This is a genomic window from Neisseria subflava (assembly GCF_003044935.1).
Taxonomy (GTDB): domain Bacteria; phylum Pseudomonadota; class Gammaproteobacteria; order Burkholderiales; family Neisseriaceae; genus Neisseria; species Neisseria subflava_E.
On record NZ_POXP01000001.1, the window covers coordinates 802,334 to 859,369 of the forward strand.

The 57,036-nt window shown below is 49.1% G+C and carries 57 protein-coding genes, 7 tRNA genes and 1 pseudogene (2 of these 65 only partly in view); 40 read left to right on the forward strand and 25 right to left on the reverse strand.

Translation table 11 applies throughout. The features are described from left to right. On the reverse strand, window positions 1–322 hold the start of the coding sequence (locus DBY95_RS03850; protein ID WP_199903861.1) for an energy-coupling factor ABC transporter permease. It extends 356 nt beyond the left edge of the window; only the first 322 of its 678 coding nucleotides appear in the window; its start codon is at window positions 320–322; its stop codon lies beyond the left edge, outside the window. A gap of 164 nt (window positions 323–486) precedes the next feature. Here DBY95_RS03850 and DBY95_RS03855 point away from each other — a divergent pair, with 164 nt between their 5' ends. The 4 genes from DBY95_RS03855 (at window position 487) to DBY95_RS03870 (ending at window position 5,323) form a co-directional block, all read left to right on the forward strand. Next, complete coding sequence (locus DBY95_RS03855; RefSeq protein WP_107723449.1) at window positions 487–3,537, forward strand: DNA translocase FtsK; 3,051 nt, start codon at window positions 487–489, stop codon at window positions 3,535–3,537. Between the two features lie 338 nt (window positions 3,538–3,875). Next, on the forward strand, window positions 3,876–4,571 hold the full coding sequence (aqpZ, locus tag DBY95_RS03860; protein WP_063067881.1) for an aquaporin Z: 696 nt from the start codon (window positions 3,876–3,878) through the stop codon (window positions 4,569–4,571). 147 nt (window positions 4,572–4,718) lie between these two features. Next, window positions 4,719–5,051, forward strand: coding sequence for a general secretion pathway protein GspG (locus DBY95_RS03865; RefSeq protein WP_107723668.1), 333 nt, complete (start codon window positions 4,719–4,721; stop codon window positions 5,049–5,051). Beyond that, entirely contained in the window at window positions 5,039–5,323 is a 285-nt protein-coding gene (locus DBY95_RS03870) for an NF038104 family lipoprotein (RefSeq protein ID WP_107723450.1), read from the forward strand. The genes DBY95_RS03865 and DBY95_RS03870 overlap by 13 nt, the downstream gene beginning before the upstream one ends. Window positions 5,324–5,382: 59 nt before the next feature. On the opposite strand, the gene radC is transcribed toward DBY95_RS03870, so the two are convergent. Then, complete coding sequence (gene radC / locus DBY95_RS03875) at window positions 5,383–6,057, reverse strand: RadC family protein (protein ID WP_003746150.1); 675 nt, start codon at window positions 6,055–6,057, stop codon at window positions 5,383–5,385. A 477-nt stretch (window positions 6,058–6,534) separates the two neighbouring features. Here radC and DBY95_RS03880 point away from each other — a divergent pair, with 477 nt between their 5' ends. From DBY95_RS03880 to DBY95_RS03905, 6 genes are all read left to right on the forward strand, one after another. Then, window positions 6,535–7,659, forward strand: a complete 1,125-nt coding sequence (locus DBY95_RS03880; RefSeq protein WP_063076462.1) for an ABC transporter ATP-binding protein — start codon at window positions 6,535–6,537, stop codon at window positions 7,657–7,659. A gap of 15 nt (window positions 7,660–7,674) precedes the next feature. Continuing rightward, window positions 7,675–8,640: an ABC transporter permease subunit gene (locus DBY95_RS03885; protein ID WP_049335897.1), complete on the forward strand. Its 966-nt coding sequence runs from the start codon at window positions 7,675–7,677 to the stop codon at window positions 8,638–8,640. Then, entirely contained in the window at window positions 8,640–9,527 is an 888-nt protein-coding gene (locus DBY95_RS03890; protein ID WP_003679574.1) for an ABC transporter permease subunit, read from the forward strand. Before DBY95_RS03885 ends, DBY95_RS03890 begins: the two co-directional genes overlap by 1 nt. Before the next feature lie 149 nt (window positions 9,528–9,676). Continuing rightward, entirely contained in the window at window positions 9,677–10,972 is a 1,296-nt protein-coding gene (locus DBY95_RS03895) for an NAD(P)/FAD-dependent oxidoreductase (protein ID WP_107723451.1), read from the forward strand. A gap of 108 nt (window positions 10,973–11,080) precedes the next feature. Then, window positions 11,081–12,031: a thioredoxin-disulfide reductase gene (gene trxB / locus DBY95_RS03900; RefSeq protein ID WP_049348440.1), complete on the forward strand. Its 951-nt coding sequence runs from the start codon at window positions 11,081–11,083 to the stop codon at window positions 12,029–12,031. A 170-nt stretch (window positions 12,032–12,201) separates the two neighbouring features. Next, window positions 12,202–12,687 (forward strand): DUF4189 domain-containing protein, encoded by a 486-nt coding sequence (locus DBY95_RS03905; protein WP_107723452.1) that lies wholly within the window; start codon window positions 12,202–12,204, stop codon window positions 12,685–12,687. A 72-nt stretch (window positions 12,688–12,759) separates the two neighbouring features. Here the strand turns inward: DBY95_RS03905 and DBY95_RS03910 are convergent, their stop codons facing one another. The 4 genes from DBY95_RS03910 to DBY95_RS03925 form a co-directional block, all read right to left on the reverse strand. Next, complete coding sequence (locus tag DBY95_RS03910) at window positions 12,760–13,200, reverse strand: hypothetical protein (RefSeq protein ID WP_004520797.1); 441 nt, start codon at window positions 13,198–13,200, stop codon at window positions 12,760–12,762. A gap of 71 nt (window positions 13,201–13,271) precedes the next feature. Then, window positions 13,272–13,718, reverse strand: a complete 447-nt coding sequence (smpB, locus tag DBY95_RS03915) for an SsrA-binding protein SmpB (protein ID WP_003679566.1) — start codon at window positions 13,716–13,718, stop codon at window positions 13,272–13,274. A gap of 84 nt (window positions 13,719–13,802) precedes the next feature. Further along, on the reverse strand, window positions 13,803–14,018 hold the full coding sequence (locus DBY95_RS03920) for a hypothetical protein (protein ID WP_003679564.1): 216 nt from the start codon (window positions 14,016–14,018) through the stop codon (window positions 13,803–13,805). Between the two features lie 75 nt (window positions 14,019–14,093). Further along, window positions 14,094–14,297: a cold-shock protein gene (locus DBY95_RS03925; RefSeq protein ID WP_003682902.1), complete on the reverse strand. Its 204-nt coding sequence runs from the start codon at window positions 14,295–14,297 to the stop codon at window positions 14,094–14,096. Between the two features lie 257 nt (window positions 14,298–14,554). Between DBY95_RS03925 and clpS the strand changes: the two genes are divergently transcribed. Together clpS and clpA are read left to right on the forward strand one after the other, a co-directional pair. Next, complete coding sequence (gene clpS, locus DBY95_RS03930; RefSeq protein WP_004520799.1) at window positions 14,555–14,866, forward strand: ATP-dependent Clp protease adapter ClpS; 312 nt, start codon at window positions 14,555–14,557, stop codon at window positions 14,864–14,866. Window positions 14,867–14,869: 3 nt separating this feature from the next. Then, the gene (gene clpA, locus DBY95_RS03935) at window positions 14,870–17,149 is read left to right on the forward strand and encodes an ATP-dependent Clp protease ATP-binding subunit ClpA (RefSeq protein ID WP_107723453.1); all 2,280 of its coding nucleotides are present in this window, start codon (window positions 14,870–14,872) and stop codon (window positions 17,147–17,149) included. A 166-nt stretch (window positions 17,150–17,315) separates the two neighbouring features. Here clpA and DBY95_RS03940 read toward each other — a convergent pair whose 3' ends face one another. After that, a complete protein-coding gene (locus DBY95_RS03940; RefSeq protein ID WP_107723454.1) occupies window positions 17,316–17,534 on the reverse strand; it encodes a hypothetical protein in 219 nt (72 codons plus the stop codon). A 12-nt stretch (window positions 17,535–17,546) separates the two neighbouring features. Between DBY95_RS03940 and DBY95_RS03945 the strand changes: the two genes are divergently transcribed. Both DBY95_RS03945 and DBY95_RS03950 read left to right on the forward strand, forming a co-directional pair. After that, entirely contained in the window at window positions 17,547–17,717 is a 171-nt protein-coding gene (locus DBY95_RS03945; protein WP_107723455.1) for a YegP family protein, read from the forward strand. 153 nt (window positions 17,718–17,870) lie between these two features. Beyond that, a complete protein-coding gene (locus DBY95_RS03950; RefSeq protein ID WP_107723456.1) occupies window positions 17,871–18,878 on the forward strand; it encodes an IS5 family transposase in 1,008 nt (335 codons plus the stop codon). Window positions 18,879–19,074: 196 nt separating this feature from the next. Here DBY95_RS03950 and tkt read toward each other — a convergent pair whose 3' ends face one another. After that, a complete protein-coding gene (gene tkt / locus DBY95_RS03955) occupies window positions 19,075–21,054 on the reverse strand; it encodes a transketolase (protein WP_107723457.1) in 1,980 nt (659 codons plus the stop codon). Window positions 21,055–21,498: 444 nt separating this feature from the next. On the opposite strand from tkt, the gene ccoG reads away from it, so the two are divergent. The 11 genes and pseudogenes from ccoG to DBY95_RS04010 all read left to right on the forward strand — a co-directional run. After that, entirely contained in the window at window positions 21,499–22,983 is a 1,485-nt protein-coding gene (gene ccoG, locus DBY95_RS03960) for a cytochrome c oxidase accessory protein CcoG (protein WP_107723458.1), read from the forward strand. A gap of 3 nt (window positions 22,984–22,986) precedes the next feature. After that, window positions 22,987–23,553 (forward strand): FixH family protein, encoded by a 567-nt coding sequence (locus DBY95_RS03965; protein ID WP_107723459.1) that lies wholly within the window; start codon window positions 22,987–22,989, stop codon window positions 23,551–23,553. A 676-nt stretch (window positions 23,554–24,229) separates the two neighbouring features. After that, window positions 24,230–24,790 (forward strand): CDP-diacylglycerol--glycerol-3-phosphate 3-phosphatidyltransferase, encoded by a 561-nt coding sequence (gene pgsA, locus DBY95_RS03975; RefSeq protein WP_107723669.1) that lies wholly within the window; start codon window positions 24,230–24,232, stop codon window positions 24,788–24,790. Window positions 24,791–24,884: 94 nt separating this feature from the next. Then, window positions 24,885–24,960 (forward strand) — tRNA-Gly (locus DBY95_RS03980). Between the two features lie 34 nt (window positions 24,961–24,994). Continuing rightward, a tRNA-Gly gene (locus tag DBY95_RS03985) sits at window positions 24,995–25,070 on the forward strand. Window positions 25,071–25,094: 24 nt separating this feature from the next. Next, a tRNA-Gly gene (locus DBY95_RS03990) sits at window positions 25,095–25,170 on the forward strand. 21 nt (window positions 25,171–25,191) lie between these two features. Continuing rightward, a tRNA-Gly gene (locus DBY95_RS03995) sits at window positions 25,192–25,267 on the forward strand. A gap of 31 nt (window positions 25,268–25,298) precedes the next feature. Then, window positions 25,299–25,372, forward strand: a tRNA-Cys gene (locus DBY95_RS04000). 10 nt (window positions 25,373–25,382) lie between these two features. Next, window positions 25,383–25,460: transfer RNA gene (locus tag DBY95_RS10560), tRNA-Cys, on the forward strand. A gap of 21 nt (window positions 25,461–25,481) precedes the next feature. Then, window positions 25,482–25,571, forward strand: a tRNA-Leu gene (locus DBY95_RS04005). Window positions 25,572–25,717: 146 nt separating this feature from the next. Next, window positions 25,718–26,013 (forward strand): annotated as a pseudogene (locus DBY95_RS04010) (transposase); the annotation flags it as partial. A gap of 230 nt (window positions 26,014–26,243) precedes the next feature. On the opposite strand, the gene rfaD reads toward DBY95_RS04010, so the two are convergent. From rfaD to lpxK, 9 genes are all read right to left on the reverse strand, one after another. Further along, on the reverse strand, window positions 26,244–27,248 hold the full coding sequence (gene rfaD / locus DBY95_RS04015; protein ID WP_049335592.1) for an ADP-glyceromanno-heptose 6-epimerase: 1,005 nt from the start codon (window positions 27,246–27,248) through the stop codon (window positions 26,244–26,246). Between the two features lie 140 nt (window positions 27,249–27,388). Continuing rightward, window positions 27,389–28,351, reverse strand: coding sequence for a D-glycero-beta-D-manno-heptose-7-phosphate kinase (gene rfaE1 / locus DBY95_RS04020; protein ID WP_107723460.1), 963 nt, complete (start codon window positions 28,349–28,351; stop codon window positions 27,389–27,391). Between the two features lie 55 nt (window positions 28,352–28,406). Further along, entirely contained in the window at window positions 28,407–29,147 is a 741-nt protein-coding gene (gene pyrF, locus DBY95_RS04025; RefSeq protein WP_107723461.1) for an orotidine-5'-phosphate decarboxylase, read from the reverse strand. Between the two features lie 110 nt (window positions 29,148–29,257). Next, on the reverse strand, window positions 29,258–29,905 hold the full coding sequence (gene adk, locus DBY95_RS04030; RefSeq protein WP_003746105.1) for an adenylate kinase: 648 nt from the start codon (window positions 29,903–29,905) through the stop codon (window positions 29,258–29,260). A 57-nt stretch (window positions 29,906–29,962) separates the two neighbouring features. Continuing rightward, window positions 29,963–30,496: a 3-deoxy-manno-octulosonate cytidylyltransferase gene (locus DBY95_RS04035; RefSeq protein WP_107723462.1), complete on the reverse strand. Its 534-nt coding sequence runs from the start codon at window positions 30,494–30,496 to the stop codon at window positions 29,963–29,965. 13 nt (window positions 30,497–30,509) lie between these two features. After that, a complete protein-coding gene (kdsB, locus tag DBY95_RS04040) occupies window positions 30,510–31,271 on the reverse strand; it encodes a 3-deoxy-manno-octulosonate cytidylyltransferase (RefSeq protein WP_107723463.1) in 762 nt (253 codons plus the stop codon). Continuing rightward, window positions 31,268–31,450, reverse strand: a complete 183-nt coding sequence (locus DBY95_RS04045) for a Trm112 family protein (protein WP_049329252.1) — start codon at window positions 31,448–31,450, stop codon at window positions 31,268–31,270. The genes kdsB and DBY95_RS04045 overlap by 4 nt, the downstream gene beginning before the upstream one ends. A 105-nt stretch (window positions 31,451–31,555) precedes the next feature. After that, window positions 31,556–32,122: a DUF2059 domain-containing protein gene (locus tag DBY95_RS04050; RefSeq protein WP_107723464.1), complete on the reverse strand. Its 567-nt coding sequence runs from the start codon at window positions 32,120–32,122 to the stop codon at window positions 31,556–31,558. 126 nt (window positions 32,123–32,248) lie between these two features. Continuing rightward, window positions 32,249–33,262, reverse strand: coding sequence for a tetraacyldisaccharide 4'-kinase (lpxK, locus tag DBY95_RS04055; protein ID WP_107723465.1), 1,014 nt, complete (start codon window positions 33,260–33,262; stop codon window positions 32,249–32,251). 181 nt (window positions 33,263–33,443) lie between these two features. Between lpxK and xseA the strand changes: the two genes are divergently transcribed. From xseA to DBY95_RS04070, 3 genes are all read left to right on the forward strand, one after another. Next, on the forward strand, window positions 33,444–34,793 hold the full coding sequence (gene xseA, locus DBY95_RS04060) for an exodeoxyribonuclease VII large subunit (protein WP_107723466.1): 1,350 nt from the start codon (window positions 33,444–33,446) through the stop codon (window positions 34,791–34,793). A 123-nt stretch (window positions 34,794–34,916) separates the two neighbouring features. Further along, the gene (pssA, locus tag DBY95_RS04065) at window positions 34,917–35,696 is read left to right on the forward strand and encodes a CDP-diacylglycerol--serine O-phosphatidyltransferase (RefSeq protein WP_107723467.1); all 780 of its coding nucleotides are present in this window, start codon (window positions 34,917–34,919) and stop codon (window positions 35,694–35,696) included. Window position 35,697: 1 nt separating this feature from the next. Then, on the forward strand, window positions 35,698–36,507 hold the full coding sequence (locus tag DBY95_RS04070; protein ID WP_107723468.1) for a sulfite exporter TauE/SafE family protein: 810 nt from the start codon (window positions 35,698–35,700) through the stop codon (window positions 36,505–36,507). Window positions 36,508–36,592: 85 nt separating this feature from the next. Here the strand turns inward: DBY95_RS04070 and DBY95_RS04075 are convergent, their stop codons facing one another. The 6 genes from DBY95_RS04075 to DBY95_RS04100 form a co-directional block, all read right to left on the reverse strand. Beyond that, window positions 36,593–37,273, reverse strand: a complete 681-nt coding sequence (locus DBY95_RS04075) for a sulfite exporter TauE/SafE family protein (RefSeq protein ID WP_003680951.1) — start codon at window positions 37,271–37,273, stop codon at window positions 36,593–36,595. A gap of 110 nt (window positions 37,274–37,383) precedes the next feature. After that, window positions 37,384–38,424 (reverse strand): ABC transporter permease, encoded by a 1,041-nt coding sequence (locus DBY95_RS04080; RefSeq protein WP_107723469.1) that lies wholly within the window; start codon window positions 38,422–38,424, stop codon window positions 37,384–37,386. Window positions 38,425–38,460: 36 nt separating this feature from the next. Then, complete coding sequence (locus DBY95_RS04085) at window positions 38,461–39,516, reverse strand: ABC transporter permease subunit (protein ID WP_003746080.1); 1,056 nt, start codon at window positions 39,514–39,516, stop codon at window positions 38,461–38,463. Window positions 39,517–39,615: 99 nt separating this feature from the next. Next, the gene (locus tag DBY95_RS04090) at window positions 39,616–40,545 is read right to left on the reverse strand and encodes a CobW family GTP-binding protein (RefSeq protein ID WP_107723470.1); all 930 of its coding nucleotides are present in this window, start codon (window positions 40,543–40,545) and stop codon (window positions 39,616–39,618) included. Then, window positions 40,533–41,006, reverse strand: coding sequence for a Fur family transcriptional regulator (locus DBY95_RS04095; protein WP_003746077.1), 474 nt, complete (start codon window positions 41,004–41,006; stop codon window positions 40,533–40,535). Before DBY95_RS04095 ends, DBY95_RS04090 begins: the two co-directional genes overlap by 13 nt. Before the next feature lie 113 nt (window positions 41,007–41,119). Further along, a complete protein-coding gene (locus DBY95_RS04100) occupies window positions 41,120–41,944 on the reverse strand; it encodes an SDR family oxidoreductase (RefSeq protein WP_107723471.1) in 825 nt (274 codons plus the stop codon). A gap of 132 nt (window positions 41,945–42,076) precedes the next feature. On the opposite strand from DBY95_RS04100, the gene DBY95_RS04105 reads away from it, so the two are divergent. From DBY95_RS04105 to DBY95_RS04115, 3 genes are all read left to right on the forward strand, one after another. Further along, window positions 42,077–42,538 (forward strand): c-type cytochrome, encoded by a 462-nt coding sequence (locus DBY95_RS04105; protein WP_107723472.1) that lies wholly within the window; start codon window positions 42,077–42,079, stop codon window positions 42,536–42,538. A gap of 385 nt (window positions 42,539–42,923) precedes the next feature. Further along, on the forward strand, window positions 42,924–45,686 hold the full coding sequence (locus tag DBY95_RS04110; RefSeq protein ID WP_107723473.1) for a TonB-dependent receptor domain-containing protein: 2,763 nt from the start codon (window positions 42,924–42,926) through the stop codon (window positions 45,684–45,686). A gap of 141 nt (window positions 45,687–45,827) precedes the next feature. After that, window positions 45,828–47,093 carry a histidine-type phosphatase gene (locus DBY95_RS04115; protein WP_036490205.1) on the forward strand — a complete coding sequence of 422 codons (1,266 nt, stop codon included), beginning with the start codon at window positions 45,828–45,830 and terminating at the stop codon, window positions 47,091–47,093. 179 nt (window positions 47,094–47,272) lie between these two features. On the opposite strand, the gene DBY95_RS04120 is transcribed toward DBY95_RS04115, so the two are convergent. Beyond that, on the reverse strand, window positions 47,273–48,469 hold the full coding sequence (locus tag DBY95_RS04120; protein WP_107723474.1) for an acetate kinase: 1,197 nt from the start codon (window positions 48,467–48,469) through the stop codon (window positions 47,273–47,275). A 235-nt stretch (window positions 48,470–48,704) separates the two neighbouring features. On the opposite strand from DBY95_RS04120, the gene DBY95_RS04125 reads away from it, so the two are divergent. From DBY95_RS04125 to trxA, 9 genes are all read left to right on the forward strand, one after another. Further along, window positions 48,705–49,010 carry an HLGFF motif protein gene (locus DBY95_RS04125; RefSeq protein WP_003681461.1) on the forward strand — a complete coding sequence of 102 codons (306 nt, stop codon included), beginning with the start codon at window positions 48,705–48,707 and terminating at the stop codon, window positions 49,008–49,010. Continuing rightward, entirely contained in the window at window positions 49,010–49,198 is a 189-nt protein-coding gene (gene ccoS, locus DBY95_RS04130; protein ID WP_003681462.1) for a cbb3-type cytochrome oxidase assembly protein CcoS, read from the forward strand. The genes DBY95_RS04125 and ccoS overlap by 1 nt, the downstream gene beginning before the upstream one ends. Then, complete coding sequence (locus DBY95_RS04135; RefSeq protein WP_107723475.1) at window positions 49,195–50,511, forward strand: MFS transporter; 1,317 nt, start codon at window positions 49,195–49,197, stop codon at window positions 50,509–50,511. The genes ccoS and DBY95_RS04135 overlap by 4 nt, the downstream gene beginning before the upstream one ends. Window positions 50,512–50,833: 322 nt before the next feature. Continuing rightward, window positions 50,834–51,814, forward strand: a complete 981-nt coding sequence (locus DBY95_RS04140) for a DNA polymerase III subunit delta' (protein WP_107723476.1) — start codon at window positions 50,834–50,836, stop codon at window positions 51,812–51,814. A 10-nt stretch (window positions 51,815–51,824) separates the two neighbouring features. Continuing rightward, window positions 51,825–52,178 (forward strand): PilZ domain-containing protein, encoded by a 354-nt coding sequence (locus DBY95_RS04145; protein ID WP_003682949.1) that lies wholly within the window; start codon window positions 51,825–51,827, stop codon window positions 52,176–52,178. Window positions 52,179–52,182: 4 nt separating this feature from the next. Continuing rightward, the gene (locus tag DBY95_RS04150; protein WP_107723477.1) at window positions 52,183–52,968 is read left to right on the forward strand and encodes a TatD family hydrolase; all 786 of its coding nucleotides are present in this window, start codon (window positions 52,183–52,185) and stop codon (window positions 52,966–52,968) included. Window positions 52,969–53,287: 319 nt separating this feature from the next. Then, on the forward strand, window positions 53,288–54,841 hold the full coding sequence (locus tag DBY95_RS04155; RefSeq protein WP_199903850.1) for a fatty acid--CoA ligase: 1,554 nt from the start codon (window positions 53,288–53,290) through the stop codon (window positions 54,839–54,841). An 81-nt stretch (window positions 54,842–54,922) separates the two neighbouring features. Next, complete coding sequence (locus tag DBY95_RS04160; RefSeq protein WP_107723478.1) at window positions 54,923–56,488, forward strand: ABC transporter ATP-binding protein; 1,566 nt, start codon at window positions 54,923–54,925, stop codon at window positions 56,486–56,488. 125 nt (window positions 56,489–56,613) lie between these two features. Further along, entirely contained in the window at window positions 56,614–56,946 is a 333-nt protein-coding gene (trxA, locus tag DBY95_RS04165; RefSeq protein ID WP_003681479.1) for a thioredoxin TrxA, read from the forward strand. Between the two features lie 56 nt (window positions 56,947–57,002). Here the strand turns inward: trxA and DBY95_RS04170 are convergent, their stop codons facing one another. Then, window positions 57,003–57,036, reverse strand: partial view of a DUF2322 family protein gene (locus DBY95_RS04170; protein ID WP_107723479.1) — the 3' portion only. Its footprint extends 284 nt past the window's final position; the window shows 34 of its 318 coding nt (coding positions 285–318); its start codon lies beyond the right edge, outside the window; the stop codon is at window positions 57,003–57,005.

Sequence of the window (57,036 nt, forward strand, 5' to 3'; positions counted from 1 at the left end):
GGAACATATGCCAATCCCCCCAAAGCCACAAATACGGAAAAAACAGTAAAACGCCAAGGCAGAAAGCGGCAGAAGTGCCCAGCATTAAAGCCGTCAGGTTCAAGGCGAGCAGATGATAGCTCATTCCGGCCAGTTGTCCGCTTTCAGGAGAGGCATTCAAACTCCAAGCCAGCGGCAACATCACGGCAGCCACCAAAAAAGCGGAACGATGCTGCGATACCGACACCCATGCCTGCTTTGCACACAAAGCAAAAATCACCAGCAACACAGGCCATGCCGCCATCACGACACCAACGGGAAACCATCCGTTTTGAAAAATCATCATCTCATCCGCAAAATGTTCAGACGGCCTATTATACGCGTCTCAAGCCATAGCTTTGACAATCCTGTCTGCCTTTGCCGTTAAAGCTTGTTTCGGCTGGTTTTGTTTACCCGAAAAAAGCGTTAAAATAACGGACTTTGCCGTTTAATTAAGGGGATGGACGCATGCTTTGGACAATATTGGCTTTAATTCTGCTGGCTGTCATAGCCGGCTTGTTCTGGTGGCGCCAGAAACAAGAGCAAAAGTGGCGCCAAGAATTGGCCCGACTCAGTGGCGATGAAGAAGAAATAAACGAAGAAGACAGCTTGGTCGGTTTTTCCGGCCAACTGGACAGCCTGAAACGTTTGTTCAGCATGAACAAGCGCACTGCCGACAACCATAAAATCGCCCGCATCCGCCTGCTTTCCGCGCTCGAACACAACAAAATGCAACGCGCCGAAACAAACGAAGAGCACACAGCAGAGCCTTTTGCCGAAGAGGAAGAGCCGGAACACATCCCAACGACCGAAGAAGAAATCAAAATTGCGCCTAAAACCCGCAAATCTGCCAAACCGGAACGTATTCCGAAAATCACGCCGTTTGCACAAATGGAAACGCCCGAATACAGCCCGTCTTTGGTGCAAAACAGCAATTTTGAAGAAATCACATTAGAAGAAGCCACCCGTTCCCTGCACGAAGCAGCGGTTGAAGAATGGAACGAGCATTTGGCCGAAAAAAATGCGCCGATTTACAAAGACGAAGTCGAAACTCCATTGTTGCGCGCTTCATCCCTGCCGATGACAGGTATGGAAATCATCGACTACAACGACCCTATCTTGCGCCGCACACGCGAGCGTGCCTTGGCGCGTGCCAATAATGTCCGCGTGGCAGAAGCCAATGCGCCGCATATCGAAACCGTTCAGACGGCCTTAAGAACTGCCGAAAAAGAAGCCATCCTCCCCTATACTTCTATGCAGGCATTCCCTTCTGAAATCCAAGCGGAAGATATTCACGACAACCTTGCCCGCCGCACCGCCGCCCGCCACAAACTGGCCGCGGCCGTCGCCCCATTGCGCGACTACTCTCCGCGCACCATCGAAAATGACGAAATTCTGGCTAACTTGGGACAAATCAGCCGCCCTGCCAGCCTGCGCCGCCAAGTTCGCCATACCGAAGCTGCCGCCGAAAGATGGGCACGTAAACAAGCTGCTACGGAAGCTGTTGCACCACAACCGGCAACACCGTCTCGTCAGAAACCGGCTGCGCCTGTTAAAAAATCTCCTTATATCTCCCGACCTGCCGCACCAAACGCAACCGTAGTCGAGCCGCCTGCCGTACCGGTTGTCCCTATGGCTAAAACCGATATTCCCGAGCCGCCTGTTTTCCAAACCTCGATTGCGCCGATTGATATTCCCGAACCGCCTGCTTTTGAACATAAAATCCAAGTGCCGATTTTTGATTCGCAAGTCAATGCGCACGTCAGCAACCAACCCGAACGCAGTATCCGCGATTATTTAATCAGTGAATCTGCCGTCGAAGAAACAGAATTCGATGGTGAGCCGGAAGCGCCTGTACAAGCGGAAGCAGAAGCTATTCAAGCGGTTGAAACCATTGAACCCATTGAATCTGTTGAAACAATCGCAAGGCCGTCTGAATATACACAGACAGTCGTTGAAACACCTGTTCGAAGCGTAGAACCAAGCGTTCAAGAAGATACACCAAGCATAGCTATTCCAACTTCGGCAACCCTGACCGAGGCACACCTGCCGACCACTGCCCTGCTCCTGCCGCCGCAGTTTGACCCAAGCGCCTCGCAAACTGAAGAACAGTTGCTGGAAAACAGCATTACCATCGAAGAAAAACTGGCCGAGTTCAAAGTTAAAGTCAAAGTGATGGACTCCTATTCCGGCCCGGTCATTACGCGCTACGAAATCGAGCCTGATGTCGGCGTACGCGGCAGTGCCGTTTTGAACCTTGAAAAAGACTTGGCGCGCTCGCTTGGCGTGGCTTCCATCCGCGTGGTGGAAACCATCCCCGGCAAAACCTGCATGGGCTTGGAATTGCCTAATCCGAAACGCCAAATGATCCGCTTGAGCGAAATCTTCAATTCGCCTGCGTTTACCGAATCCAAATCCAAACTGACCCTCGCTCTCGGCCAAGACATTACCGGCCAGCCTGTTGTGACAGACTTGGCTAAAGCGCCGCATCTGCTGGTTGCCGGTACGACCGGTTCGGGTAAGTCCGTAGGCGTGAATGCCATGATTCTGTCCATGCTCTTCAAAGCAACGCCTGAAGACGTGCGCATGATTATGATTGACCCGAAAATGCTGGAACTGAGCATTTACGAAGGCATTCCGCACCTGCTCGCCCCTGTCGTGACCGATATGAAGCTGGCAGCAAACGCCCTGAACTGGTGCGTCAACGAAATGGAAAAACGCTACCGCCTGATGAGCTTTATGGGCGTGCGCAACCTTGCCGGTTTCAACCAAAAAATTGCCGAGGCCACCGCACGTGGCGAAAAAATCGGCAGCCCGTTCAGCCTCACGCCTGAAAATCCTGAACCATTGGAGAAACTGCCGTTTATCGTGGTCGTGGTAGATGAGTTTGCCGATCTGATGATGACTGCAGGCAAGAAAATCGAAGAGCTGATTGCCCGTCTTGCCCAAAAAGCACGCGCAGCCGGCATCCATTTGATTCTTGCCACCCAACGCCCAAGCGTGGATGTCATCACCGGCCTGATTAAAGCCAATATTCCGACACGCATTGCCTTCCAAGTGTCCAGCAAAATCGACAGCCGCACGATTCTTGACCAAATGGGTGCGGAAAACTTGCTCGGCCAAGGCGATATGCTGTTCCAGCTACCCGGTACCAACTATCCGCAACGTGTACACGGCGCATTCGCCTCCGACAATGAAGTTCACCGCGTAGTGGAATACCTGAAACAATTCAGCGCGCCTGACTATATCGACGATATTTTGAGCAACGGTTCCACCGAAGACTTTACCGGCACCAGCCGCAGCAACGACAGCGACCTCGACCCCATGTATGACGAAGCCGTTTCCGTTGTCTTGAAATCGCGTAAGGCCAGCATTTCCAATATCCAACGCCAACTGCGCATCGGCTACAACCGCGCCGCCCGCCTGATTGAACAAATGGAAGCCGATGGTATTGTTTCCCCGGCGGAAAACAACGGCAACCGCACCATCTTGGCGCAAAGCAGCGAGCATTTAGATTAACTTATCTCCATCAATAAAAGGCCGCCTGAAAACTTTTCAGACGGCCTTTTTAAATTAGATAATGGGTTCAGAGATTCCGATCAAATTAATAATCTGTAAATAATATTATCTACAAAACCAAAGGCTTTTCCATTAACGGCATTTGCCTCGCTATTAAATAAACCCAGCCTCAATAAACAAAACTCGACCTGCCAGATATATCCCTATTCATTTGTCGCCATTTTCAGACGGCCTTTTGTCAAGACCGGAAAAAACAGGTAAATCCGTTTTTCGATTAGAAATAATATTATTATGATTCATGCCTTCGGCAACACCCCAACCTTTACGAGGAAAAACAAATGAAAAAATATTTTGCAGAATTTTTCGGCACTTTCTGGCTGGTATTCGGCGGTTGCGGCAGCGCAGTTTTGGCAGCAGCCTACCCTGAGCTTGGCATTGGCTTTGCCGGTGTCGCTTTAGCATTCGGTTTGACCGTACTGACCATGGCTTACGCCGTCGGCCACATTTCCGGCGGCCACTTCAACCCTGCCGTTTCCGTCGGCCTTTTCATCGGCGGCCGTTTCAACGGTAAAGACCTGTTGCCTTACATCGTATCCCAAGTTATCGGTGCGATTGCCGCTGCGGGTGTTCTGTATCTGATTGCTTCCGGTAAAACCGGTTTTGATGCTGTTGCCTCCGGCTTTGCCAGCAACGGTTTCGGCGAGCACTCTCCTAACGGTTACGACATGATGGCTGCTTTGCTGATCGAGTTCGTCCTGACCGCATTCTTCCTGATCATCATCATGGGTTCTACCGACAAACTGGCTCCGGCCGGCTTTGCCCCTATCGCCATCGGCCTGGGCCTGACCCTGATTCACTTGATCAGCATTCCTGTAACCAATACTTCCGTTAACCCTGCACGTTCTACCGGCGTTGCCTTGTTCCAAGGCGGCTGGGCTGTTGAACAATTGTGGTTGTTCTGGTTGGCTCCTATTGCCGGCGCAGCAGTTGGCGCGGCTATTTACCGCTTCGTTTTGGCTAATGACGACAAATAATATTGACGGAATGACATTCCCGGTGTGGCTGATACTCTAAACCGACCGCACCCAAGTTGCCGAGACACAAACGCACCGCCTGACTCAGACGGTGCGTTTGTTTTTGCCATGTTACAATACTTTCTTTTCTCACATTCTCAAACCATCATGCAAACCTTACCTTTTCAAACCGATATCGCTGACAGAATGCTGGTCAATACCGAAAACGAAACCATCCATCCCGATGCCGTATTCGTACAAACGCAAAACGGCTATTGGATTGCTTGGCACGACCAACAAGCCGCCTTGCTTGCCCCCGACACACCACCCGATATTCCCTGCTTTTGGGTAGAAGGCGCAGAAAGCTTGGAAGAGCTGGTAAGCATGGTAGAAAATGGTGAATTTGACGAAGTTGAGGAATTTGACGGCGATGATGATGCTTGGCAAGAAGCACTAGGATGCGACCATCATCATGAAGGACACTGCGGATGCAGCCATTGAGATGCACAAAACGCCTGCTTCCGGTACTTGCCCTTTGTCTGACGCTTAACGGCTGCGTTGTAGGCGCGGCTGTCGATTTGGCTGCCACAACCGTCCTGACTGCCGGGAAATTGGTTGTCAAAGGAACGGGGGCAGTGATTGATGCCGCCATTCCTGACAGCAAAAAAGACAAGGACAAAGAAAAAGAAAAGAGCAAAGAAAAGAGCAAAGAAAAGCCAAAATCGGAAGAAATCATCCACAAAGAAGAATCATCCGATGAAGTAACGCAATAATCCTTCAGACGGCCTCGGTAAAGCAACCCATCTTACTGAGGCCGTCTGAACATTCATCCTTACATATAGCCCTGTTCGCGCAAAGAACAGGTTTCTTTTGCCGTTACGATAAAATGGTCTAAGAGCGTAATATCCACCAAACTTAAAGCCTGTTTCAAACGCTCTGTAAACTGCACATCAGATTCAGACGGCCTTGCCGAACCGCCCGGATGATTGTGCGCCAAAATCAAACTGTCGGCATATTCATCCAATGCCAATTTGACAATTTCACGAATATAAACCGTGTTTTCCGCCACCGTACCGCGCGACAATTCCCGGACCGCAATCAATTGATTTTGACGGTTGAGCAGCAACGCAACGCTGACTTCGATTTTTTCATGCCCCAGATGCAGGCGCAGGTAATCCGCAACCGATTTCGGGTTTGACAAAACCATCTGCTCCTGCAAATCCTCACCCAAAATCCGCCGTCCGATTTCTTTAACCACAGCAAACTGAGTATAGCTCGCCAAACCCATGCCCTTGCAAGCAGAAAGTGTTTTGGCATCCGCACTCATCAGCTTTCCCAAGCTGCCGAACTCGCTCAACAAATAACGCGCCAAATCGACCGCGCTCATGCCGCGCGTTCCGACACGCAATAAAATCGCCAGCAACTCCGCATCACTCAATGCCGCCGCGCCGCGCTCCAACAGCTTCTCACGCGGCCGCTCCCCCTCGGGCCATTCTTTAATGCTCATGTTTTCCCTTTTTATTCATATAGCGGATTTAGTTTTTATTTAGAACAAAACCATCTTGCCCGCATAAAACGCAATCCGCACGACTTTATTAAAATTAATGCAATTTGCGTATTTTATTCTATCTTTAATTATTTTTTAAGACATTTGAATATAAATTAAATCCCTTTTGTGCAGAAAAACAACGTTACCCATTTTCGCTATCCTGTTCCCCTGCCTGCCTTTCCTTTCCTATTTGTTTCAAATCAGCCGCTACAAGCATTTTCATATTGCCCCTATGAGGCTTAGGCTAATATAATATTGAGTTTGCCGAGAGCAAAAGCTGAGGCTTAAACTGCTTTCTATCCACGCTGCCCGTGCGCTTTACAAGAGTTTCAGACGGCCTCCGTCCGACTCCCGCCAGCAATCAAACAGCTTTTTATCACCCATTCGAAAATCCGTTTTGCCGGTACTCGTCTTTCTTTTTGGAGTATTGCCATTATGACCGCAACCACTGCGTCTTCAGCCAAACCTTATTTGCAAATCCAAGGCTTGGTGAAAAAGTTTGGTGACAATTACGCTGTCGATAACATCGACTTGGACATCTATCAACACGAAATCTTCGCCCTTTTGGGCAGCTCAGGCAGTGGCAAATCCACACTGCTGCGTATGTTGGCAGGCATGGAAAGCCCCAATCAGGGCAAAATCATTCTCGACGGTCAAGACATTACCAAGCTTGCCCCGTATGAGCGCCCAATCAACATGATGTTCCAAAGCTATGCCCTGTTCCCGCACATGAGCGTTGAACAAAACATCGCTTTCGGCCTGAAACAAGACAAAATGCCTAAAGGCGAAATCGACGCCCGCGTCGAAGAAATGTTGCGCCTGGTGCAAATGACCAAATACGCCAAACGCAAGCCGCACCAACTTTCCGGCGGCCAGCAACAACGTATCGCTTTGGCGCGCAGCCTGGCAAAACGTCCGAAAATCCTGCTGCTTGACGAACCTTTGGGCGCACTCGATAAAAAACTGCGCCAACAAACCCAACTGGAATTGGTCAACACGCTGGAACAAGTCGGCGTAACCTGCATCATGGTTACCCACGACCAAGAAGAAGCGATGACGATGGCGACCCGTATCGCCATTATGTCCGACGGCCAATTGCGCCAAGTCGGCACGCCTAGCGACGTGTACGACTATCCTAACAGCCGCTTTACCGCTGAATTTATCGGCGAAACCAATATTTTTGACGGCGTCGTTATTGACGACCGCGCCGATTTCTCCATCGTCAAATGTGACGGCTTGGAAAACCACGTCCGCATCGACCACGGCCTTGGCGTTCCGAACGACCATGAAATCTGGATCAGCATCCGCCCAGAAGACATTGATTTGCATAAAGAAAAACCAGAACACTTGGGCGCGCACAACTGGGCCCAAGGCACGGTTAAAGAAATTGCCTATCTGGGCAGCTTTGCAATTTACCACATCAAACTCGCCAACGGCCGTGTCGTTAAGAGCCAAGTTCCCGCACCTTATTGGTATGTGCGCAACATTACGCCGCCGACTTGGGACGAAACCGTCTATATCAGCTGGCCTGAAAACCAACCGACACCTCTGTACAGTTAATTTGAGGGAAATGCAATGGACCTTAAAAAACTGAAAAAGAAACTGTTTCGCCGTCCTGGACAGCGTGCAGTGATTGCCGTGCCGTATATTTGGCTCTTGGTGCTGTTTCTGATTCCGTTCGCCATCGTATTGAAAATCAGCTTTGCCGAACAAGAAATCGCCATTCCGCCATTTACGCCGTTGACGACGATTGATGAAGACTTAGGCCGTCTGAACATTGCCATCAGCTATCAGAACTACGCCGACATTTTCCAAAACTTTTGGAATACGCTCAATCCGTTTGGCGACAGTGAAAACAGCAATATCTATTTGATGACCTACTGGTCTTCGATTAAGACCGCGCTGACGACGACCATCATCTGCCTGTTAATTGGTTATCCGACCGCTTATGCCATTTCACGCGCCAATCCGGCTGCGCGCAACGGCCTGCTGTTGGCAATCATGCTGCCTTTCTGGACCTCTTTCCTGCTGCGTGTTTACGCATGGATGGGCTTATTGGGTCACAACGGCATCATCAACAATTTCTTAATCAAATATGGAATCATCAGCGAGCCTTTAGACCTGTTCTACAATGCTTTCTCGCTGAATTTGGTGATGGTTTACGCCTATCTGCCGTTTATGATTTTGCCGCTGTACACACAACTGGTAAAACTGGACAACCGCCTGCTCGAAGCCGCTTCCGACTTGGGTGCAGGTCCGATCAAATCGTTCTTTACCATTACCCTGCCTTTATCCAAAACAGGCATCATCGCAGGCTCTATGCTGGTCTTCGTTCCGGCCGTCGGTGAATTTGTGATTCCTGAATTGGTGGGCGGCTCTGAAAACCTGATGATCGGTAAAGTATTGTGGCAGGCATTCTTCGACCAAAACAACTGGCCGCTGGCTTCTGCCGTCGCCGTCGTCATGGTTGCCCTGCTGGTTGTACCGATTGCCCTGTTCCAGCACTATGAAAACCGCGAATTGGAAGAAGGAGGCAAATAATGCAGAAAACCAAATTATCCTGGTTCTTGAAACTGATGCTCCTGCTCTCGCTGGCATTCCTCTATATTCCGCTGGTGGTTTTGGTCATCTATTCTTTCAATGAATCCAAACTGGTTACCGTTTGGGGCGGTTTCTCAACCAAATGGTACGGTGCATTGATGGAAAACGACACCATCTTGGAGGCGGCCTGGCTGTCATTGCGTATCGCCATCGTTTCCTCGCTTGCCGCCGTAGCACTCGGCACATTGGCTGGTTACGCCATGGCGCGTATTAAGCGCTTCCGCGGCAGCACCCTGTTTGCCGGTATGATTTCCGCGCCTATGGTGATGCCTGATGTGATTACCGGTTTGTCCATGCTGTTGCTGATTATTCAGGTACAAATGTTCCTGCAAGGCAGTGAATTGCTGCAATCGCTCTACTTCGATCGCGGTTTCTTCACCATCTTCCTCGGCCACACCACGCTTTGCATGGCGTACATTACCGTCGTCATCCGCTCGCGCTTGGTGGAATTGGATCAATCCTTGGAAGAAGCCGCTATGGACTTGGGCGCCCGTCCGCTGAAGATTTTCTTCGTGATTACCCTGCCGCTGATTGCCCCTGCGATTGCTTCCGGCTTCCTCTTGGGCATTACCCTGTCTTTGGACGACTTGGTCATTACCTCCTTCCTATCAGGCCCGGGCTCATCGACATTGCCGCAAGTAATTTTCTCCAAAATCAAACTCGGCCTTGACCCTCAGATGAACGTTTTAGCAACCATCCTGATCGGTATCATCGGTACGCTGGTGATTGTCGTCAACTACTGGATGATGCGTCAGGCAACCAAACGGGAACGCGAGGCTGCCGAAGCCTACCGCCAAGAAAAATTGGCAGCCGAAAAAGCCGCCTAATATGCAGACAGGCTGTCCGATAAAGTGTCGGAACAGCCTGTTTTATTAACCGCATTTTATCCTTTCAGACGGCCTAAACTTAAGCCCATATTCCTGGCCGTCTGAAAACCTGTTTTCAATAAAGTGAAAACCAACCTAAAGCCCAAATCATGATCAATCCCAGCTTCAAAGAATACCTTCCCTCCTACTATGTCAGCACAGCCAATCCCCATCCGTCTTATCCGACGCTTGAAGGCCGTCTGAAAACTGAAACCTGCGTTATCGGCGGCGGCTTGACCGGTTTATGCACCGCCCTACCGCTTGCCGAAAACGGCCATGAAGTCATCGTACTCGAAGCCGCACGTATCGGTTTCGGCGCATCAGGCCGAAGCGGCGGACAAGTCATCAGCGATTTTGCCTGCGGCATGGAAGAGATCGAAAAACAAGTCGGCTTAGAACAGGCCCAATGGTTCTGGCAGCAATCCCTGCAAGCCGTTGAACTGGTTGACTCGCGCATTCAAAAACACAATATCCAATGCGATTGGCAACGCGGCTACGCGACCGTCGCCGTCCGTCCTCAGCATTGGGAAGAATTGCAACAATGGCACAAACACGCACAAAAACATTATGGCGCAAGCCATTACCAGCTTTGGGATAAAGCCACACTGAAGCAACAACTAGCCAGCGATATGTATCAAGGCGCGCAATTTGATCCTTTATCCGGCCACTTGCACCCGCTCAATTACACCCTAGGCATTGCCAAAGCGGCAGCCGATGCAGGCGCACAACTTTTTGAGCAGTCCCCGATGACGCGTATCGAGCCATGCGATAACGGTTGGCTGGTTCATACACCCAATGGCAGCGTTGAATGCAAAAACCTCGTTTATGCCGTCAATACTTATGCCGGTTTACACCCGAAATTCAAAGTATTGGAACAAAAAGCCATTGCCGTCAGCACCTTTATCATCGCCACCGAGCCTCTGGGCGAGCGTGCCAAAGACCTGATCCGCAACAATATGGCCATCTGCGACAACCGCCACGTCCTCGACTACTACCGCCTCAGCGCCGACGGCCGCCTGCTCTTCGGCGGCAAAGACAACGAGTTTATCGACGATCCTGACTGCATGACCGAACTCGTCCGCCAAGACATGCTGAAAGTTTTTCCGCAACTTGCCGATGTCAGAATCGAGCATTCTTGGGGCGGCGAATGCGACATCACGCGCAACCTCGCTCCACATTTCGGCCGCCTCGCCCCTACCGTTTTCTTTGCACAAGGCTACTCCGGACACGGCATGGCGATTACCGGCATTGCCGGTTTGGCAATTGCCGAAGCCATCATGGGTGATGACGGCCGTCTGAAACCTTTCGAACAACTGCGCCACAGCAACATCATCACCCAGCCGTTCCTGCGCAAACTCGGCTCCTACCTCGGTTCCAAATACTACCAGTGGAAAGACAGCCACTAAACCCAAACGACAAACATATTTCAGACGGCGGCAGATTCAAGTAGAATTTAGGCCGTCTGAAAGCGTAGACACGACAAAATTCAATCATTTATCAGCAAGGAAACCATCATGAGCAACCATCACAAACTCATCATCCTCGGCTCCGGCCCTGCCGGCTATACTGCCGCCGTCTATGCCGCCCGTGCCAACCTTAACCCTGTAATCATTACCGGCGTTGAGCAAGGCGGACAATTGATGACCACCACCGAAGTGGACAACTGGCCTGCCGACGCAGAAGGCGTACAAGGTCCGGAACTGATGGCCCGTTTCCAAGCTCATGCCGAACGCTTCGGCACTGAAATGATTTTCGACCAAATCCACACCGTTGATTTGCAAAACCGTCCGTTTACCCTCAAAGGCGATATGGGCGAATACACCTGCGATGCACTCATTGTTGCTACCGGCGCATCCGCCAAATATTTAGGTTTGCCAAGCGAAGAAACCTTTGCCGGCAAAGGCGTTTCCGCCTGTGCAACTTGTGATGGTTTCTTCTATAAAAAACAAGATGTTGCCGTAGTCGGCGGTGGCAATACCGCTGTGGAAGAAGCCCTCTACCTTGCCAATATCGCCAACACCGTTACCCTGATTCACCGCCGCGACAGCTTCCGCGCCGAAAAAATCATGGTGGACAAGCTGATGCAACGGGTTGAAGAAGGTAAAATCATCCTCAAGCTCAACAGCTCGGTTGATGAAATCTTGGGCGACGAAAGCGGCGTTACCGGTGCACGCCTGAAACACAATGACGGCGGCACTGAAGAAATCTCCGTCAAAGGCGTCTTCATCGCCATTGGCCACAAACCCAACACCGACATCTTCAAAGGCCAACTTGATATGGACGAAACCGGCTATTTGAAAACCAAAGGCGGCACCGGCGACAATGTCGGCGCCACCAATATCGAAGGCGTATGGGCGGCAGGCGACGTCAAAGACCATACCTACCGTCAAGCCATCACCAGCGCAGCTTCCGGCTGCCAAGCCGCACTTGATGCCGAACGTTGGCTCGACCGCCACGGCGCATGAATCTCTAAAACTGCGCCCTATTCTTTGAAACATCATCAACAGGCCGTCTGAAATTTCAGACGGCCTATTATCTGTTTGCCACACTGAATTTCATTTTAATGGCAAATTTATATCAAATAAGTACTTTTGCTTTATAATGACAACAAATACCCAACAAACAGGGAACAAACATGAAAAAAACACTAACGACACTTATCCTTTGCGCACTGACTCCTGCCGCCCTGGCTGCCGATACTTACGGCTACCTGGCCATGTGGCAAAACCCAGCCAACAGCGATGAAGCGCTGCAAATCAAAACCACCAAAGAAAATGCCACCCAACTGGATGCGACAGCCGAACTCGAAACATTCTGCAAAGGCCAAGATGCCTTAGCCGGCATCGGTGCAGGCCAAGCAACAGGCTGCAAAACGGTTGTCCCTCTGCACAACACCTGTATCGCTGTTGCCTATCCTAAAGCCATGGGCAAATTGACTGCTCAAAACGTGGTAGCCATTACCTCCCCACGTTTCAAAACCGTGCATCAAATTGCCTTGAACCAATGTATCAAAAAATACGGCTCACAAGGACAATGTGCTTTAGAAACAGTCTATTGCACTTCCGAAACCTACTATCAAGGTACAGTCAAAACCCTTTGGGAAAAAATCAAATCCATTTAAGGCCGTCTGAAAATAAAACCGGCTTGCCCGATATTCTCCATATCACGGCAAGCCGGTTTTTTATTCTGGCTTTTATTTGCTGTTTTTTTCCAACAATTTGGCCACAACGCCTTCAGCCTGTTTCACCAAATCAGGGTTGGTTCGGAAGTGGTTTTCATCATTTAAAGAGTAGCTGACAGTAGAAACCGCATACTTCGTGCTTCGCAACACAAATACGCCTTTACGCAAGATTTCGTCATTGCCTTTGGTTTTGTAACGCAGATTATACGGGCAAGAAGAATCATACAGTTTGCCACGGTTGTCTGCGGTTACAATCGTGCTGCCAATGCCGCGTTTTGCCAAAGCTTTGGACAAAGCCTTGTCCAAATCATGCGGACGCACTTTTGCATTCTGAATGATGCAGACATGTTTGATGCTGGTCAGCTCTTCAGGTTTCAATACTCTTTGTTCCGTAGTAGAACACGCGCCCAGCAACAATACGGCTGAAGCCGCTGCTAAAATCATGGTTTTCATCTGTTTTCCTTTTTAAAATTTTCAAACAATAAATATTCAGACGGCCTTTACAAAAAGGCCGTCTGAAAAAATCAACGTACGTTTTTCATCAAACGTTGTTTCTCACGCTTCCAATCCGCTTCTTTCAGGCTTTGGCGTTTGTCATGCTGTTTCTTACCCTTGGCCAAACCGATTTCCACTTTGATTCTACCACGTGTGTAATGCAGGTTTAAGGGCACAATCGTATAACCGGCACGTTCGGTTTTACCGATTAACTTGTTGATTTCCGATTGTTTCAACAACAACTTACGCGGACGGACAGGGTCGGGTTTGACGTGTGTCGAGGCAGTGGGCAATGCGGTAATGTGGCAGCCCACCAAATAGAATGCGTCTTTTTTCCAGTAGATATAGCTTTCTTTTAATTGCACGCGTGCAGCGCGGATGGCTTTGACTTCCCATCCCTCCAATACTATACCGGCTTCGATTTGGTCTTCGATAAAGAAATCGTGAAAGGCTTTTTTATTATTGGCAATACTCATTGTGCTGATTCTTTACAAACTTTTCAGACGGCCTATTTTATCAGGCATGCTTAAAAAATAAAACGGCAAACGGTTTTGAAACGTTTATTCGCTTAAAACATGGCGGCGGTAAAAACGGTCGATATCAGCAATCGCTTTTTCATCTTCAGGGCGCAAATCCAGTTTCAAATCGGCAAGGCGGATTAAGATTTGGTCTTCACGCTCGGCAACGGCGCAGCTGACCTCGCCTTCGCTACGAAAATGACGGATAAGCTCGTCTAACTGGTTTAAAGCATTTTGATAAGATGAATTTTGATTCATAATTTTTAACTCGAACGCCCATAAAAAATGGCGGGAAACCCCGCCATGATTTTACGGCTTACGCCGCGCATTTGATTAAGCAGCTTGAATGTTAGCAGCTTGTTTGCCTTTAGGGCCGGTGGTTACGTCGAAAGATACGCGTTGACCTTCTTTCAGGGTTTTGAAACCATCCATGTTGATCGCTGAGAAGTGAGCGAACAAATCTTCGCCACCTTCATCAGGAGTGATGAAACCAAAACCTTTAGCGTCGTTAAACCATTTTACGATACCGGTTGCCATTAGAAACTTCCTATACTTAAAAATTAACAAAATCAGCAAAACAAGGCATACAGCAAACTAAAACGTTCAGCGTTTCTCCCACGTATCACATACGCGGTCGAGTGCCAACTTCTGCTTAACCGTCTTTTTACATTTGTTAAGACAAAACGTCAAGCTATGTTTTCAAAAAAGTGGGAAAATAGAAAAAAATTGCCGAAATACAACAGAAAACTGTTTACACTCTAAAACAGGCCGTCTGAAAACTGAAACCTAAGCTTATGAACCATCCGAATACCGACCACCAATCCGATACCCTGCTCAGCGATATCAACACACAGCCGCCGAAACGTTACGGCGTATTTTTATTGAACGACGATTACACCACCATGGAATTTGTCGTCGAAATCCTGACCGAAGTCTTTATGCTTACACAGGAACAGGCAGTGGCCGTCATGTTGCTGGTGCACCACGAAGGCAAAGGCCTGTGCGGCACCTACACGCGCGATATTGCGCAGACCAAGCAACATCAGGTCATGGAACGTGCCAAAGCTGAAGGGCATCCGCTCAAATGTATAGTCGAAGAGGTTTAAATCATGCTTTCACCCGAATTGGAACACATCCTGCAACTGCTCTACCGTGAAGCACGCAACGCCCGTTATGAGTTTATCAGCTTGGAACACCTGCTTTTGGTGTTGATAGAAGAAGATGCGGCTGTGCCGAACGTCTTGAAACTGTGTGGTGCGGATTTGAAAGTCCTGTCCGAGCAGCTTGCGGCCAGCGTTGCAGAAAATACACCGCAAATTCCCGATCATCTTCTGGATACGGTCGAAACCCAGCCGACATTGGGCTTCCAACGCGTCATCCAACGGGCAATGGTGCATACCCAGTCTGCCGGCAAAGCCGCAGTAGAGCCTTTGGATATTTTGGTTGCCATGATGAGCGAATCTGAAAGCCATGCCGTTTATTTCCTCAAATTGCAATCCATTACACGCTTTGAAGTCTTGCGTTGCATTGCCCATGGCTCGCCTGATGACGAAGACTGCAATGATTCAGACGGCCTGGGACGCGAGGGCGAAGAAGCGGAACAGAAAACCGGCTCTCTTTCCGACTACACCGTCAACCTCAACGCCGAAGTCAAAGCCGGCCGTATCGACCCTTTGATTGGTCGCAAACACGAAATGGAAAGGCTGGTACAAATCCTGTGCCGCCGCCGCAAAAACAATCCGCTTTTGGTCGGCGAGGCTGGTGTGGGCAAAACCGCGCTGGCGGAAGGCTTAGCACACCAAATCGTCAACGGCGATATTCCCGACGTGCTGAAAGAAGCCGAAGTATACGCACTGGATATGGGTTCGCTTTTGGCGGGCACGAAATACCGCGGCGACTTTGAAGCACGGGTCAAATCCGTCTTGAAACAGCTCGAAAAAATCCCGCACGCCATTTTATTCATCGACGAAATCCACACCATCATCGGCGCGGGCAGCACCAGCGGTGGCACAATGGATGCGTCTAACCTGCTCAAACCTGCGCTGGCAAAAGGCTCGCTGTGCTGCATCGGTGCGACCACTTATGACGAATACCGTACCATTTTCGACAAAGACCACGCCTTAAGCCGCCGTTTCCAAAAAATTGACGTGGTCGAGCCTACCATTTCCGAAACCGTACAAATCCTGCGCGGCTTGAAACCGATGTTTGAAGATTTCCACCAAGTCCGCTATACGCAAGGCGCACTTGAAGCCGCAGCCGAACTTTCCGCCCGCTACATCAACGAACGTTTCCTGCCCGACAAAGCCATCGACGTAATGGATGAAGCAGGCGCGGCGCAACGGATTTTGCCCAAATCCAAACAGAAAAAAGTCATCGGCAAAGCGCAAATCGAAACCGTCATCGCCAAAGTTGCGCGGATTCCCGAAAAAACCGTGTCGCACGACGACAAACAAGTGTTGCAATTCCTCGGCCGTGATTTGAAAAACATGGTTTACGGTCAGGAAAACGCCATTGACGCGCTGGTTGCCGCCGTCAAAATGTCGCGCTCCGGCCTCGCCCTGCCCGACAAACCGATAGGCAGTTTCCTCTTCTCCGGCCCAACCGGCGTCGGCAAAACCGAAGTCGCCAAACAGCTTGCCTACTCGATGGGCGTACCGCTGCAACGCTTTGATATGTCCGAATACATGGAACGCCATGCCGTATCGCGCCTCATCGGTGCGCCACCAGGCTACGTCGGTTTCGAACAGGGCGGCCTTTTGACCGAAGCCGTCAACAAACAGCCGCATTGCGTGTTGCTCTTGGACGAAATCGAAAAAGCCCACCCCGACATTTTCAACGTCCTCCTGCAAGTCATGGACGCAGGCAAACTGACCGACAACAACGGCAAGAGTGCCGATTTCCGCAACGTCATCCTGATTATGACCACCAACGCAGGCGCGGAAAGCCTCAGCCGCCCCAGCCTCGGCTTTACCGCCAAGCGCGAACGCGGCGACGAAATGCAGGCGATCAACAAACTCTTCACGCCCGAGTTCCGCAACCGCTTGGACGCGATTATCCCGTTTGCACCCTTGTCCGAACCCTTCATCGTAAAAGTTGTGAACAAATTCCTGCTTCAGCTCGAACACCAGCTCCTCGACAAAAAAGTCGAAGCCGAATTCACGCCGGCATTGCGCAACTATCTGGCGGAAAAAGGTTTCGACCCGCAAATGGGCGCACGCCCGATGAACCGCCTGATTCAGGAAAAAATCCGCAAACCGCTCGCCGACGAACTCCTGTTCGGTAAACTCGCCGAAGGTGGCTTCGTGCTGATAGACTGGGATGCGGCAAAAGAAGAAGCCGTGTTGAAATTCAAGAAAAACAAAGCCAAACCTGAAGCAGCAGCGGTTTGACGGATAAAGGCAAAAGGTCGTCTGAAAACGAAATTTCCGTTTTCAGACGACCTTTTTTGTAATTAACATCCAATTCTCATCTATTCTTGTTCGCGGGAGCGGCTTAAGCCCAATTCCAAATCGGCATGGCGCACAGCCAACTGACGTTCAACTAATTCACGGTAGGTCATTCTTTGATACCCATTAAATATTTTATCCGTCTGTACAACTTCTTAACCCACGAAATATTTACAAATGTATAAATCTTTGTTACAACTTCGCCGTCATACTGCGCATTTTCCCGTGCAGCCCGAAATTTTGCCCGGGCTTCTTCAGGGCCGTCCGCCCAAATGCTCAATGACCAGGACTTGCCGTCAAAGCGGTAAGAAAACATGTACTCATTCATAGGAGAAACCTTATGTATTTTGAAATCTATAAAGACGCAAAAGGCGAATACCGTTGGCATTTGAAAGCAGCCAACCATGAAATCATCGCTCAGGGCCAAGGCTACACCAGCAAGCAAAACTGCCAGCACGCAGTCGATTTGGTGAAAAGCACTACCGCCGCTACCCCTGTAAAAGAGGTATAAAATCCGCTTTTACCCTAAGCCCGCGCCCTACGCGGGCTTTTTTGTCAGTCGCCGAATAGTGGTCATAAATAGCAAAATATCTAATAATTTGAGACCTTTGCAAAATTCCCCCAAATCCCCTAAATTCCTTCCAAGACATTTAGGGGATTTCTCATGAGTACTTTCTTTCAGCAAACCGCACAAGCCATGATTGCCAAACACATCGACCATTTCCCGCTATTGAAGTTGGATCAGGTGATTGATTGGCAGCCGATCGAACAATACCTGAATCGTCAAAAAACCCGTTACCTCCGAGACCACCGCGGCCGTCCCGCCTATCTCCTGTTGTCCATGTTCAAAGCCGTCCTGCTCGGACAATGGCACAGCCTCTCCGATCCCGAACTCGAACACAGCCTCATCACCCGCATCGATTTCAACCTGTTTTGCCGTTTTGACGAACTGAGCATCCCCGATTACAGCACCTTATGCCGCTACCGCAACTGGCTGGCGCAAGATGACACGCTGTCCGAACTGCTGGAACTGATCAACCGCCAACTGACCGAAAAAGGCTTAAAAGTAGAGAAAGCATCCACCGCCGTCGTTGACGCCACCATTATCCAGACCGCCGGCAGCAAACAGCGCCAGGCCATAGAAGTCGATGAAGAAGGACAAGTCAGCGGCCAAACCGCACCGAGTAAAGACAGCGATGCCCGTTGGATAAAAAAAAACGGGTTATACAGACTCGGTTACAAACAACATACCCGTACCGATGAGGAAGGCTATATCGAGAAACTGCACATTACCCCCGCCAATACCCATGAGTGCAAACACCTGTCGCCTTTATTGGAAGGATTATCCAAAGGTACGACCGTCTATGCCGACAAAGGCTATGACAGTGAGGAAAACCGGCAACATCTGGAAGAGCATCGACTGCAGGACGGCATTATGCGCAAAGCTCACCGCAAACATCCGCTGTCGGAAGCGCAAACCAAACGCAACCGATATTTGTCGAAGACCCATTATGTGGTCGAACAAAGTTTCGGTACGCTGCACCGTAAATTCCGCTATGCGCGGGCAGCCTATTTCGGACTGATTAAAGTGAGTGCACAAAGCTACCTGAAGGCGATGTGTTTGAACCTGTTGAAAGCGGCTAACAGGCTAAGTGCGCCTGTTGCTGCCTAAAAGGTGGCCGGATACCTGATTAATCAGGTATCCAAGGGGGATTAAGGGGGAATTTGGGTAGAATCAGTGGATATTTGAAACAAAAACAGCCGAAAATCTTTGTTTGGATCTCGGCTGTCGGGAGGAAAGGAATTTTGCAAAGGTCTCAGGCCGTCTGAATTTCAGACGGCCTTTTTATCTCAATCAAAAATCTGATTTACAAAACGGATTTAACAGTGGCAACCACATTGTCTACGGTAAAGCCGAATTCTTTGAACAGCAAGTCAGCAGGTGCAGACTCGCCGAAGCGGTTGATACCGACCACGGCGCCGTTCAAACCGACGTATTTATACCAACCGTCGGCATGTCCGGCTTCTACGGCTACGCGTGGCAAACCTTCCGGCAGAACGGCGGCTTTATAGGCGGCGTCTTGGCGGTCGAATACATTGGTAGACGGCATGGAAACGACACGTACGGCGATACCTTGTTCTGCCAATACTTTTTGTGCTTCCAGAGCCAATTCAACTTCAGAACCGGTAGCAATTACAATAGCTTGCGCATTACCTTGAGCTTCGCTGATTACATAAGCACCGCGTTTGATGTCGTTCAGTTGTTGCTCATCACGCGCTTGGAATTTCAGGTTTTGACGGCTGAAAATCAGGCTGGACGGATGATCGGCCGCTTTAACGGCTTCAGACCACGCTACCAAAGATTCAACGGTATCACATGGACGCCATACATCCATATTTGGAATCAGGCGCAGAGTGGCAGTTTGCTCGATAGGTTGGTGGGTCGGACCGTCTTCACCCAAACCGATGGAATCGTGGGTAAACACAAATACAGGGTTGATTTTCATCAGCGACGCCATACGCAAAGCATTACGCTCGTATTCGCTGAACATCAGGAAAGTCGCGCCGAATGGTTTAACACCGCCATGCAGGGTAAGGCCGTTCATGATTGCGCCCATGCCGAACTCGCGAACGCCGTAGTGAATATAGTTGCCGCCGTGTTCGCGGGTAACGGAAACGCTGTTTGACCAGTCAGTCAGGTTGGACGGGGTCAAGTCTGCAGAACCGCCCACCAATTCAGGCAGCTCTTTTGCCAAGATTTCGATGCTGTTTTGGCTGGCTTTACGGGTGGCGATGGTTTCTGCTTTGGCGCACACTTCTTTCAATGCGGCTTGAACGTAAGCATCGAAGTTTTCAGGCAGTTTTTTATCCATGCGGCGCACAAATTCTGCGGCTTCGGCAGGATATTTGGCCTGATATTGAGCGAAGAGTTCGTTCCATTCGGCCTCAAGTTTCGCGCCTTTTTCTTTTGCATCCCATGCAGCATAGATCTCTTGAGGGATTTCAAACGCAGGATAAGCCCAACCCAAATGTTTGCGCGTGGCTTCGATCTCGTCCGCACCCAAAGGCGCACCGTGGGTTTTGTGGCTGCCTTCTTTGTTAGCACTGCCTTTGCCGATTAAGGTTTTGCAACAAATCAGGGAAGGTTTGCCGGTTTCGGCTTTGGCCGCCTCAATGGCCGTCTGAATGGCATCAGTATCATGACCGTTTACATTTGGAATCACATGCCAGCCGTAGCTTTCAAAGCGTTGCGGAATATTTTCGGTAAACCATCCGTCCACTTTACCGTCGATGGAAATATTGTTGTCATCATATAAAACAATCAGTTTGCCCAAGCCCAAAGTACCGGCAAGCGAACAGGCTTCATGCGATACGCCCTCCATCATACAACCGTCGCCCATGAAGACGTAAGTGTGGTGGTCAACGATGTTCAAGCCGTCTTTATTGAACTCGGCAGCCAAGATTTTTTCGGCCAAAGCCATACCCACTGCGTTGGCAATACCTTGTCCCAATGGGCCGGTCGTGGTTTCCACGCCGTCGGTGTAGCCGTATTCCGGATGGCCGGGGGTTTTGCTGTGCAGTTGGCGGAAATTTTTCAGATCATCAATAGAAACGTTGTAGCCGGTCAGGTGCAACAGGCTGTAAAGAATCATGGAAGCATGACCATTGGAGAGGACAAAACGGTCGCGGTTGTAGAATTTCGGGTTAGCCGGATTATGATTGAGGAACTTCGTCCACAACACTTCTGCCATTTCCGCCATACCCATAGGCGCACCCGGGTGGCCTGAGTTGGCTTTTTGTACGGCATCGACTGAGAGGAAACGGATTGCGTTTGCCAGTTGAGACATGGTTTGACCTTCCTTGGACAAGATTGGAAATATGAAAAAAGGTGTGCCGATTATCGCCTGAATCAGCCGTGCTTTCAAGGATAGCTTTTGATATTCGCTTTGTCAGACGGCCTGTTTCCACTCGGTTGCCCGAAACGAACAGGATAGATGATATTAACTGTTATTTCGTTTTGAAACAGTGCTTTATATATTTTTATCGTGTAAATAGCAAATCACTATAAGTTTGCATACAGGCTGATTCGTAAACCTTTGAATACTGCCCTTTTCAGACGGCCCTACATCAAACGGCCACAAGGAATCCATCGTTAAGACGAAGTCCCTCTTTTGCTTTGAATAGAGTCAAATGTTATGATTTGTATGCACGCGAAAGGCCGTCTGAAAATATTCACATCAAACTACTACCATGACAACAGGCTTGTGTGCACTTCATCAAGGAACACTGAAATGTCACCAGAAAACCAAGCTGAAAACACCACACCCTCAACAGAAAAAACAGCAAAAGCCACTGCGCCCAAACCTTCCAAACCCAAATCCAGCGTGATTCAAATCCATCCCGAAGGCGAACGCATCCATCCTAAAAAGGCAGAAGGACGCTTTGCCAAACTGCGTATCGCCGCCGTATTGGCGACCCAGTTTGTATTTTACGTTATTCCATGGTTCAACTGGAGCGGCCGTCAGGCGGTTTTATTCAATATCCCTGACCGTCATTTCTTCATTTTCGGACTGTCGCTGGGCATGGGCGATTTGATCTACCTTGCCTTGCTGCTGATGATTTGCGCATTCGGATTGTTTTGGTGGACAACCATTGCCGGTCGTTTGTGGTGCGGCTATTCATGCCCGCAAACAGTTTACACCGAAATTATGCTGTGGATCGACAACTTGGTCGAAGGCGATAGAAACAAACGCCTGAAACTGGAAAAATCGCCTTGGAACTTTACTAAAATTCGCATTAAGGCCACCAAATACCTGCTGATTTTCCTTGTCTGCGCATGGACAGGTATCACTTTTGCAGGCTGGTTTATCCCGATCCGCCAATTTATTCCCGATTTATTCACCGGAGCAGCAGGCGGCGGCGCAATGTTTGCCGCAGCATTTTACGGATTCATGACTTTCTTCTTCGCCCACATCATGCGCGAAAAAGTGTGTCTGCATATGTGTCCGTATGCACGTTTCCAAAGTGCAATGTTTGACAAAGACACGCTGATTATTTCTTACGATACCGAACGCGGCGAACCGCGCGGCGCACGCAAGAAAACCGCCAACAAAGAAGACAGCGGCTTGGGCGACTGCATCAACTGCACCATGTGCGTGCAAGTCTGTCCCGTCGGTATCGACATCCGCGACGGTTTGCAATACCAATGTATCGGCTGCGCGGCGTGTATCGATGCCTGCGACGAAATCATGGACAAAATGGGCTACGAGCGCGGCTTAATCCGTTATACGACCGAAGGCGCGTTGGAACACGAATACCCTGAAAGCGACATCAAAAAACGCTTGAAACGTCCGCGTGTAGCTGGTTATGGCGCAGTACTCCTGGTGGTCATCATCGCCTTCCTGGTCGGCATTTCCACCCGAAAAATGGTCGAAGTCGATATCCTGAAAGACCGTGGCGTCATGGTTCGCGAAAACAGCCAAGGCTGGTTGGAAAATGCCTATAACCTGCGCATTATCAACAATAGTGAAAATGAACAACTGATGACTGCAACCGTCAAAGGCTTTGATGAAATCGCGCTGACCGGCCTGCCTGAAAACGGTATTAAAATTGCGCCGCGGGAAACCGTTACCATCCCGGTACAGGTATCTACCATTCCCGAATACGCCGACAAAGGCAGCCATCCGATTGAATTTACCTTTATCTATCACGAGACCGGCTCTGCCGACTCCAAACCGACTACTTTAGAAGAAAAAGCAACCTTTATCGGAGAATAAACGGTGTCCTCACAACCCAAAATCAAACCTTGGTACAAACATATTTGGCCCTGGGTGCTGATGGCCGGCCCCATCTTCGTCGTTATCGCCAGCGTTTCCATGTTCTTCGTCGCAAAAGAACACACGACAGACTTGGTGTCTGACGATTACTACAAAGACGGCAAACACATCGAAATCCAACTTCACCGCGATGAAGAAGCCGTTAAACGGCAAATTCAGGTGCAGGTCTTAATCAGTCCGGATATGAATGCCGCCAAAGTATTCGTCAGCGGACAATTCGATACCAAACAGCCATTAAACCTATTGTTGATGCACCCAACGCGCAAAGCCGATGACCAAACCGTCAAGCTGCGCGCCGTAACAGCCGAACCACAAAACGGCCGCATGGAATACGAAGCCGTCTTTAAACCTTTACGCCCAACCAATCATTGGTACTTACGCGTTGAAGATGCCTCAGGCGTATGGCGTGTTGAAAACAAATGGATAGTCAGCCAAGGCAATGCAGTCAACCTGACCCCCATGGACAAATTGTTCGACAACGGAAAACAAGCCGCTTCAACAGAACAATAAATCCCGACCCAGGCCGTCTGAAACCTTTCAGACGGCCTGAAATCTTCATACCCTCTTATATTCCCTTCCAAATATGATTTTTTCCGATTGGCGCAGACTTACCGAAAATGAAGTCCGTATGGCAAAACAAGTTTTTGCGGACAGCATAAACTTCCACCGCATCAAAATATATCGCGGCATTCCACTTATACCCAACGCCAATACCGCCATTGCGCCCAATGGAAACATATACTTTCCGCGTAAACACTGCCCCGAAGATTTCACTCAAGCCGGGATCGCCTACAAAATCTGGCTGATTCATGAGCTGACACATGTCTGGCAACACCAGCGCGGTCACAAAGTTTGGCTTTCCGGCCTATTCATCATGCTCAAAGGCGGATACAGAAAACGCAAAGCTTACGCCTACCCCATCCCCTTACCCCACATCAACCAATTAAATATCGAACAGCAGGCAGACCTTATTGCCCACTATTTCGCAGCTACTTTTCTACCCAAAAACATTTACACCCCGCAACAGCCTATTTTTCATACGGCCTTAGCAGATTTTCTTCACAACCCACACGACAAAAATCTATGCCCGAAATACTTGTCGGCAAAAAAACAACACTTCAAAAAGCAGAGTGAACAAATAAGCTATAATGAACAATCCGACACATCATCCAAAAGATCCCAAACCATGCCTTGGAACATACCTATTTTACTTACCTGGATGCGCGTCCTATTAATCCCCGTGTTCACCATCCTATTCTATTTACCGAACACATGGATTCAACCACAAACCGTCAACTGGACAGCCGCTATCATCTTTGCACTTGCCGCTATTACAGACTGGTTCGACGGCTTTTTGGCACGCCGCTGGAAACAAACTTCCGACTTTGGCGCATTCCTTGACCCTGTTGCCGACAAACTCATGGTCGCAGTTGCCCTGCTCCTGCTCGTCAGCCTTGGCAGAACATACGCCATCTTCGCCATGATTATTATCGGACGAGAAATTACCATTTCCGCCTTGCGCGAATGGATGGCACAAATGGGCAAACGCGGCAGCGTTGCAGTGGCCACTATCGGCAAATTCAAAACTACTGCCCAAATGATCGCCATCTTCCTTTTACTTATCGGTACGGACAAATATAACGACCCTTTCTATCTCATTGGTAACATATTGATGTTTATAGCATCTGTATTGACCATCTGGTCCATGTGCTACTACCTGAAAATGGCATGGAGAGAATTCAAATAAAATTTTTAAAAAAATAAAAACAAAACACTTGACGCACACAATTAAATCCATAATAATTGCGTCTTCTTCGATATACGAAGCAACAAATATCAGAGCGGGAATAGCTCAGTTGGTAGAGCGCAACCTTGCCAAGGTTGAGGTCGCGAGTTCGAGACTCGTTTCCCGCTCCATACTGATTACTTGTTGATTGTTCTTTTTCAATATGCGGGAATAGCTCAGTTGGTAGAGCGCAACCTTGCCAAGGTTGAGGTCGCGAGTTCGAGACTCGTTTCCCGCTCCAGTTTAATTTCAGATGCACTCAAATGCGGGAATAGCTCAGTTGGTAGAGCGCAACCTTGCCAAGGTTGAGGTCGCGAGTTCGAGACTCGTTTCCCGCTCCATTAAATCATGCATCCGAATACGCGGGAATAGCTCAGTTGGTAGAGCGCAACCTTGCCAAGGTTGAGGTCGCGAGTTCGAGACTCGTTTCCCGCTCCAGTTTCATACTACAACACTCAAACGTAGTTTTGGCGAGATAGCAAAGTGGTTATGCAGCGGATTGCAAATCCGTCTACGCCGGTTCGATTCCGACTCTCGCCTCCATCCCTTTCATGGCGGGGTGGCAGAGTGTTTATGCTATAAGGGGTGCAACCCTTATATAGGCCGGTTCAAATCCGCGCCCCCGCCTCCAATTTCTCAATTTACTGTCTACGCCCGGGTGGTGAAATAGGTAGACACAACGGACTTAAAATCCGTCGGCCCTAAACCGGCCGTGCCGGTTCGATTCCGGCTCCGGGCACCAATAAATATCTGAATTCATTGAAAAACCTAATATTCCAAATTTCTAATTGACAGCTTATTTGTAAGGCTGTCTTTTTTGTTTGTGCCTTATTTGTGTCTAACTTGCGCCATTTGTGTCAAATGTGACAAGATCGTGCAAAGGTCTCAGGCTATGACAATGAGGAAGACCGGTAGCATCTGGTAATCATCGTTTGCTGGACGGCATTATGCGCAAAGCCCACCGTAACCGTCCGCTGATGGAAGCGTAAACCAAACGTAACCGACATCTATCGAAGACCCGTTATGTGGTCGAACAAAGCTTCGGTACGCTGCACCGTAAGTCCCGCTACACTCGGGTAGCCTATTTCGGTCTGATTAAAGTGAGTGCACAAAGCCATCTGAAGGCAATGTGTTTAAACCTGTTGAAAGCGGCTAACAGGCTAAGTGCGCCTGTTATTACCTAAAAGGCGGCCCGGATACCTGATTATCGGGTATCCGGGGAGAATAAAGAGGGAGGGGGGGTTGAGTAGAATCAGTGGATACTTGGAGCGAGAACAGCCGAAAATCTATGTTTGGATTTCGGCTGCTGGAAGGAAAAGGAATTTTGCAAAGGTCTCATTTTAAAATTTCCCAAAATGATAAGGCCGTCTGAAAATCCTTTTTCAGACGGCCTTATCATTCAAATCAGAAGGACTTAAACCAAGTTCTCCAGCATCCATTTAACGTAACGGCTGACGCCTTGTTTTACATCCAAAAATTCTTCTTTATACCCGGCTTCGCGCAGCTTGGTAATATCCGCTTGAGTAAAGCTCTGATATTTGCCTTTAAGTGCATCGGGGAATGGGATATAGCGAATAAGCTCTTCTTCAACCAACTCTTTCAAACTCATTTCAGGCTTGCCTTCGGCTGTACGGCAGGCGTTGACGGTGGCAGCGGCAAGTTCGTTAAACTGTTGGCTGCGGCCTGTACCAAGGTTAAAGATACCTGAAAGCTCAGGATGATCGAAGAAGTAAAGGTTAACCTTGGCAACGTCTTCTACGCTGACAAAGTCGCGTGTTTGCTCGCCGTTACCATAGCCGTCATTAGCGCCAAACAGGTTAACATAGCCATGCTCGCGGTATTGATGAAAATGGTGGAAGGCGACGGACGCCATTCGGCCTTTGTGTTGCTCCTGTTGTCCGTAAACATTGAAGTAGCGGAAGCCGACAACTTGGGCTGTCAGACCTTCTTTCATGCGACGACGCAATACTTGGTCAAACAAGAATTTAGAGTAGCCATATACATTGAGTGGTTTTTCCAGTTCGCGCTCTTCGCGGAAGATTTCACCTTTGCCGTACACGGCGGCACTGGAAGCATAGAGGAACGGAATACGTTCGTCCTGACACCAATCTAAGAGGTCGAGCGTGTACTGATAGTTGTTGTCCATCATATAAAGGCCGTCATGATTCATGGTGTCGGAACATGCGCCTTGATGGAAAACCGCTTCAATATTGTCGTAAGGCAAAAGATGGCCGCGCACTTGGCGGATAAATTCGTGTTTATCAAGATAGTGGGCAATTTCACACTCGACAAGGTTTTTAAATTTTTCACCTTTGCTCAGATTGTCGACGGCAACAATGTCGGTAATACCGCGCTGGTTAAGTGCTTTGACGATGTTGCTGCCGATAAAGCCGGCTGCGCCTGTTACGATAATGGTCATAATGAGTTTCCTTTATTTTGATTTTTCAGACGGCCTTGAAGTAATCATGCCGTCTGAAAATAAAAACTTTTCTGTCTGGATTATTTTCCAACTCTATTTTCAGACGGCATTTAGAATTTTAAGGCCGTCTGAAACAATCATTATTGCTCTTCCAATGCCTTATTCAACTCTGCAAACGAGCAAACCGCCGTACCAAGTTTTGCCACGACAACGCCCGCTGCCGTATTAGCAAGGTGCATCGCTTCAGGCATGGTATAGCCTGCCGCCAAACCCAAGCCCATTCCGGCAATAACGGTATCGCCCGCACCGGATACATCATAGACTTCTTGAGCCCTTGTAGGCTGATAAATCGGCTTGCCCTCATTGAACAGGGTCATACCCTCTTCGCTTCGGGTCAGCAAAATCGCGGTCAAGTCGAGATGACGGCGCAGATTTTGGGCTTTTTCGGTCAAATCGTTTTCGTTTTTCCAGCTGCCCACCACTTCTTTCAATTCTGCACGGTTAGGCGTAATCAGCGTAGCGCCGGCATATTTTTCGTAATCATCGCCTTTCGGGTCGATTAAAACGGGTTTACCGGCCTGTTTCGCCCAATCGATCATATCGGAAATATGCGACAAACCGCCCTTGCCGTAATCTGAAAAAATAATGGCATCGTATTCAGGCAACACTTCTCGATATTGATGTTTGATTTGTTCCAATACCTCACGATGAGGCTGCTCTTCAAAATCAAGTCGGATAAGCTGCTGGTTGCGAGCAACAACTCGCAGTTTGACAGTAGTCGCAATTTGTTTGTCGCGCATCAGATAGGAAGAAACACCGTCTTGCACCATCAACGCATCCAGTGCATCTGCAGCTTCATCATCGCCAGTTACGGACAACAGCCCTACTTTGCCACCCAATGAGGCGATATTGCGCGCAACGTTTGCCGCACCACCCGCGCGTTGGTCGATACGTCCGATTTTCGCCACCGGCACGGGCGCTTCGGGCGAAATACGGGACACGTCGCCAAACCAATAGCGGTCGAGCATCACATCGCCGACAACCAAGACTTTGGCTTGTGCAAAACGGGATTTGAGAGTTTCTTGTTGGAACTTGGTGGGCATATTGCCTCCGTTATGTTTTTTTCAGACGACCTCAACCTGTAAGGTCGCCTGAAAATCAGTTTGCTTCAAGGTTTACCACGCGGTTCACTTCACGCAATACGGCTACCGGATCGGCAGCTTTGGTTACCGGGCGGCCCATTACCAAATAGGTTGAACCTGCAGCCAAGGCTTCAGCCGGTGTCATAATACGGCGTTGGTCGTCATTATTGCCGGCAACGTCCAAGCGGATGCCCGGTGTTACCAAGACAAAATCCTGTCCCAATTCACGGCGCAATGGTGTGGCTTCTTGAGCGGAACATACCACGCCGTCCAAGCCTGAACTTTGCGCCAGTTTCGCCAAGCGGATGACTTGTTCTTCAGGGGCAATGTTCAAACCGATTTCTGCCAAGTCACTTTGTTCCATGCTGGTCAACACGGTTACGCCGATCAAAAGCGGCTTGGTTTGATATCCGGCAACGGCTTCTGCTGCAGCTTCCATCATACGGCGGCCACCGGAGGCGTGCATATCGACCATCCAAACGCCCATATCGGCGGCAACTTTACAGGCCTGAGCGACTGTATGGGGAATATCGTGGTATTTCAAATCGAGGAAAAGTTTGAAACCTTGATTGATTAAGCTTTCTGCCAAATTGCGGCCGGTTGCAGTAAACAGCTCTTTGCCGATTTTGATTTGACACAATGTCGGGTCAAGATTACGGACAAATCCAAGCGTATCTTTTTCGTTGGCAAAATCGAGGGCGACGATGACGGGAGTACGTTGTTGCTGAGTTTGGAAGTCGGAGATCAAGGGATTCATAAGATGCCTGCGGATAAACGGTTATAGCTTCGATTTTAACAGCTTTTGTACACAAAAGGCCGTCTGAAAGTATTTTTTCAGACGGCCTCATGATTTTACTTTGGCAAAACTTATTTGCCCAAACCTTTCAATACTTCGGCTTTCACGGCTTCTACTGCTTGGGTGCCGTCAACTTTGATGTATTTAGGCGCATGTTCGCCTTCCAGTTTGCTGTAAAAATCAACCAAAACTTCGGTTTGCTCGTGGTAAACGGCAAGGCGTTTTTTCACGGTTTCTTCTTTGTCGTCGTCGCGTTGAATCAAATCTTCGCCGGTTACGTCGTCTTTGCCTTCAACTTTAGGCGGATTGTAGGTAACGTGGTAAGTACGGCCGGAAGCCAAATGCACGCGGCGGCCGCTCATGCGGTCGACAATCACGCTGTCAGGTACATCGATTTCAACTACGGCATCCAAATCCACACCAGCTTCAACCATGGCTTCGGCTTGTGCCAATGTGCGTGGGAAACCGTCAAACAGGAAACCGTTTTTGCAGTCGTCTTGGGCAATGCGCTCTTTAACCATACCGATAATGATGTCGTCGCGAACCAAACCGCCTTCATCAATGATTTTTTTTGCTTCCAAACCCAGCGGAGTGCCTGCTTTGATGGCAGCGCGGAGCATATCGCCGGTAGAGATTTGAGGAATGCCGAATGCAGCAGTGATGAATTGAGCCTGTGTGCCTTTGCCGGCGCCTGGTGCGCCCAACAATAATACTTTCATGATGAGTCCTTCTTGGTTTATGGATTTGATGTTTGTTTAATTCTACACGCCTTGCGTTTATCGTTCAAAACTGCAGACGGCCTGCTCTGCGCCAAAGTGCTGCCACGCATCATCGCGCATTTCGATAAACCAGCTGTCTTCGGGGAAGCGTTCCAATGCGTCTTTCAACGTGGAAAGTAGGTTTTGGGACAAGGCTTTTGCCAAATATTCTTCCTCGTTGGCTTCTGCCGCTTTGTCCGGCTGTTGCGCCAAACCGAGGGCGCGTGTCCGATGGCCGTGTGCCAGATAGTTGAGCGCAATCACTTTTTGCGCCCAAAGCTGGGGAATGTCGGGGCTTTCCTGCAACAACACCGATAAAATCGATACAGCGACCGCCAACCGTCCGCCGGTCATGCGTAAATCTAAAGACTGGTTGGGCGGCAGGGTGCTGAGCATTTCTGCCATGCGAAACCAAAATTCGCCGCTGGCCTCGTCGGGCGCGGCCACTTTCAACATTTCGTAGTTGAACTCTTGATCGTCGTCTTTGACCAGCAAAGCGACATCGGCAAGCAGTTTTTGTTCGTCACGGCTCAAATGGCGTAAATCATTCATGTTTTTTTTCCTTTCAGACGGCCTCGAACACAGCCCTTACCCTGTCCAAATCTTCCTGCGTATCCACGCCGGCAGCAGGCGCTTCTTGGGTGATTTCAACAGCAATCGGATAACCGTGCCACAGGACGCGCAATTGTTCCAGAGATTCAATGGTTTCCAAAGGAGAAACTTCCATTTCGGAATAGCGTTGCAGGAAACCTGCACGATAGGCATAAATGCCGATGTGGCGCAAAACAGCTGTTTCTGAAGGTAATTCGCGTTTTTCGGCGCGCATGGCGTCGCGCGGAAAAGGAATCGGGGCGCGGCTGAAATAGATGGCGTTGCGGTTTTTGTCGAGGATGGCTTTGACAACGTTAGGATTCATAAACTCGTCAAAATCGTGCAATTCGTGGGCGGCCGTCGCCATTTGCACATTGTTTTCAACCAAAACTTCAGCCGTACGGTTGATGAGTTCGGGATCGATTAAAGGCTCGTCGCCTTGTACGTTCACAACAATCAGATGCTGCGGCAGTTTCAGCGTATTGGCCGCTTCGGCAAGACGCGTTGTACCGCTTTCGTGTTGATTGGAAGTCATGACCACTTCGACACCATGCGCCTGACAGGCCGTCTGAATATCGGGATGGTCGGTAGCAACGACAACACGCGCGGCCTTGCTTTTCGCCGCCTGTTCGGCGACACGCACAACCATCGGTTTACCGTGAATATCGGCTAAAGCCTTTCCCGGCAGACGTGAAGAATCCAACCGCGCCGGAATTAATACGACAAATTCGGTCATGCTTTCAGTTCCTCTTCGCTTAACGGGCGCGCTTCGTTTTCCAACATATAAGGGATGCCGTCACGAATCGGATAAGCCAGCTTCGCCTGACGGCTCCACAATTCCTGTTTGTCTTGATGGTATTCGAGTTTGCCTTTGGTCACAGGACAAACAAGGATGTCTAAGAATTTTTTTTCCATGGGGTTACTTTCGGGTTTGATGGTTTTAGCGAAACTTGCTGCACTCGTTTTCAGACGGCCTTTTTTGTATCGACAACATCAGCCGCCATTTTATATTTATTCATTCTACTTATTTGATGCCTTAGGGCAAGCAGGAGCAGGATTTTTCCCACTACACATTATTTGATAAAAATCCTTCTCCAACTTAGGAAGATTTTTTTGGCTGAATCTTTCGGTTTTTTTATGTATTAATGTCATAACAGGCACTACGGAAGCTTCCATATAACGCGATGTTTTATTTAAAATAGATTGCCCTTCGGGACTACTATAAAAATCAATCATAGCATCTACTTCTTTTTGTGTATAAACAGTTTTCATACCGTTCAATGTTATTTGGCGCAACTCTGCATATACTGCAGGCGTTCGAATCTCAGCATACATCTGACGCAAATATTTGCTCATCACTGCTTTCAGCTGACGTTGCTTACTCTCTGGAGCATTTGCTAACATTTCTTTTACTTGCGGAAAACTCATGACCATTTTTTCAGAATCTTGAAAAACTTGATCAAATATTAAATCTGCCTTCTGTACTTGATATAAACGCTCCAGCGACTCATCGCTCGGTGTAGCGGCAAACGCATTGGCACACAAGGCCAAAGCAGCAAAAGGCAACAATAAAGTTTTCAATTTCATTTTTTCTCCTTTTTAAGGCTTAGGGGAAATGGCAACAATAGTGAGCAGCAATTTTTTCAGGTTCATAAATTTCCTTATTATTAAAGGCGAATCACAACAAAGCATCCATTAATTTCAGGAGACCTATTAGGAATCTTCCAGCTGCTCCAACACGAACGCCGCCAAATTAGGTTCGATTATCGCACAAACAGGCAATACCCATACATGATTCAGATTAAGGCCGTCTGAAAACTTGACCGCATCCTTTTCCGTAATAATGACCACATCCGCATTGGGCAAGTCCGCTGCTGCGATGTCGGCATGGTCGGGCAAGGCAACGGTTTGATTCAAGGTAATGCCCATATTCCGCAACGAATCGAAAAAACGCTCCGGCTTGGCAATACCCGCGACGGCGGCGACGGTTTGATTTCCCAAGCCTTCTAAATCCAATTTTTCAGACGGCCTGTTCAAACAGTAAATCTGCCCTGTTTCAATATGGCTGGCAAACATATTTTCAGACGGCCTGAATGCCGTATCTGCTTGCCCCCCGCTGACGACAACCGCATCAACGGAAGCCAACCGAGACAAAGGTTCACGCAAACTGCCGTTGGGCAGTGAATCCAAATCCGTCCGACCAGTATCCGCCGCCGGAAATACAGCAATTTCCATATCGCGTTGCAAGGCATAATGTTGCAAGCCGTCGTCGGCCACAATCAATTCAAGCTCCGGATGCGCTGCAAGCAATGCCCTGCCTGCTTCTGCACGACTGCTGCCTACCGCCGTCGGCGCACCGGTTTGGCGAAACAGCAATAAAGGCTCGTCGCCTGCATCTGCCGTACTACTGGCTGTATTCAATACATGAACTGCTTTGCTCTTGCGCCCGTAACCTCGGCTGATGATACCGACCTTAACGCCCTTTTCCTGCAAACCCGACACCAACGCGGCGACTATCGGCGTTTTTCCTGTTCCGCCTGCATGGATATTACCGACCACCACCACTGGCACAGGCAATTTTTCGCTTTTCAGACGGCCTGAAACAAAATCATCGCGCCGTTTCGCCGCAATTTTGGCAAACAGCCTGGACAATGGTTTTAACAGCAAAGTCAAAAACGGATTGGGGGATTGCCAATGGCGTTCGATAATCTGGTGGAGTTTGGGCATACGCACGGCTTTTGAAGCAAAAATCAAACGATAATATAACACAAGCCTGCCTAGACAAGGCCGTCTGAACATGCGGCTTTGATAATATTAAAACAAAGGGCGCAAGTTTCATGAAAACGAATACAACGAATCGCTCTAAAACCCTTATAATTCAGCTTTCCAAAATTTTTTCTGTTTCGCAATGTCCGAACTTTTCGCGCCCTCCTCCATTTCCGTATCCGAGCTCAATGCCCTCGCCAAAGCCTTGCTGGAAGACCATCTCGCAGGCTTGTGGATTGCTGGCGAAGTATCCAACCTGACCCGTGCCGCCAGCGGACATTATTATTTCTCGCTCAAAGACAGCCGCGCGCAGGTGCGTTGCGCAATGTTTAAGGGTGCAGCCATACGTTTGGCGAAGCCTTTGAAAGAAGGCGACCATATCGAAGTATCAGGGAAAATCAGTATTTACGAAGCGCGGGGCGAATTTCAGATTACCGTAAACGAAGTACGGCTCAAAGGCTTGGGGCAGCTTTACGAAGCCTATGAACGATTGAAAGCTCAGTTGCAGGCGGAAGGCGCATTTGCGGCGGAACGCAAAAAACCGTTGCCTACCCACCCGCAATGTATCGGCATCGTCACCAGCCTGGCAGCGGCAGCATTGCGCGATGTCGTGACCACCTTAAACCGCCGCGCGCCCGAAATTCCCGTTATTGTTTATCCGACGCCCGTTCAAGGCACAGGCAGCGAGTTACAAATTGCCCAAACGATTAAAACAGCTTCGCAACGCGCCGAATGTGACGTATTGATTGTCTGTCGTGGCGGCGGCAGCATTGAAGACTTGTGGGCGTTTAATGAAGAGCCGGTTGTGCGCGCCATCGAAGCCTGCGCAATTCCCGTTGTCAGCGGCGTGGGACACGAAACCGATTTCACACTCGCCGATTTCGTCGCCGACGTGCGCGCACCCACGCCAACCGGCGCGGCAGAATTGGTCAGCCCCAACCGCCAAGAATCGTTACACCGCCTCGCCCAAGCGCAAGGCCGTCTGAAAACCGTTTTGGAACAACGCTATTTCGATGCCAGCCAAAAACTCGACTGGCTCGCACGGCAAATCCGTCATCCGCGCCAAAAACTTGACGAGCAGCGCGCTTCAATCAGCAAGCTGGCGCAAATGCTGTCTTACTCGATGACGCAAAACCTCCGCGCCCACACCGCCCGTTTTGAACGCCAAACCCAAACTCTGAAACATTGCCGTCCTGATGTTTCCGTTTACAAAAACAATATTGACCGTTTTCAGACGGCCCTGTCGCATTCCTTCCGCCAGCTGCTTACCTACCGCCGTCAAAGCCTGATAGCCCAAGCTGCATTGCTCGAAGCCGTCTCGCCGCAGCATATCCTGGAACGCGGCTTCTCGGTCGTCAAAAACACTCGCGGACAAGTCATCCGCAATGCCGATACGTTGAAGCAAGGTCAAAAACTGCACATCACTTTTGCCGACGGCGAAACCGACGTACGCGTGACCAAAGAGCAGGCGCAGGGCGAGTTGTTTGACTGACAAAATAAAGGCCGTCTGAAACTTGATGCGATTGAAGTGAAACTATGTCTGCCTTTTAAAAATCCTTAACCTGCCAATGCGGTATAATGCCTCATCTGCATACGCAGCATATACGGAAACATTATGGACAACTCACAAAATACAGAAAATCCGACTCCTCCACGCAACTCCATCCGCAAAAACAGCATTTACCTGCTGCCCAATTCCTTTACCATCGCCGCACTGTTTTGCGCCTTCTTCGCCATTACCCAGTCCATGCACGGACGTTATGAAACGGCGGCGATTGCAGTTTTCCTTTCCATGCTGCTCGACGGCATGGACGGACGCGTTGCGCGGCTGACCAACAGCCAAAGCGCGTTCGGCGAACAGCTCGACAGCCTTGCCGATATGGTCAGTTTCGGCGTGGCGCCTGCCCTGATTGCCTACAAATGGCAACTTTGGCAGTTTGGCAAAATCGGCTATTCCGTCGCCTTTATCTACTGCGCCTGCGCCGCCCTGCGTTTGGCACTGTTCAACACACTTATCGGCAAAGTCGATAAACGTTGGTTTATCGGCGTTCCAAGCCCGACCGCCGCTGCGTTGATTGTCGGCCTGATTTGGGTCAACCACAGCGTCGAGCGTTTCCCCAACGTGCATTGGTGGGCATTGGGTATCACCCTGTTTGCCGGCATTTCCATGATTGTGCAGATTCCGTTTTGGAGCTTCAAAGAAATCAATATCCGCCGCCAAGTGCCGTTTATGGGCATGGTGTTGGCCGTATTGATTCTGCTTTTGATCAATTGGGAGCCTTCGCTCGTCCTCTTCCTATTTTTCCTCGGTTACAGCCTGTCCGGTTATGTGATGGCAATCATCCGTTGGTTTAAAAAACGCCATAAAGCACACAAACACGACAAGGCCGTCTGAAATGTGGTCTTGGGACATCATCTTTGCCCTGCTCGCCGTCGGCAGCGCGGCGGGCTTTATTGCCGGACTATTCGGCGTAGGCGGCGGCACGTTGATTGTCCCCGTTGTCTTATGGGCGTTGCAGCTGCAAGGCATAGGCGGCCACCCCTATGCCCAGCATCTTGCCATCGGCACTTCCTTTGCCGTAATGGTGTTTACCACCTTCTCCAGCATGTATGCCCAGCATAAAAAACACGCCATCGATTGGGCGACCGTCCGCCGAATGACGCCGGGCATGATACTTGGCGTACTCCTCGGCGCGGTGTCGGCAAAATATATGCCGACGCTGGCTTTGCAGGTTTTCTTCATTGCATTTCTTGCCTTTATCGCACTCAAAACCCTACGCGATTCCAAACCCAAACCTTCACGCACCCTGCCTGCCCTCCCCGGCCTGACAGCCGTCGGCACGCTTTTTGGGGCGGCTTCGAGTTGGGTCGGTATCGGCGGCGGTTCGCTATCCGTTCCATTTCTACTGTATTGCAACTTTCCGGCGCACCGCGCCATTGGCACATCTTCAGGTTTAGCATGGCCGATTGCGATTGCCGGCACCATCGGCTATTTTGCCAACGGTTTGCATATTGCCAACCTGCCTGAAGGCACGGTAGGCTTTATCTATCTTCCGGCCGTGGCCATATTGAGCGTTGCCACCATCCTCTTTGCTCCGCTCGGCGTAAAAACGGCGCACAAGCTGCCCGCCCGAAAACTCAAAATTGCTTTCGGCATTATGTTGCTGCTGATTGCCGCCAAGATGGCTTGGAATTTGATACACTAATCTTTCTTGTGAAAAAGGCTGTCTGAAAATCTTTCAGACGGCCTTTTTAATGGCAATAAAACAAACTAAATAAAACCTTTTTACCTTACCCGATTTGCCCCATCGCAAATACGGCCAAGCGCCATATCGCCCATCCTGCCACCAATAATCCGGCGCACAAACGAACCATGCGTTTTTGCAGAAAGGTTTTCAACTGCGCTGCAAATATACCCATCGCAAGCAGGTTCGGCAATGTCCCCAATGCAAACGCCAGCATATACAGCCCGCCGTGCAAGGCATTGCCGCTGCCCAAAGCATACAAAGACGCGCTGTACACCAAACCGCAAGGCAGCCAACCCCAAAGCACGCCCACGCCGAAACAGGCAGGCACCGATTTAATAGGCAGCAATTTGTTCAGCAAAGGATTCAGGCGTTTCCATATCGGTTTGCCGATGCCTTCGATTTTGGTTGCAGCAGTTGAAATACCGGCAAGATACAGACCGAGCAACAGCAGCAAAACATTGGCGGCAATATACAAACCATTTTGAACCGCGCGCGTATCGTCCAAGGAAATGCCGACCTGCCCGACCAAGCCGACCAACAGACCAATGACGACATAGCTGCTGATGCGCCCCAAGTTCAACAATACAATCAGCCCGATTCGGTTTAAATGTGGCGGCAGCTGTAAAGCGAATGCGCTGCTCAATCCGCCGCACATGCCGACACAATGTGTTCCACCAAAAAAGCCGAGCAGAAAAAGAGTAAGAAATGTGATTTCTTGATTCATGGTTTTTAATGATTCAAACGAATGGATGAGGCCGTCTGAAACTTTTCAGACGGCCCTAAGAATACAGGATAAGCTTTTCCGCCCATCCTCTTCACACTTTAGAAAAGCAATTAACTGCGTGCGCGTACGTCAAATGCCTGACGCAAACCTTCGCCAATCATGACCAGCAAAAGCAGCATCACCGTCAGCGTAGCAACGGCAGACAAGCCGATCCACCACGCGTCCAAGTTGTCTTTGCCTTGCGCCAACAACTCGCCCAAACTTGCCTGTGAGGCAGGTACGCCCAAGCCCAAGAAGTCCAAACTGGTCAGGGCGAGTACCGCACCGGAAATACGGAAAGGCAGGAAGGCCAATACCGGCGTCAAGCTGTTGGGCAGGATGTGGCGCCACATGATTTCACGATTGCTCACGCCCATCGCGCGCGCCGCCAAAACATAATCGGTCTGACGGTTTTTCAAAAACTCGGCGCGGACATAGTCGGACAAGCCCATCCAGCCGAAAAGCGACAGCAACACCAGCAAAATCAACAGCCCCGGATTAAAGAACGAAGACAGGATAATCAAGAGGTACAACTCCGGCATACCGCCCCAAACCTCGATAAAACGCTGCATCAGAAGGTCGGTTTTACCGCCAAAATAACCCTGTACCGCGCCTGCAACCACGCCGATTACGGTAGTCACCACAGTCAACACCAAGGCAAACAGCAGCGAATCGCGGAAACCGTAAACCAAGCGCGCCAACAGGTCGCGGCCGCGGTCGTCCGTTCCCAAGATATGCCGTTCGGACGGTTTGGCCGGATCGGGTGCCGTATCAAAATCGTTCAAGGTATCGGCATCGTAAGGATTGGGCAGGTAAAGGGCAAAATTGCCGTCTGAGGTAATGTTGTGGCGGATAAGCGGATCCAGATAATCCGCAGGCGTATCGAAATCGCCGCCAAATGTGGTTTCGTTATATTCGTTTACCAAGGGGAAGAAATACTCGCCCTGATAGCGTATCCACAAAGGTTTGTCGTTGCTCCACAAAGGAGCAAGCAAAGTGACGACAAACAAAACGGCCAAAATCCGCAAAGCCAACCAACCGCGCTTATGCTGCTTAAAGGCTTGCCAAGTAGGGTTTGAAGTAGATTTTTTCTTTTTCATGGTTCGAAACATTCTTTAATAATGGATTGAAGATATTTTCAGACGGCCTTATTTCTGTCCGCCAAAGTGAATGCGCGGATCGACCCATGAATAAGAAATATCCGACACCAATTTAGCCAACAACCCCATCAGCGTGAACACATACAGCGTACCCATTACGACAGGATAATCGCGTTTCATCACTGCCTCATAAGACAGCAAACCCAAACCATCCAGCGAGAACAACGTTTCAATCAGCAGGCTTCCGGTAAAGAATGCGCCGATAAATGCGGCCGGGAAACCGGTAATCAGAGGAATCATGGCATTGCGGAAAATATGCTTCCACAAAATCTGTTTCTCAGGCAAGCCCTTAGCTCGCGCGGTATAAACATATTGACGGCGGATTTCTTCAAGGAACACGTTTTTCGTCAATACGGTCATCACCGCCAAGTTGCCTGCCACCGAAGCGGTAATCGGCAAAGCCATATGCCACAAATAATCTTTGACTTTACCTGCCCAAGAGAGCGTATCAAAATCATCGCCGACCAAGCCACCCTGCGGAAACCAGGCAAAAAAGCTGCCGCCGCCAAACAACACCAGCAACACCAAGCCCAAGACAAACGGCGGTACGGTATAGCCGACCAAAATGATCATACCCGTAATCGTATCGAAACGGCTGCCATCCCTGACCGCCTTGGCAATACCCAACGGAATACATATCAAATAAGTCAGGAAAAACGTCCACAAACCCAAACTCATCGATACCGGCATTTTTTCTTTCACCAATTCAAACACAGTTTGGTGATGGAAAAAGCTCTCGCCCAAATCGAAACGGGCGAATTTCCATACCATATCGGCAAAACGCGTCAAAGGCGGCTTGTCGAAACCGTATAAAGCATTCAGCGCGGCCAAATCTTCCGCACTGATGCGGTTGCCGTTTTTGGCCAAAGTTCCGGGCATACTGTGTCCCGCCGTTTCGCCGCCAACCGCGCCCTGCGTCAGCTGCTGAACCATCTGCTCCACCGGGCCGCCGGGAACAAACTGAATCACGGCGAAAGTAATCGCCAAAATCCCCAACAGCGTGGGAATCAAAAGGAGCAAACGATGAAAGATATAACGCCACATGGTTAAGTGTTCCTCTATTTTTTTGATTTGAAGGCCGTCTGAAACCGCTTGCTTCAGACGGCGTTATCGTAACGGATTAATAAGCGTTTGGACGATGATTTACTTCTCCAAAGCCTCCAGCAATTTTTTCTCAATCAAATCCGCGTCAAAGGATTTGGCAATCAGCTCGAAGCGCGAGTCGCGGCGCCATGAAACCTGATTTGCGCCCCATTGTCCGTCCACCCAGTTGAGCCATACCCAAGTACCGAGCACTTGGAACACGCCTTTAGCGCGGACGAGGCCGTCTGTCAATTTAGGCAGGTCGTTGAAGAAATCGGTCAATTTTTCGCCGTCGAAATCGCGCCCGGCAGGGAAAGTAAAGCCTTGAGACTGGAAACCCATGGTGTTGTCCGGCAGGGCTTTGAGGCGGTAGCGCGATTTTTCGACCACGGGAATATCAAGCCACTGGATGTCGAGTTGCGCATTTTGGACTTCAACCACTTTGGCTTTGGGCGGGAACAGTTTGGCCGCTTTATCATGAAATTCGGCCAGTTGCTCCGGCGTGCACAAGTCGGTTTTGCTGGCGACCAATACGTCGCAAATGCCGATTTGGTCTTTATACAAAGCCTGTTGCGCGTAATCGGGATTAATAAACTGGCGCGGATCGACAACGGTAAAGACGGCGCCGATTTCCAGCATGCTGTCGAGCGGCTTGGCTTTCAGTTCGTCGATAACGCTGGCGGCGTGTGCCAGGCCGCTGGCTTCAATCATCAAGCGGTCGGGTTGGGCATCGCGCAGCATTTTTTGTACGGTCGTCCCCATTTGCGCGCCGGCGGTACAGCACAAACAGCCGCCGGCGATTTCTACCACGGGAATGCCGTTGTCGCTCAAGACGGCGCCGTCAATGCCGATTTCGCCAAATTCGTTGACGATGATGACCCATTTTTCATTCGGGTCTTTTTGCGCCATCAGACTTTTGAGTGCGGTGGTTTTGCCTGTTCCGAGAAAGCCTGAAATCAGGTGGACTTTGGTCTTTTTTACTTCTGACATTTTTTACAAATTCCTGTTAAAACAACATGTTCTTCTTTTAATGAGAAACCGGTTTCAGCCACGCCTGCACGCAAGGCCGCCCATTCTTGGCTCAAGGTCTGCTCATCCGCCGTACCGCATTCGGTGCAAACCAAAATAAACGCGCTGTGGTGCGCCTCTGTTTCTTCGTGGTCGTGGCAATGGTCGTTGCACTCGTGCTGCGCGTGGCTGCACAAAATATAGCCGTTGACCGCCGCCACTTTGTGCAAAACTCCCTGTTCCGCCCAAAAATCAAGGGCGCGGTAGGCCGTCGGCGGCGCAACCACACCCTCGCTTTGCTGCTGCATCTGCGACAGAACGTTGTAGGCTTTAATCACGCCGCTTTGTTTCAAAACAATATCAAGCACTTGCTCACGCAATGCGGTTACCTGCACGCCATCGCGCTGCGCTTGTTCTAAGATTTTTTGTTTGATTGCGTTCATAACTGAAACAGCCTTTCAGACGGCCTTGTTAATAAAAAATTACATTATAGCGTGTTTACTCAATTTCAGATAACAAAGAGGCCGTCTGAAACGTTCAGACGGCCTGATGCCGATTACTTAAACCAAGATTTAATTTTTCCAAACAAAGACATGCTTTGTTTTTCAAACGTTTCTTCCTTCGCCGGAGCAGGCGCGTCACGGTAAACTTTCATGCCTGCAAAGGTCTGGGCAACCGGCATGATTTCGATGGAATTGACGTTCATCCGCGCAGGACGCTGGTAGAGCCATAAAGCGGTATCGGCAATATCTTGCGGCTGGATAAACTCGACATTCTCATAAACCTCGGCCGCACGCTGGTCGTCGCCTTTGAAACGGACGTTGGAAAACTCGGTATCGCCGCACAGGCCCGGTTCGATATTGGTAATACGGATATTTTTGTCTGCCAATTCGGCGCGCAGATTCATGCTAAATTGGCGCACAAAAGCCTTGGTCGCGCCATAGACATTACTGCCGGGATAAGCATAACTGCCGGCAATAGAACCCAAATTGATGATGTAGCCCTGTTTGCGCGCAACCATTTGCGGCAAAATCTGGCGGGTCAGAAAAGTCAGGCCGATGATATTGGTTTGAATCATGGTTTCCCAATCGCCAAAATCGGCTTTATCGGCAGTATCCAAACCCAAAGCCAAACCTGCATTGTTGATCAGGCAATCGATTTCGGATAAATGCTCGGGCAGGCTGTTCAAAGCGTTTTGAATCGACTCAGTGCGAGAAACATCCATTTCCAAAAGGTAAAACTGCTCGCCCAATTCCTCTGCCAACTGCTGCAATTTGTCTTCGCGCCGTGCCGCACCAATGACATGATAGCCTGCCGCAACAAAAGTACGGCACATTGCCGCGCCGAATCCTGCCGATGCCCCGGTAATCAAAATTGCCATATCGTTTCCTTTCTGTACTCGTTTCAGATTTGGGTTTAAGGTATGATAACGCCTTATCAGACGGCCTGAGAGTTTGGCCAGCTGATTTTAAATTTAACGATAATCATATCATTACAATAGGACACACTCCATATGAAAACCCGTTTTCTCCCTGTTGCTTTGGCAATAGTGGCGCTTACCCTTTCCGCCTGCAGCGGCAGCGGCGCACCTTCCCAGCCTAAAGGCCCTATTTCCGAAGACCGCACTGCCGCATTCAAAACCATGATGCCTGAGTTTACCCGCATGGGCAAAATGGTCAAAGACGAAGAGCCTTACGACGTTGAGAAATTCAAACAAGCTGCAGCCACTTTTGCTGAAAACAGCAAAAAACCGTTCACCCTGTTTGAATCCGACCCTCAAGGCAACGGCCGCGCCCTGCCTGCCATCTGGACAGACACAGCCACATTCAAAGCCGAAGAAGAAAAATTCGTCGCTGCGGTTGAGAAACTCAACGCCGCCGCCCAAACCGGCAAGCTCGAAGAAATCAAAGCCGCTTACGGCGAAACCGGTGCAACCTGCAAATCCTGCCACGACACATTCCGCGGTCCGGAATAAGGCTCAAAGCAATAAAGGCCGTCTGAAATATCATTTTCAGACGGCCTTTTCTTCAACTGACTTCAAATCTTTCTATATTAACTTTATATTTTGCATTTCATGTTTTTTACCGGTTTCATTTGAAACCAACGGCCCAGTTCACATATCGCAATCAAATTTTCTTCTTCCGGCTATTTAAATTCAATTAAATCTCCCTTCTTCTCGACCAACCCAATTCAAATTCAGACCTGCTTTATCTTTTCAGCCAGACCACTCATATGCGCTTGGATTATCTTCTAAAACAAAATTTTACTTTATTTTTTAACAAATAAAAACCATTATCAAAATATTTGTAAAGTTTAATAATATGTTATACAGTAGCAGCTTCGTTTCTGAGGTAACTATCATGAATCCGAATTTCAAATTAAATCTACTAACATTATCTTTACTGGCTATAACAAGTATCGCACACGCAGAAGAAGAGGTTTCAACTCAAGAGCTTGATGAAATTCAAGTCAAAGGCAAACACATTGCCAAAGAGAAAAAAGTTTTTACCGAAGGCCAAGCCAAAAGTTCGCGTGAACGCGTTTATCAATCCAGCGAAAACATCGATACCATCGTTCGGAGCATGCCCGGCGTCTTCACCCAACAAGACAAGGGATCGGGGGTATTGGCGGTCAATATTCGTGGCGATAGCGGTTTGGGACGCGTCAATACGATGGTTGACGGCGTAACCCAAACCTTCTATTCCACTTCTGCCGATGCCGGACGCAGCGGCAGCTCCTCGCAATTCGGTACGGCACTGGATCCCAATTTTATTGCCGGTGTGGATGTAACCAAAGGCAGTTTCTCGGGTGCCAACGGCATCAATACCTTATCCGGTACAGCCAATTTCCGTACTTTACGGGTAGACGATGTGGTACACGGAAACAATACCTTCGGCCTCTTGACCAAAGGATTGACCGGCACAAACAGCACCAAAAGCAACTTTATGGCAACCGGAGCTGTACAAAAATGGCTTGACAGCGGTGCACGCGTTGGTGCGTTATATGGTTACAGCCACCGTAATGTCGAGCAAAACTATAAAGTGGGCGGCGGCGGTCAGCGTATCGGCAATTTTGGCGAGGAATATTTGGACCGTAAAAAACAAGAATATTTTGAGAGCAACCTATTGAAATTCGACCACGAACAAAATCTCTGGGTTCGCGATTTTTCCAAGCGTAACGCAGTCGGTAAAAGCTATTGGGACTACCCTTTCTCCAAAAAATATAACGATCCTGAAGTTTTACAAAGAGATTATGTCGATGACTTGGAAAGAAGCTGGAAAGAGAATTTGGCACCGCAATGGGATCTGACCCCAATCGACCCGACCAGCCTGCAACAACGCTCAAACAGCCATTTGGTCAAAGTGGAATACGAAAACGACAACAACAAGCTGGATCTTCAGCTTCGTACCATGAACAACCGTATCGGCAGCCGCAAAGTAGAAAACCGCAACTACCAAGCCAATTACAACTTAAACATTGGCGATTATGTCGATTTAAACGTGTTGGCCGCCCATAATTTGGGAAAACAAAAATATCCGAAAAACTCACGTTTTTCAGGATGGGGGCTGCTTGATTATTTGGAAACCAAAAACACAGCCAATCTTTTGGATATCAACAACAGCTTTTCTTTCAAACTTCCCAACAAAACAGATTTAAAAGCCACCGTCGGTTTCAATTTCTTTAAAAACCAATACAGTAAAAACCGCTTTCCGGAAGAGCTGAGCCTGTTTTACGACGGCCCTGATCAAGATGCCGGCCTGTACAGCTTTTTAGGCCGCTTCAAAGGCGACAAAGGAATATTTCCCCAAAAATCAACGATATTGCAACCTTCAGGCCAGCAAAAATTCAATACGTTCTATTTTGATACTTCCTTGAAAAAAGGCATTTATCAATTGAATTACAGCGCCAATATGGTCAACTACCGCTACAAAGGCGAATATACCGACTACTTCAATACCCAAGAAGACTTTAAAAAAGCATTTGGAGAAGATTCTGAAATTTATAAACAGCATTGCACGCCAAGCTGCGACCTTTACGAACCGGTTTATACCAAATCCGGTAAAAAGCATGCGGTAAACCATTCGGTGGCATTAAACATCAATGTCAACGACTATTTTATGCCGTTTATCAGCTATTCGCGTACGCATAGAATGCCGAATATTCAAGAAATGTATTTTTCACAAATCGGCGACTCGGGCGTCAATACAGCCCTCAAGCCGGAACAGGCCAATACTTACCAAATAGGCTTCAATACCTTCAAAAAAGGGATTTTCAAGCCGGACGATGTATTGGGTTTCAAACTGGTCGCCTATCGCAGCAGGATCAACAACTATATCCACAATGTTTATGGCAAATGGTGGGATTTGGATAAAGCACCCAGCTGGGTAACCAGCACCGGCCTGCAATACTCTATCCAGCATCGAAACTATGCCAAACCTGTCCATAAAAATGGTTTGGAAGTGGAAATGAACTATGATTTCGGCCGCTTTTTTACAACCCTGTCTTACGCCTATCAAAAAACCAACCAGCCGACCAACTATAGCGATGCCAGCGAATCGCCCCGCAATTCTTCTAAAGAAGACCAAATCAAACAGGGCTACGGCTTAAGCAAAATTTCACGCTTACCCCGAGATTATGGCCGATTTGAATTAGGGTCCCGATGGTTAGGCAACAAATTGACCATCGGCGGCATTATGCGCTATTACGGCAAAAGTACACGGGCGACGACTGAGGAGGAATTTGTTGACGGGACAACCGGTGCCAATACCTACTCTTCACACCAAATGGGCAGAAGGGTGATCAAAAAAACAGAAAGCATCAACAGACAGCCGATGATTTTTGATTTCTATGCCAATTATGAACCTAAGAAAAACCTTATCCTTCGTTTCGACATTCAAAATGCGTTCAATAAACGCTATGTCGATCCTTTGGATGCCGCAAATGATGCCGCAACCCAGCGCTATTTCAGCGTATTTGAAAGAAAAGGCGGTTTAGATGATGAGGAAGTCGAATGCGATGCCAACGGTTTATGCAATGGCAAATATGGCGGTACGACACGCTCCGTTTTGAACAACTACGCACGAGGCAGGACTTTGCTGTTTACCATCAGTTATAAGTTCTAAACCTATCTATCAGTATCTTAATATTGCACTGATTAAGCGGTAGTCAATATTGTTGCAGTATTTATGGTGTTAGTTTACGGCACCAAATATGCCTTGAATTTTTATAGCTCAATTTCAACATTAAATGATTAGGTATCGAATATGAAAAAAATAACCCTAAAATTCACCGCACTTTTGCTTGGCTCAGCTTTAGCAAGTAGTGCGTTTGCAACAGAAAATGGTCAAACTTCCTCAAGTTCTGATTATGAATTAGAGAAAGTATTGATTTTCAGCCGACACGGATTGCGTTCACCAGTGGAAAAAGATCCGCAAGAAATGGCGAAATATTCCCCGTATGCGTGGGCAAAATGGGATGTGCCATCTGGTTATCTCACGGCAAAAGGGACAGTGCTAGAAACCTATTTCGGCCAATATTTAGGACAATGGCTTGCGGATAAAGGATTATTAACGACAGATCGTTGTGCATCGGGTGAAGGTATTTTCGCTTATGCGAATGGAGTGCAACGCACCATTGCAACAGGTCAGGCCATTGTGGCGGGAGCTTTTGCAGGCTGTAATGTTCAACTGCAACATCACGGTGAAATTGGTTCAGAAAAAGATCCAATTTTTAACACGCAGGCGCACAATCCAAGCCAAGCTTTGATTGAATCTGCAAAAAATAACGTTGATTTAACCGCTTTACAGCAAAAATTAGCGCCAAATTATGCGCTATTGAGTGAAATCATCGATTATAAAAATTCACCAAACTGCTTGCAAAAAGGCGAATGTGATTTAGGTGGAAAAGTCGGTGAATACAGTATCAAAGACGGCAAGTCGGTCAAGATTACTGGTTCTATCAGCACCGGGAAGAAAATTGTCAGTGCATTATTGCTCGCACATTATGTGGGTAAGCCTGATTCTGAAATTGCAAACGGTCGTGTGGATAGCCAAGAAAAATGGCGCGCAATTAACGAAATTAAAAACGAATATTACCGCACTTTATTTAAAAACAATGAAGCGTTAGCACAAAATGCATCATATCCGTTATTGGCATTTATTCAGCAGCAGCTAAATAGCGAAAATAAAATTAACTTATTGGTTGGACACGATTCTAATATCGTCGCTCTGCTGGCTGCATTAGGTGTTGAGCCTTATGAATTAGATGGTTCATTGGAAAATATCCCAATCGGTGGCAAGCTGCTATTTGAAGTATGGAAGCACAAACCAAGTGGTAAGCTCAAATTTAAGTTGGATTATGTGTATCAATCTACCGAACAGCTGATTAACACCACGCCATTAAGTTTAGCGACACCACCAAACCAAACAGCTTTAACGCTCAAAGGCTGTGAAAAAGATGAAAAGGGCTTTTGTGATTACGAGCGTTTTCAACAGGTGTTGAGTGAGGGTATTAAGAACGGTAAGAAATAGCATTCATGCAACCCTATGAAAAATACTTAAAAGAGAATTCGCAGAAACTGCGAGTGGATCAAACGGAAAAGCCGGCAAACGTAATGTTTACCGGCTTTTCTCAATATATTCTCAAAATTTTCTTCATCTATACACAACAAAAAACCTGCCCTTTCGGGCAGGTTTTCAATAATGACGGATTACAGGCCGCTCAGACGGGCAGTATCGTGTGCAATCATCAATTCTTCATTGGTAGGAATCACAACGGCAACAGCTTTGCTGTCGGTAGTGGTAATCACACCGGCATTGCCGAAGCGGGCTTTCAGGTTGGCTTTTTGGTCAATGTGCAGACCGAGGAAGCCCAAGTAACCCAATACGCGTTCGCGGATGATGTCGGAGTTTTCACCGATACCGCCGGTGAAGACCAATGCGTCCAAACCGCCTGCCGCTACTGTCATGCTGCCAATGTATTTAGCCAAGCGGTAGATGAAGATTTCTAGAGCCAGTTTGGCACCTGCGTGGCCGTTGGCAGCTTCTTCTTCGATGGTACGGCAGTCATTGGACAAACCTGAAATACCGAGCAGACCTGATTTTTTGTTCAGCATTTCGGTGATTTGGGCGATGGTCATGTTGGCATTTTCAGCCAAGAAGCTGAACACTGCGGGATCGATGTCGCCGCTGCGGGTACCCATTACCAAACCTTCCAGCGGGGTCAGGCCCATGCTGGTATCGCGTGATTCGCCGTTGGCGACGGCGGTAATAGATGCGCCGTTACCCAAGTGGGCAATCACCATGCGCAGGTCTTTTTTGTCTTTGCCGAGGAAACGGGCGGTTTCATCGGAAACGTAGCGGTAGCTGGTACCGTGCGCGCCGTAACGACGCAAGCCGTATTTTTCATACAGTTCATGTGGAATAGCGTAGGTGTAGGCATGTTCCGGCATGGTTTGGTGGAAGGCGGTGTCGAATACGACAACGTTAGGCAGACCTTTGAAGATGCTTTGTGCGGCACGCAGACCCAAGAGGTGCGCAGGGTTGTGCAGGGGAGCGAGCGGGATACATTTTTCGATGCCAGCGATAACTTCGTCGTCAACGAGGATGGATTCGCTGTACAGTTCGCCGCCGCTGACGACGCGGTGACCGATGGCGCCGATGCGGCTGTCGAGACCGTGGGCTTTGAGTTCTTCCATCAGGGCTTCAACTGCGCCGGTGTGGTCAGGCTTGGCAGACAGGTCGACTTTATGTTTTTCGCCGTTGAATTTAAAGGTGATGTAGGCATCAGGCAGATTGAGTTTTTCTGCCAGGCAGCTCAGCAATACTTCGCCGCTGTCGTTATCCAATACGGCACCTTTGAGAGAAGAGCTGCCGCAGTTCAAAACCAAGATTAATTTTTGTGTCATTTTATGCTCCTTGAGGTTTCAGACGGCATTTTTTGTCGGGGCCTTACTGCTGCTCCGGCTGGGTTGCACCCCTTGTGGGACGTAGTGGGTAGCGGTCTGAACAGATTAACAAAGTAAACGTCGTATTCTAACAAAAAATGTAATCGGCTGCTTGACTTAATATTTGATGTAAAATGGACGGAATTTTATTTTAGGCCGTCTGAAAAAATGACGGCGGTTTTGAAGATTTCCCGATATGCATTATTTCAGTATCCACACTCAAGACGGCGAACACGCCGGATTTTTTATTATGTTGGCAGATGATGAATCGCAAAATCCGCCGCAAAGCGGACGCTTCGCAATCAAGCTGCAAAGCGAAGACGCAGCCGAAGCAGCGGTATTGTCGCCTTTTGAGCAAACCGATATCCCACAATACTGGCGCGTGGTCAAAGACCGTATCGAATTGTTTTTTGACGATAAAAATATCGGTGCGTTGCGCAACGAATACCTGACCATCAGCGGTAAAACCTTTATCCTGACCGATTTGACCGGAGCGATGTAATGGAAAGTATGTTTATCCTTGTCCCCATCAGCATTATTTTGGCCTTTATCATCGGTTGGTTTTTCTGGTGGTCGGGTAAAAACGGACAATTTGACGACCTTGAAGGACCTGCGCACCGCATTTTGATGGATGACGACTCCACTGAAAAACTGATCGAAAAAGACGAAGACAAAGAATCCAAACAATGAGCCTTAAAAAAGACAATCTGAATTTCCACACGACCCGCCGTTTTGCGCCGCTCTTTGGGACGCAGTTTTTGGGCGCGTTGAACGATAATATGTTCAAAACCGCATTATTCGTGATGATCAGTTTTTACGGTTTGGGTAAAAACGACTTTCTGCCGCCCAGCCAAATGCTGAATTTGGGCGCAATGCTGTTTATTCTGCCCTACTTCCTGTTTTCCGCACTGTCAGGACAGCTGAGCAACAAATTCGATAAAGCCGTTTTAGCGCGCTGGATCAAGCTGTTGGAAATCATCATTATGGCAGTGGCAGCATATGGCTTCTATATTCAATCCGCGCCTTTGCTTTTAATCTGCCTGTTTTGCATGGGTACGCAATCGACTTTGTTCGGCCCTCTGAAATATGCCATTTTGCCCGATTACCTCAACGACAAAGAGCTGATTATGGGCAACAGCCTGATTGAATCGGGTACGTTTATCGCCATTTTGCTCGGCCAAATTTTGGGCACCGCAGTCGCAGGTGTTCCGCCGTATATTGTCGGCAGTTTGGTGTTATTGGTCGCCATCGGCGGTACGATGACCAGCCTGTTTATGCCGTCTGTACCCGCTAAAATGCCGGACACAAAAATCGAATGGAACATCATCAAAGGCACGAATTCACTGATTCGTGAAGCGGCGGCCAATCGTCCCGTATTCACGTCCATCATCGGTATTTCATGGTTTTGGTTTATCGGCTCGGTTTATACCACCCAACTACCGACGTTCACGCAAATCCATTTGGGCGGCAACGATAATGTGTTCAACCTGATGTTGGCGCTGTTCTCCATCGGTATCGCCATCGGCTCGGTGTTATGCGCCAAACTCAGCCATGAGCGCCTGATTTTGGGCTTGGTTACCATCGGCACTCTGGGGCTGACGGTCTGTGGATTATTGCTGGTGTGGCTGACCCAAGGCCAACGCTTTACCGAATTAAACGGCATTATTTGGTTTTTATCGCAAGCCAAGGCGTATCCGATTATGCTCGTGATGTCGGCCATCGGCTTTTTCGGCGGCTTCTTCTCCGTACCGCTCTACACTTGGCTGCAAACTGCCAGCAGCGAAACCTTCCGCGCCCATGCTGTTGCCGCCAACAACATCATCAACGGCGTGTTTATGGTGTCGGCTGCCATTTTGAGCGCGGTTTTGCTGATGTTGTTCGACAGCATCACGCTGCTGTATTTGATTGTTGCCGTAGGTAATATTCCGTTGATTGTTTACCTCATCAAACGGGAACCGAAATTTATCGGGGATTTGACCGCTTTGTTGAAAATCAGCAAATAAGGCCGTCTGAAATGTCTCCCCACCATGCACATTTTCACTGTTCAATCGCGTGGACAGTTTGTGCATAAATCAGATTACTGTCTGATTTAACATTAAAAAACACATCTGCCTAAATTTTAAGCACAACTTTACCGCCAAACAAAATGCACATTTCCCCTAAATAAGCATGTGCAAAGGCTGTGAATAAGTAAACTTAACAATTGATATTTCAAAGCAAAAATATATTTGATTAATTTTTAGGCAGTTTATTAAAGGCCGTCTGAAACCTTTTTCAGACGGCCTGAGAGTATAATAACTACCTACCTAATAGTTCCCAAACGATATGATTTATCCATGGCATGAAACCCAATGGCAACAGCTCGCCGCCCATTGGCAAAACCGACCTAACGCTTGGCTGTTTACCGGCAAAGAAAATACCGGCAAAACCGAGTTTGCCCGCTTTGTCGCGCAGGCATTGCTGTGCGAATCGCCCAAGTCCGGCCATGAACCCTGCGGCGAGTGCGCTTCGTGCCATTTGTTCAGCCAAAACACGCATCCCGACTTTTACGAACTCACGCCGGAAATGCCCGAAGGCGAGGCAACGGGACGCAAACTCCTGCAAATCAAAATCGATGCCGTGCGCGATATTGTGGAAAACATTTACCTGACCGCTGTCCGAGGCGGCCTGCGCGTGGTATTGGTACATCCGGCGGAAAGCATGAATACACAGGCGGCAAACGGTTTGTTGAAAGCTTTGGAAGAACCGCCGCAACACGTCGTTTTCCTGCTCGTTACCCATGCGCGCGACAAACTCCTGCCCACCATCAAAAGCCGTTGCCGCCAGATGGTGCTGCCCTCGCCTACCCATGAGCAGGCTGCGGCATACCTGCGTCAACAGGGCGTGGAAAATGCCGAAGCCTTGTTGGCATTCCACAGCGGCGCGCCTTTATTTACACCGACTCCCGAATTGGACGCATTGCGTGAAGAGTTGCTGACGCTGTTAGCTGCACCGCGCCTGTTGGCTATACTCGACTACGCCGCCGCGTTCGACAAACAAAAACAACCGCTGGCCGTTTTCATCGACTGGCTGCAAAAGTGGCTGATGGATGTCGGCTTGGCACAACAAAGCATGACGCCGCTTTATTATCCGCACCATGCCCAAGCCCTGCTTCAGACGGCCTCTAAAACCGATTCACGCAAGCTGTTTGCCCTATTGGGCCGTCTGAACGCGCTCAACCCTTACGGATACCATACCTTGAGTGTTAAAATGCAGCTTGAGTATCTGCTTATCGAATATTTAGATTTTTGGCAAAACAAACCCTAACAGGTAATCAATGATGAATAAAAAAGACATTCCGGCGAAGATGTTGGCTTTGCAACTCAAAGACCCCAATCTGTTGTACAACTGCTATATGCCGTTTTTAGAACACGGCGGACTGTTCGTACCGACCGATGACGTATTCTCCCTAGGCGAAGACATCCTCTTGGCCGTAGAAATCGCCGACTATCCCAAACGTTTCCTGCCAACCAAAGTCGTTTGGATCAATCCGGCGCGCACTTCGGCTCACCGCCCTAAAGGCGTAGGTCTTGCATTCTCCGAACACGAAAGCTGCCTGCAGGCAAAAAACCTGATCGAAGCCGAGCTTGGCCCGCGCCTGCGCAGCGACCGCACTACTTTTACCCTGTAATACCATGTATTTAATCGACTCACATTGCCATCTCAACTTTGACGGCTTAAAAGACCGCCTACCCGAAGTCTTTGCCAATATGGAAGCGCAAAGCGTCAAACAGGCGCTTGCCATCAGCGTCAGCAAACAAAGTTTTGCCGAAGTCTTCGACATTGCTCAGGCAAATGACCATATCTACTGCACCATCGGCATACATCCCGACAGCCAAGAAGCGGAAGAATTTACCATTGCCGAAATGGTAGAAGCGGCCAAACATCCGAAAATCGTCGGTATTGGCGAAACCGGTTTGGACTATTACTGGTGCAAAGGCGATTTGTCATGGCAACATCAACGCTTTGCCGACCATATCCAAGCCGCCAACGAAAGCGGCCTGCCCGTTATCGTCCACACGCGTGATGCAGCCGAAGACACATTGCGGATTTTGAAAGAGTGCCACACCAACTCCGGCGTGATTCACTGCTTCTCTGAAGACGTCGCCTTTGCCAAAGTCGCTTTGGATTTGGGCATGTATATCTCCTTCTCCGGCATTGTAACGTTTAAAAATGCACCGCTGATACAGGAAGCCGCCAAATACGTCCCTGCCGACAGAATCTTGGTAGAAACCGATGCGCCCTTCCTCGCGCCGGTTCCCAAGCGCGGCAAACAAAACGAGCCGTCCTACGTCCGCTATACGGCTGAGTTCTTAGCCAATCTGCGCGGCGAGAGCTTGGAAACATTGGCACAAAACACCAGCGACAATTTCTATCGCCTGTTTAAGAAAGTACCCGATGGCCGTCTGAACAACGGTTAAGCCTAGAGCTTCTATCATCTGCTCTGCCTACCCGTTATCCGGGTTCTGCCTCAAACACGGCAGTAAACTCAAAATGGCTTGAGACAGAAACGCAATTGGCTTGCGCTATCTTCCGAACGGCAGACTTTTGAAGAATGCGAATATTCTCATCAACACAATAAATAAGTTTAAATTCAAAATATTGCTTTCCTAAGCCCAGCAAAGCTCAAGGCCGTCTGAAAGTATTTTCAGACGGCCTCTTGCTTATTTTACCGATAGGATGTAAAACCTATCCTTCGAAATAAACGGTTCATCGAAACCGTACATCAATCGACACAATATGGACACAAACTCCGAAATGCACACCCACCCTAATTTTTACGCTATGCTGACTGCAGCCTGCCAAAAAAACGGTAAAGGCACGGTCATTTTCAACGACAAAGAAAAAATCAGCTATTCCTCCCTCAAACGCGAAGTAGAAACCGTCGCCGCCTATCTGCAACACCAAGGCGTACAATATGGCGACAGGGTCGCCCTTGTCGTTTCCAACTCTCCCGAATTTATTGCCGCCTATTTCGCCATTACTTCCATCGGCGCGGTAGCCGTCCCACTCAACGTCTTTTTGAAAAGCGAAGAATTTTCCTATATCCTCAATGACTGCGGCGCACGCTTTATGTTCGCCTCCGCGCCGTTGGCCAAAGAACTCAAAAACATCAAAACCAAAACCAAAGTCAATAAAATCATCTGGATTGGTGAAACCAACGCCGCCAGTGGCGATGACAGCTATTTCGATGCCGCGCGTACATTCCCCGGCAAGCCGAATCTGAGCCGTCAGCCGTCCGTCAACGATTTGGCGCACATTATCTATACATCCGGCACAACTGGCCACCCAAAAGGCGCATTAATCAGTTACAGCAACCTGTTTTCCAACCTTTCGGGCATCGAACAAATTTTCCAAATTTCAAGCAAAGACCGCTTCGTCGTCTTCTTGCCCATGTTCCACAGCTTTACGCTGACCGCCATGGTTTTGCTGCCGATATCTCAAGCTTGCTCGATTATTTTGGTCAAATCCGTCTTCCCGTTCTCCAACGTGTTGAAACAGGTTTTACTCAAACGCGCTACCATTTTCCTCGGCGTACCGGCTATTTACACTGCCATGAGCAAAGCCAAAATTCCTTGGTATTTCAGATGGTTCAACCGCGTCCGTCTGTTTATCAGCGGCGGGGCGCCTTTGGCCGGACAAACCATTGACGACTTCAAAGCCAAATTCCCGCGTGCCAAATTGCTGGAAGGCTACGGCTTGAGCGAATGCTCGCCCGTAGTTGCCGTCAATACGCCTGAGCGCCAAAAAACCGCCAGCGTCGGCGTCGCCCTGCCCGGTTTGACCGTGAAAGCCGTCGATGACGAATTGATCGAAGTGCCGCGTGGCGAAGTGGGCGAACTCATCATCAAAGGCGGCTCGGTCATGCAAGGCTACCTCAATATGCCTGATGCCACAGATGAAACCATTGTCAACGGTTGGCTGAAAACCGGCGACTTCGTCACCATAGACGAAGACGGCTTTATCTTCATCGTTGACCGCAAAAAAGACCTGATTATCTCCAAAGGCCAAAACGTCTATCCGCGCGAAATCGAAGAAGCCATCTACAAACTCGAAGCCGTGGAAGCCGCCGCCGTAATCGGCGTGAAAGACCAATACGCCGATGAAGAAATCATTGCCTTTATCCAACTCAAAGAAGGCATGAAACTGGAAGAAGCCGAAATCCGCAGCCACCTGCGCGGCCTGTTGGCAAACTTTAAAATCCCCAAACAAATCATCTTCCAAGACGAGCTGCCGCGCAATGCCACCGGCAAAGTGTTAAAACGCAAACTCAAAGAACAGTTTCAAGACTAAACCGCTGTTTCAGACGGCCCCTTGATTCATGCAGGCCGTCTGAAAACCTGTCATCAACAAACTTTTCAGACGGCCACGACCATGACGACACCTATACTCGAAATCGAAAACCTAAACGGCTCCTTTCCGAGCAAGCAAGTCCTGCACAATATCAACCTGACCTTGCAACCCGGCCGCAAGCTGGCATTGGTCGGCGAGAGCGGCAGCGGCAAAACCGTATTGTCGCAAGGCATTATGCGCCTCAACCCGATGGTTAGCTTTGAAGGCCGTCTGAAATATTGCGGAACCGATCTGCTGACCCAGTCCGAACGCGCCCTGCAAAAGCTGCGCGGCTGCGAAATCGGCATGGTGTTTCAAGAACCCATGACCGCCCTCAACCCCGTGATGCGCGTCGGCGAACAAATCGCCGAAGTCCTGACCCTGCATTTGGGTTTGGATAAAAAACAGGCATGGGCGCGCGCCATCGAACTCCTAGACGAAACCGGCATCCACCAGCCCGAGCAAAAAGCCCATGCTTATCCGTTCCAACTTTCCGGCGGCCAACGCCAGCGTGCCATGATTGCCATGGCCGTATCCGCCCAACCCAAGCTCCTGATTGCCGACGAACCGACCACTGCATTAGACGTTGCCGTTCAAGCCCAAATCCTCGACCTGCTCTCGCGCCTGCAGGAAGACCACGGCATGACCATGCTCTACATTACGCACGACTTAAACCTCGTGCGCCGTTTTGCCGACGATGTCGCCGTTATGCGTAACGGCCGTATCCTCGAAACCGGCAAAGCCGCCGAAGTCTTCGCCAATCCGCAGCATGAATACACCAAAATGCTGCTCAATGCCGGCACAACACGCCGCGTCGCCCCCTTGCCTGAAAACCCGGCCACCGTACTCAATGCCGAACACATCGCCTTTTCCGTCAAAGAATCGGACGGTTGGTTTAAAAAACGCGACAAAACCATCCTCAACCCCATTTCTTTCGACCTCAAATCCGGCGAAACCTTAGGCATCATCGGCGAAAGCGGCAGCGGCAAAACCACGCTGGCAAAAGCCGTTATGCACCTTATCGATTCCGAAGGCAGCCTGCACATCAACGGCGAGCCATGGCGACACGAATTACGCCGCGAAATCCAAATGGTGTTCCAAGACCCGTTCGGCGCATTCAATCCGCGCATGAACGTCTTCGATACCGTTTCCGAAGCCTTACGCGTGCACGAACCTGAAATGCCGCGCGAAGAAATGCGCCGCCGCGTCGAAGAAGTCCTCAAACAAGTCGGCCTGCCCGAAGACGCACTCGAACGCTATCCGCACGCATTCTCCGGCGGCCAACGCCAACGCCTCGCCATCGCCCGCGCCATCATTGTCCGCCCGAAAATCCTCGTATTGGACGAACCAACCAGCGCGCTCGATGTCCAATGGCAACAACAAATCCTTGAATTGCTCAGCGGCCTGCAAAAAGAGTACGGCCTCGCCTTCATCATCATCAGCCACGACCTCGCCGTCATCCGCGCCATTTCCCACCGCGTGATGGTGTTGAAAGACGGTCAAGTCGTTGAAGAGGGCGAATGCGAAAGCGTGTTTGCCAATCCAAGCAGCGACTACACGCGCCATTTGATTGCCCACTCCGGCCACATGATTCAAGAGGCCGTCTGAATCTTTAAGGATTACGATAGGCGCATTTCAAAAAAACTATTACCGAGTGGCGGCACTTGAAATTTTCCCTGTCTGCCACTATTCTGAACAACATATTTTTAATCCCGATTCAAAAGGAAACAAACATGAGCAGCGAATTGATTATCCACGCCAGCGATGCCAGCTTCGAACAAGACGTTTTGAAATCCGACGTACCTGTATTGTTGGACTTCTGGGCACCATGGTGCGGCCCTTGCAAAATGATCGCCCCAATCTTGGACGACATTGCCTCCGAATTCCAAGGCCGTCTGAAAGTCGTTAAAATCAACATCGACGACAATGAAGCCACTCCAGCCAAATTCGGCGTTCGCGGCATCCCTACCCTGATGGTGTTCAAAAACGGCGAAAACGTTGCCACTAAAGTCGGTGCATTGGCTAAAGGCCAACTGACTGCATTCGTTGAAGCTTCTATCGCTTAAGGCTTAAAGCATATAAAAAGGCCGTCTGAAAATTGTTTTCAGACGGCCTTTATTCATTAAGCAGCCAATGGTTTCAAAGTCAGGCTGGCA

Coding starts and splice junctions, on each gene's coding strand:
- DBY95_RS03855 (WP_107723449.1), top strand. CDS start 487: ATGCTTTGGACAATATTGGCTTTAATTCTGCTGGCTGTCATAGCCGGC.
- aqpZ (WP_063067881.1), top strand. CDS start 3,876: ATGAAAAAATATTTTGCAGAATTTTTCGGCACTTTCTGGCTGGTATTC.
- DBY95_RS03865 (WP_107723668.1), top strand. CDS start 4,719: ATGCAAACCTTACCTTTTCAAACCGATATCGCTGACAGAATGCTGGTC.
- DBY95_RS03870 (WP_107723450.1), top strand. CDS start 5,039: ATGCAGCCATTGAGATGCACAAAACGCCTGCTTCCGGTACTTGCCCTT.
- radC (WP_003746150.1), bottom strand. CDS start 6,057: ATGAGCATTAAAGAATGGCCCGAGGGGGAGCGGCCGCGTGAGAAGCTG.
- DBY95_RS03880 (WP_063076462.1), top strand. CDS start 6,535: ATGACCGCAACCACTGCGTCTTCAGCCAAACCTTATTTGCAAATCCAA.
- DBY95_RS03885 (WP_049335897.1), top strand. CDS start 7,675: ATGGACCTTAAAAAACTGAAAAAGAAACTGTTTCGCCGTCCTGGACAG.
- DBY95_RS03890 (WP_003679574.1), top strand. CDS start 8,640: ATGCAGAAAACCAAATTATCCTGGTTCTTGAAACTGATGCTCCTGCTC.
- DBY95_RS03895 (WP_107723451.1), top strand. CDS start 9,677: ATGATCAATCCCAGCTTCAAAGAATACCTTCCCTCCTACTATGTCAGC.
- trxB (WP_049348440.1), top strand. CDS start 11,081: ATGAGCAACCATCACAAACTCATCATCCTCGGCTCCGGCCCTGCCGGC.
- DBY95_RS03905 (WP_107723452.1), top strand. CDS start 12,202: ATGAAAAAAACACTAACGACACTTATCCTTTGCGCACTGACTCCTGCC.
- DBY95_RS03910 (WP_004520797.1), bottom strand. CDS start 13,200: ATGAAAACCATGATTTTAGCAGCGGCTTCAGCCGTATTGTTGCTGGGC.
- smpB (WP_003679566.1), bottom strand. CDS start 13,718: ATGAGTATTGCCAATAATAAAAAAGCCTTTCACGATTTCTTTATCGAA.
- DBY95_RS03920 (WP_003679564.1), bottom strand. CDS start 14,018: ATGAATCAAAATTCATCTTATCAAAATGCTTTAAACCAGTTAGACGAG.
- DBY95_RS03925 (WP_003682902.1), bottom strand. CDS start 14,297: ATGGCAACCGGTATCGTAAAATGGTTTAACGACGCTAAAGGTTTTGGT.
- clpS (WP_004520799.1), top strand. CDS start 14,555: ATGAACCATCCGAATACCGACCACCAATCCGATACCCTGCTCAGCGAT.
- clpA (WP_107723453.1), top strand. CDS start 14,870: ATGCTTTCACCCGAATTGGAACACATCCTGCAACTGCTCTACCGTGAA.
- DBY95_RS03940 (WP_107723454.1), bottom strand. CDS start 17,534: ATGAATGAGTACATGTTTTCTTACCGCTTTGACGGCAAGTCCTGGTCA.
- DBY95_RS03945 (WP_107723455.1), top strand. CDS start 17,547: ATGTATTTTGAAATCTATAAAGACGCAAAAGGCGAATACCGTTGGCAT.
- DBY95_RS03950 (WP_107723456.1), top strand. CDS start 17,871: ATGAGTACTTTCTTTCAGCAAACCGCACAAGCCATGATTGCCAAACAC.
- tkt (WP_107723457.1), bottom strand. CDS start 21,054: ATGTCTCAACTGGCAAACGCAATCCGTTTCCTCTCAGTCGATGCCGTA.
- ccoG (WP_107723458.1), top strand. CDS start 21,499: ATGTCACCAGAAAACCAAGCTGAAAACACCACACCCTCAACAGAAAAA.
- pgsA (WP_107723669.1), top strand. CDS start 24,230: ATGCCTTGGAACATACCTATTTTACTTACCTGGATGCGCGTCCTATTA.
- rfaD (WP_049335592.1), bottom strand. CDS start 27,248: ATGACCATTATCGTAACAGGCGCAGCCGGCTTTATCGGCAGCAACATC.
- rfaE1 (WP_107723460.1), bottom strand. CDS start 28,351: ATGCCCACCAAGTTCCAACAAGAAACTCTCAAATCCCGTTTTGCACAA.
- pyrF (WP_107723461.1), bottom strand. CDS start 29,147: ATGAATCCCTTGATCTCCGACTTCCAAACTCAGCAACAACGTACTCCC.
- adk (WP_003746105.1), bottom strand. CDS start 29,905: ATGAAAGTATTATTGTTGGGCGCACCAGGCGCCGGCAAAGGCACACAG.
- DBY95_RS04035 (WP_107723462.1), bottom strand. CDS start 30,496: ATGAATGATTTACGCCATTTGAGCCGTGACGAACAAAAACTGCTTGCC.
- kdsB (WP_107723463.1), bottom strand. CDS start 31,271: ATGACCGAATTTGTCGTATTAATTCCGGCGCGGTTGGATTCTTCACGT.
- DBY95_RS04045 (WP_049329252.1), bottom strand. CDS start 31,450: ATGGAAAAAAAATTCTTAGACATCCTTGTTTGTCCTGTGACCAAAGGC.
- DBY95_RS04050 (WP_107723464.1), bottom strand. CDS start 32,122: ATGAAATTGAAAACTTTATTGTTGCCTTTTGCTGCTTTGGCCTTGTGT.
- lpxK (WP_107723465.1), bottom strand. CDS start 33,262: ATGCCCAAACTCCACCAGATTATCGAACGCCATTGGCAATCCCCCAAT.
- xseA (WP_107723466.1), top strand. CDS start 33,444: ATGTCCGAACTTTTCGCGCCCTCCTCCATTTCCGTATCCGAGCTCAAT.
- pssA (WP_107723467.1), top strand. CDS start 34,917: ATGGACAACTCACAAAATACAGAAAATCCGACTCCTCCACGCAACTCC.
- DBY95_RS04070 (WP_107723468.1), top strand. CDS start 35,698: ATGTGGTCTTGGGACATCATCTTTGCCCTGCTCGCCGTCGGCAGCGCG.
- DBY95_RS04075 (WP_003680951.1), bottom strand. CDS start 37,273: ATGAATCAAGAAATCACATTTCTTACTCTTTTTCTGCTCGGCTTTTTT.
- DBY95_RS04080 (WP_107723469.1), bottom strand. CDS start 38,424: ATGTTTCGAACCATGAAAAAGAAAAAATCTACTTCAAACCCTACTTGG.
- DBY95_RS04085 (WP_003746080.1), bottom strand. CDS start 39,516: ATGTGGCGTTATATCTTTCATCGTTTGCTCCTTTTGATTCCCACGCTG.
- DBY95_RS04090 (WP_107723470.1), bottom strand. CDS start 40,545: ATGTCAGAAGTAAAAAAGACCAAAGTCCACCTGATTTCAGGCTTTCTC.
- DBY95_RS04095 (WP_003746077.1), bottom strand. CDS start 41,006: ATGAACGCAATCAAACAAAAAATCTTAGAACAAGCGCAGCGCGATGGC.
- DBY95_RS04100 (WP_107723471.1), bottom strand. CDS start 41,944: ATGGCAATTTTGATTACCGGGGCATCGGCAGGATTCGGCGCGGCAATG.
- DBY95_RS04105 (WP_107723472.1), top strand. CDS start 42,077: ATGAAAACCCGTTTTCTCCCTGTTGCTTTGGCAATAGTGGCGCTTACC.
- DBY95_RS04110 (WP_107723473.1), top strand. CDS start 42,924: ATGAATCCGAATTTCAAATTAAATCTACTAACATTATCTTTACTGGCT.
- DBY95_RS04115 (WP_036490205.1), top strand. CDS start 45,828: ATGAAAAAAATAACCCTAAAATTCACCGCACTTTTGCTTGGCTCAGCT.
- DBY95_RS04120 (WP_107723474.1), bottom strand. CDS start 48,469: ATGACACAAAAATTAATCTTGGTTTTGAACTGCGGCAGCTCTTCTCTC.
- DBY95_RS04125 (WP_003681461.1), top strand. CDS start 48,705: ATGCATTATTTCAGTATCCACACTCAAGACGGCGAACACGCCGGATTT.
- ccoS (WP_003681462.1), top strand. CDS start 49,010: ATGGAAAGTATGTTTATCCTTGTCCCCATCAGCATTATTTTGGCCTTT.
- DBY95_RS04135 (WP_107723475.1), top strand. CDS start 49,195: ATGAGCCTTAAAAAAGACAATCTGAATTTCCACACGACCCGCCGTTTT.
- DBY95_RS04140 (WP_107723476.1), top strand. CDS start 50,834: ATGATTTATCCATGGCATGAAACCCAATGGCAACAGCTCGCCGCCCAT.
- DBY95_RS04145 (WP_003682949.1), top strand. CDS start 51,825: ATGATGAATAAAAAAGACATTCCGGCGAAGATGTTGGCTTTGCAACTC.
- DBY95_RS04150 (WP_107723477.1), top strand. CDS start 52,183: ATGTATTTAATCGACTCACATTGCCATCTCAACTTTGACGGCTTAAAA.
- DBY95_RS04155 (WP_199903850.1), top strand. CDS start 53,288: ATGGACACAAACTCCGAAATGCACACCCACCCTAATTTTTACGCTATG.
- DBY95_RS04160 (WP_107723478.1), top strand. CDS start 54,923: ATGACGACACCTATACTCGAAATCGAAAACCTAAACGGCTCCTTTCCG.
- trxA (WP_003681479.1), top strand. CDS start 56,614: ATGAGCAGCGAATTGATTATCCACGCCAGCGATGCCAGCTTCGAACAA.